This is a genomic window from Paenibacillus sp. FSL H7-0716 (assembly GCF_038002705.1).
GTDB classification, from domain to species: Bacteria; Bacillota; Bacilli; order Paenibacillales; family Paenibacillaceae; genus Paenibacillus_AQ; species Paenibacillus_AQ odorifer.
The window spans coordinates 230,687-285,747 of the sequence record NZ_JBBODA010000006.1 but is presented as its reverse complement, the minus strand read 5'-3'; the positions used below and the strand labels follow the sequence as shown (position 1 = coordinate 285,747).

The 55,061-nt window shown below is 45.3% G+C and carries 65 protein-coding genes, 14 tRNA genes, 4 rRNA genes and 1 other annotated feature (1 of these 84 cut by a window edge); of the genes, 79 read left to right on the top strand and 4 right to left on the bottom strand.

Annotated features, from left to right (window positions below):
- The 56 genes from MHH60_RS11155 to MHH60_RS10880 all read left to right on the top strand — a co-directional run.
- A protein-coding gene (locus tag MHH60_RS11155; RefSeq protein WP_036680494.1) for an NYN domain-containing protein crosses the window boundary here: on the top strand, positions 1-471 show its 3' portion. 51 nt of this gene lie to the left of the window's left edge; 471 of the gene's 522 nt are visible here — the last part of the coding sequence; the start codon falls outside the window, past its left edge; the stop codon is at positions 469-471.
- A 158-nt stretch (positions 472-629) separates the two neighbouring features.
- Positions 630-1,274: an RNA polymerase sporulation sigma factor SigH gene (gene sigH, locus MHH60_RS11150; RefSeq protein WP_036680496.1), complete on the top strand. Its 645-nt coding sequence runs from the start codon at positions 630-632 to the stop codon at positions 1,272-1,274.
- A 391-nt stretch (positions 1,275-1,665) separates the two neighbouring features.
- A complete protein-coding gene (gene rpmG / locus MHH60_RS11145; RefSeq protein ID WP_076099620.1) occupies positions 1,666-1,815 on the top strand; it encodes a 50S ribosomal protein L33 in 150 nt (49 codons plus the stop codon).
- Between the two features lie 20 nt (positions 1,816-1,835).
- On the top strand, positions 1,836-2,027 hold the full coding sequence (secE, locus tag MHH60_RS11140) for a preprotein translocase subunit SecE (protein ID WP_036680497.1): 192 nt from the start codon (positions 1,836-1,838) through the stop codon (positions 2,025-2,027).
- A 21-nt stretch (positions 2,028-2,048) separates the two neighbouring features.
- On the top strand, positions 2,049-2,582 hold the full coding sequence (nusG, locus tag MHH60_RS11135; RefSeq protein WP_036680499.1) for a transcription termination/antitermination protein NusG: 534 nt from the start codon (positions 2,049-2,051) through the stop codon (positions 2,580-2,582).
- Between the two features lie 74 nt (positions 2,583-2,656).
- Positions 2,657-3,082: a 50S ribosomal protein L11 gene (gene rplK / locus MHH60_RS11130; RefSeq protein ID WP_036680502.1), complete on the top strand. Its 426-nt coding sequence runs from the start codon at positions 2,657-2,659 to the stop codon at positions 3,080-3,082.
- A gap of 82 nt (positions 3,083-3,164) precedes the next feature.
- Entirely contained in the window at positions 3,165-3,857 is a 693-nt protein-coding gene (gene rplA / locus MHH60_RS11125; protein ID WP_036680504.1) for a 50S ribosomal protein L1, read from the top strand.
- 67 nt (positions 3,858-3,924) lie between these two features.
- Positions 3,925-4,077 (top strand) — a sequence feature (ribosomal protein L10 leader region).
- A gap of 64 nt (positions 4,078-4,141) precedes the next feature.
- Complete coding sequence (gene rplJ, locus MHH60_RS11120; RefSeq protein WP_076099619.1) at positions 4,142-4,645, top strand: 50S ribosomal protein L10; 504 nt, start codon at positions 4,142-4,144, stop codon at positions 4,643-4,645.
- A 65-nt stretch (positions 4,646-4,710) separates the two neighbouring features.
- Positions 4,711-5,070, top strand: a complete 360-nt coding sequence (rplL, locus tag MHH60_RS11115) for a 50S ribosomal protein L7/L12 (RefSeq protein WP_036680508.1) — start codon at positions 4,711-4,713, stop codon at positions 5,068-5,070.
- 111 nt (positions 5,071-5,181) lie between these two features.
- On the top strand, positions 5,182-5,781 hold the full coding sequence (locus tag MHH60_RS11110; RefSeq protein ID WP_076138439.1) for a class I SAM-dependent methyltransferase: 600 nt from the start codon (positions 5,182-5,184) through the stop codon (positions 5,779-5,781).
- Positions 5,782-6,203: 422 nt separating this feature from the next.
- Positions 6,204-9,749: a DNA-directed RNA polymerase subunit beta gene (gene rpoB / locus MHH60_RS11105; RefSeq protein ID WP_038573461.1), complete on the top strand. Its 3,546-nt coding sequence runs from the start codon at positions 6,204-6,206 to the stop codon at positions 9,747-9,749.
- Between the two features lie 116 nt (positions 9,750-9,865).
- On the top strand, positions 9,866-13,477 hold the full coding sequence (gene rpoC, locus MHH60_RS11100; protein WP_076138440.1) for a DNA-directed RNA polymerase subunit beta': 3,612 nt from the start codon (positions 9,866-9,868) through the stop codon (positions 13,475-13,477).
- A 180-nt stretch (positions 13,478-13,657) separates the two neighbouring features.
- Entirely contained in the window at positions 13,658-13,909 is a 252-nt protein-coding gene (locus tag MHH60_RS11095) for a ribosomal L7Ae/L30e/S12e/Gadd45 family protein (RefSeq protein ID WP_038573459.1), read from the top strand.
- Positions 13,910-14,042: 133 nt separating this feature from the next.
- Complete coding sequence (rpsL, locus tag MHH60_RS11090) at positions 14,043-14,462, top strand: 30S ribosomal protein S12 (protein WP_036680518.1); 420 nt, start codon at positions 14,043-14,045, stop codon at positions 14,460-14,462.
- Between the two features lie 45 nt (positions 14,463-14,507).
- Complete coding sequence (gene rpsG, locus MHH60_RS11085) at positions 14,508-14,978, top strand: 30S ribosomal protein S7 (protein ID WP_036680520.1); 471 nt, start codon at positions 14,508-14,510, stop codon at positions 14,976-14,978.
- A gap of 47 nt (positions 14,979-15,025) precedes the next feature.
- On the top strand, positions 15,026-17,104 hold the full coding sequence (gene fusA, locus MHH60_RS11080; RefSeq protein ID WP_036680521.1) for an elongation factor G: 2,079 nt from the start codon (positions 15,026-15,028) through the stop codon (positions 17,102-17,104).
- A gap of 109 nt (positions 17,105-17,213) precedes the next feature.
- Positions 17,214-18,404 carry an elongation factor Tu gene (tuf, locus tag MHH60_RS11075; RefSeq protein ID WP_036680523.1) on the top strand — a complete coding sequence of 397 codons (1,191 nt, stop codon included), beginning with the start codon at positions 17,214-17,216 and terminating at the stop codon, positions 18,402-18,404.
- Positions 18,405-18,665: 261 nt separating this feature from the next.
- Complete coding sequence (locus MHH60_RS11070) at positions 18,666-20,015, top strand: globin-coupled sensor protein (protein ID WP_076138441.1); 1,350 nt, start codon at positions 18,666-18,668, stop codon at positions 20,013-20,015.
- A 225-nt stretch (positions 20,016-20,240) separates the two neighbouring features.
- On the top strand, positions 20,241-20,549 hold the full coding sequence (gene rpsJ / locus MHH60_RS11065) for a 30S ribosomal protein S10 (RefSeq protein WP_017692074.1): 309 nt from the start codon (positions 20,241-20,243) through the stop codon (positions 20,547-20,549).
- A 42-nt stretch (positions 20,550-20,591) separates the two neighbouring features.
- Positions 20,592-21,215: a 50S ribosomal protein L3 gene (gene rplC, locus MHH60_RS11060; RefSeq protein ID WP_036680532.1), complete on the top strand. Its 624-nt coding sequence runs from the start codon at positions 20,592-20,594 to the stop codon at positions 21,213-21,215.
- A 25-nt stretch (positions 21,216-21,240) separates the two neighbouring features.
- Positions 21,241-21,864, top strand: a complete 624-nt coding sequence (gene rplD, locus MHH60_RS11055; RefSeq protein WP_036680536.1) for a 50S ribosomal protein L4 — start codon at positions 21,241-21,243, stop codon at positions 21,862-21,864.
- Positions 21,864-22,157, top strand: coding sequence for a 50S ribosomal protein L23 (gene rplW, locus MHH60_RS11050; protein WP_036680537.1), 294 nt, complete (start codon positions 21,864-21,866; stop codon positions 22,155-22,157). The genes rplD and rplW overlap by 1 nt, the downstream gene beginning before the upstream one ends.
- Positions 22,158-22,186: 29 nt before the next feature.
- Complete coding sequence (gene rplB / locus MHH60_RS11045) at positions 22,187-23,017, top strand: 50S ribosomal protein L2 (protein ID WP_036680541.1); 831 nt, start codon at positions 22,187-22,189, stop codon at positions 23,015-23,017.
- A gap of 76 nt (positions 23,018-23,093) precedes the next feature.
- Positions 23,094-23,372 carry a 30S ribosomal protein S19 gene (gene rpsS / locus MHH60_RS11040; RefSeq protein WP_036652940.1) on the top strand — a complete coding sequence of 93 codons (279 nt, stop codon included), beginning with the start codon at positions 23,094-23,096 and terminating at the stop codon, positions 23,370-23,372.
- 33 nt (positions 23,373-23,405) lie between these two features.
- Positions 23,406-23,738: a 50S ribosomal protein L22 gene (rplV, locus tag MHH60_RS11035; RefSeq protein ID WP_036680546.1), complete on the top strand. Its 333-nt coding sequence runs from the start codon at positions 23,406-23,408 to the stop codon at positions 23,736-23,738.
- Between the two features lie 13 nt (positions 23,739-23,751).
- Positions 23,752-24,417: a 30S ribosomal protein S3 gene (rpsC, locus tag MHH60_RS11030; RefSeq protein WP_038573452.1), complete on the top strand. Its 666-nt coding sequence runs from the start codon at positions 23,752-23,754 to the stop codon at positions 24,415-24,417.
- A 2-nt stretch (positions 24,418-24,419) separates the two neighbouring features.
- On the top strand, positions 24,420-24,854 hold the full coding sequence (rplP, locus tag MHH60_RS11025; RefSeq protein WP_036680552.1) for a 50S ribosomal protein L16: 435 nt from the start codon (positions 24,420-24,422) through the stop codon (positions 24,852-24,854).
- Positions 24,844-25,041, top strand: a complete 198-nt coding sequence (rpmC, locus tag MHH60_RS11020; RefSeq protein WP_019908232.1) for a 50S ribosomal protein L29 — start codon at positions 24,844-24,846, stop codon at positions 25,039-25,041. The genes rplP and rpmC overlap by 11 nt, the downstream gene beginning before the upstream one ends.
- A gap of 43 nt (positions 25,042-25,084) precedes the next feature.
- On the top strand, positions 25,085-25,351 hold the full coding sequence (rpsQ, locus tag MHH60_RS11015; protein WP_036680554.1) for a 30S ribosomal protein S17: 267 nt from the start codon (positions 25,085-25,087) through the stop codon (positions 25,349-25,351).
- Positions 25,352-25,389: 38 nt separating this feature from the next.
- Entirely contained in the window at positions 25,390-25,758 is a 369-nt protein-coding gene (gene rplN, locus MHH60_RS11010) for a 50S ribosomal protein L14 (RefSeq protein WP_036680556.1), read from the top strand.
- A 48-nt stretch (positions 25,759-25,806) separates the two neighbouring features.
- The gene (rplX, locus tag MHH60_RS11005) at positions 25,807-26,160 is read left to right on the top strand and encodes a 50S ribosomal protein L24 (protein WP_076099615.1); all 354 of its coding nucleotides are present in this window, start codon (positions 25,807-25,809) and stop codon (positions 26,158-26,160) included.
- Between the two features lie 31 nt (positions 26,161-26,191).
- Complete coding sequence (gene rplE, locus MHH60_RS11000) at positions 26,192-26,734, top strand: 50S ribosomal protein L5 (RefSeq protein WP_036680558.1); 543 nt, start codon at positions 26,192-26,194, stop codon at positions 26,732-26,734.
- Between the two features lie 49 nt (positions 26,735-26,783).
- Positions 26,784-26,969 carry a type Z 30S ribosomal protein S14 gene (locus tag MHH60_RS10995; RefSeq protein WP_013312154.1) on the top strand — a complete coding sequence of 62 codons (186 nt, stop codon included), beginning with the start codon at positions 26,784-26,786 and terminating at the stop codon, positions 26,967-26,969.
- Between the two features lie 32 nt (positions 26,970-27,001).
- Positions 27,002-27,400 (top strand): 30S ribosomal protein S8, encoded by a 399-nt coding sequence (gene rpsH, locus MHH60_RS10990; RefSeq protein ID WP_036680560.1) that lies wholly within the window; start codon positions 27,002-27,004, stop codon positions 27,398-27,400.
- Positions 27,401-27,430: 30 nt separating this feature from the next.
- On the top strand, positions 27,431-27,973 hold the full coding sequence (rplF, locus tag MHH60_RS10985; protein WP_036680562.1) for a 50S ribosomal protein L6: 543 nt from the start codon (positions 27,431-27,433) through the stop codon (positions 27,971-27,973).
- Positions 27,974-28,057: 84 nt separating this feature from the next.
- Complete coding sequence (gene rplR, locus MHH60_RS10980) at positions 28,058-28,426, top strand: 50S ribosomal protein L18 (protein ID WP_036680564.1); 369 nt, start codon at positions 28,058-28,060, stop codon at positions 28,424-28,426.
- A 27-nt stretch (positions 28,427-28,453) separates the two neighbouring features.
- Complete coding sequence (gene rpsE, locus MHH60_RS10975; protein ID WP_036652980.1) at positions 28,454-28,951, top strand: 30S ribosomal protein S5; 498 nt, start codon at positions 28,454-28,456, stop codon at positions 28,949-28,951.
- Positions 28,952-28,965: 14 nt separating this feature from the next.
- The gene (rpmD, locus tag MHH60_RS10970) at positions 28,966-29,151 is read left to right on the top strand and encodes a 50S ribosomal protein L30 (protein ID WP_036680567.1); all 186 of its coding nucleotides are present in this window, start codon (positions 28,966-28,968) and stop codon (positions 29,149-29,151) included.
- Between the two features lie 40 nt (positions 29,152-29,191).
- Positions 29,192-29,632, top strand: a complete 441-nt coding sequence (gene rplO, locus MHH60_RS10965) for a 50S ribosomal protein L15 (RefSeq protein WP_036680569.1) — start codon at positions 29,192-29,194, stop codon at positions 29,630-29,632.
- Positions 29,632-30,930, top strand: a complete 1,299-nt coding sequence (secY, locus tag MHH60_RS10960) for a preprotein translocase subunit SecY (RefSeq protein ID WP_076099614.1) — start codon at positions 29,632-29,634, stop codon at positions 30,928-30,930. Before rplO ends, secY begins: the two co-directional genes overlap by 1 nt.
- 96 nt (positions 30,931-31,026) lie before the next feature.
- A complete protein-coding gene (locus tag MHH60_RS10955) occupies positions 31,027-31,671 on the top strand; it encodes an adenylate kinase (RefSeq protein WP_038573451.1) in 645 nt (214 codons plus the stop codon).
- A 4-nt stretch (positions 31,672-31,675) separates the two neighbouring features.
- Positions 31,676-32,428: a type I methionyl aminopeptidase gene (gene map / locus MHH60_RS10950; RefSeq protein WP_038573450.1), complete on the top strand. Its 753-nt coding sequence runs from the start codon at positions 31,676-31,678 to the stop codon at positions 32,426-32,428.
- Between the two features lie 11 nt (positions 32,429-32,439).
- Entirely contained in the window at positions 32,440-32,748 is a 309-nt protein-coding gene (locus MHH60_RS10945) for a KOW domain-containing RNA-binding protein (RefSeq protein WP_036680581.1), read from the top strand.
- A gap of 2 nt (positions 32,749-32,750) precedes the next feature.
- On the top strand, positions 32,751-32,966 hold the full coding sequence (gene infA / locus MHH60_RS10940) for a translation initiation factor IF-1 (RefSeq protein ID WP_036652996.1): 216 nt from the start codon (positions 32,751-32,753) through the stop codon (positions 32,964-32,966).
- A gap of 53 nt (positions 32,967-33,019) precedes the next feature.
- Positions 33,020-33,133: a 50S ribosomal protein L36 gene (gene rpmJ, locus MHH60_RS10935; protein ID WP_003322638.1), complete on the top strand. Its 114-nt coding sequence runs from the start codon at positions 33,020-33,022 to the stop codon at positions 33,131-33,133.
- A 19-nt stretch (positions 33,134-33,152) separates the two neighbouring features.
- Positions 33,153-33,521, top strand: a complete 369-nt coding sequence (gene rpsM, locus MHH60_RS10930) for a 30S ribosomal protein S13 (RefSeq protein WP_036680583.1) — start codon at positions 33,153-33,155, stop codon at positions 33,519-33,521.
- A 19-nt stretch (positions 33,522-33,540) separates the two neighbouring features.
- Positions 33,541-33,936, top strand: coding sequence for a 30S ribosomal protein S11 (rpsK, locus tag MHH60_RS10925; protein WP_019908251.1), 396 nt, complete (start codon positions 33,541-33,543; stop codon positions 33,934-33,936).
- A gap of 130 nt (positions 33,937-34,066) precedes the next feature.
- Positions 34,067-35,011 carry a DNA-directed RNA polymerase subunit alpha gene (locus MHH60_RS10920; protein ID WP_036680585.1) on the top strand — a complete coding sequence of 315 codons (945 nt, stop codon included), beginning with the start codon at positions 34,067-34,069 and terminating at the stop codon, positions 35,009-35,011.
- A gap of 34 nt (positions 35,012-35,045) precedes the next feature.
- Entirely contained in the window at positions 35,046-35,411 is a 366-nt protein-coding gene (gene rplQ, locus MHH60_RS10915) for a 50S ribosomal protein L17 (protein WP_019908254.1), read from the top strand.
- A gap of 317 nt (positions 35,412-35,728) precedes the next feature.
- Positions 35,729-36,511: a tRNA pseudouridine(38-40) synthase TruA gene (gene truA, locus MHH60_RS10910; RefSeq protein ID WP_076138442.1), complete on the top strand. Its 783-nt coding sequence runs from the start codon at positions 35,729-35,731 to the stop codon at positions 36,509-36,511.
- Positions 36,512-36,740: 229 nt separating this feature from the next.
- Positions 36,741-37,178: a 50S ribosomal protein L13 gene (gene rplM / locus MHH60_RS10905; RefSeq protein ID WP_036680589.1), complete on the top strand. Its 438-nt coding sequence runs from the start codon at positions 36,741-36,743 to the stop codon at positions 37,176-37,178.
- A gap of 20 nt (positions 37,179-37,198) precedes the next feature.
- Positions 37,199-37,591 (top strand): 30S ribosomal protein S9, encoded by a 393-nt coding sequence (gene rpsI / locus MHH60_RS10900; protein ID WP_025706574.1) that lies wholly within the window; start codon positions 37,199-37,201, stop codon positions 37,589-37,591.
- A gap of 228 nt (positions 37,592-37,819) precedes the next feature.
- Positions 37,820-38,512 carry a phosphoadenylyl-sulfate reductase gene (locus MHH60_RS10895; protein WP_076138443.1) on the top strand — a complete coding sequence of 231 codons (693 nt, stop codon included), beginning with the start codon at positions 37,820-37,822 and terminating at the stop codon, positions 38,510-38,512.
- A gap of 37 nt (positions 38,513-38,549) precedes the next feature.
- The gene (gene sat / locus MHH60_RS10890) at positions 38,550-39,719 is read left to right on the top strand and encodes a sulfate adenylyltransferase (protein ID WP_076138444.1); all 1,170 of its coding nucleotides are present in this window, start codon (positions 38,550-38,552) and stop codon (positions 39,717-39,719) included.
- A gap of 78 nt (positions 39,720-39,797) precedes the next feature.
- Positions 39,798-40,538, top strand: a complete 741-nt coding sequence (gene cwlD / locus MHH60_RS10885) for an N-acetylmuramoyl-L-alanine amidase CwlD (RefSeq protein ID WP_038573445.1) — start codon at positions 39,798-39,800, stop codon at positions 40,536-40,538.
- A gap of 90 nt (positions 40,539-40,628) precedes the next feature.
- Complete coding sequence (locus tag MHH60_RS10880; protein ID WP_076138445.1) at positions 40,629-41,738, top strand: Mrp/NBP35 family ATP-binding protein; 1,110 nt, start codon at positions 40,629-40,631, stop codon at positions 41,736-41,738.
- Between the two features lie 59 nt (positions 41,739-41,797).
- Here the strand turns inward: MHH60_RS10880 and gerD are convergent, their stop codons facing one another.
- Positions 41,798-42,484: a spore germination lipoprotein GerD gene (gene gerD, locus MHH60_RS10875; protein WP_076138446.1), complete on the bottom strand. Its 687-nt coding sequence runs from the start codon at positions 42,482-42,484 to the stop codon at positions 41,798-41,800.
- Between the two features lie 131 nt (positions 42,485-42,615).
- Between gerD and MHH60_RS10870 the strand changes: the two genes are divergently transcribed.
- Together MHH60_RS10870 and MHH60_RS10865 are read left to right on the top strand one after the other, a co-directional pair.
- Positions 42,616-43,206: a KinB-signaling pathway activation protein gene (locus MHH60_RS10870; protein ID WP_076138448.1), complete on the top strand. Its 591-nt coding sequence runs from the start codon at positions 42,616-42,618 to the stop codon at positions 43,204-43,206.
- A gap of 242 nt (positions 43,207-43,448) precedes the next feature.
- The gene (locus MHH60_RS10865; protein WP_052097348.1) at positions 43,449-44,270 is read left to right on the top strand and encodes a PPK2 family polyphosphate kinase; all 822 of its coding nucleotides are present in this window, start codon (positions 43,449-43,451) and stop codon (positions 44,268-44,270) included.
- A gap of 50 nt (positions 44,271-44,320) precedes the next feature.
- Here the strand turns inward: MHH60_RS10865 and pdaB are convergent, their stop codons facing one another.
- A complete protein-coding gene (gene pdaB, locus MHH60_RS10860) occupies positions 44,321-45,124 on the bottom strand; it encodes a polysaccharide deacetylase family sporulation protein PdaB (protein WP_036680629.1) in 804 nt (267 codons plus the stop codon).
- Between the two features lie 108 nt (positions 45,125-45,232).
- On the opposite strand from pdaB, the gene MHH60_RS10855 reads away from it, so the two are divergent.
- The 20 genes from MHH60_RS10855 to MHH60_RS10760 all read left to right on the top strand — a co-directional run bounded on the left by MHH60_RS10855 (position 45,233) and on the right by MHH60_RS10760 (position 53,138).
- Positions 45,233-45,844 (top strand): stage II sporulation protein M, encoded by a 612-nt coding sequence (locus tag MHH60_RS10855; protein ID WP_076138447.1) that lies wholly within the window; start codon positions 45,233-45,235, stop codon positions 45,842-45,844.
- Between the two features lie 254 nt (positions 45,845-46,098).
- Positions 46,099-46,329, top strand: a complete 231-nt coding sequence (locus MHH60_RS10850; protein WP_036680631.1) for a hypothetical protein — start codon at positions 46,099-46,101, stop codon at positions 46,327-46,329.
- A gap of 358 nt (positions 46,330-46,687) precedes the next feature.
- Positions 46,688-48,245, top strand: a 16S ribosomal RNA gene (locus MHH60_RS10845).
- A gap of 124 nt (positions 48,246-48,369) precedes the next feature.
- Positions 48,370-48,486 (top strand): 5S ribosomal RNA (rrf, locus tag MHH60_RS10840).
- Between the two features lie 46 nt (positions 48,487-48,532).
- Positions 48,533-48,609 (top strand) — tRNA-Ile (locus MHH60_RS10835).
- A 24-nt stretch (positions 48,610-48,633) separates the two neighbouring features.
- Positions 48,634-48,709 (top strand) — tRNA-Ala (locus MHH60_RS10830).
- Between the two features lie 139 nt (positions 48,710-48,848).
- Positions 48,849-51,775 (top strand): 23S ribosomal RNA (locus MHH60_RS10825).
- 145 nt (positions 51,776-51,920) lie between these two features.
- A 5S ribosomal RNA gene (rrf, locus tag MHH60_RS10820) occupies positions 51,921-52,037 on the top strand.
- Together the 16S, 23S and 5S rRNA genes with 14 tRNA genes alongside form the textbook arrangement of a ribosomal RNA operon.
- 6 nt (positions 52,038-52,043) lie before the next feature.
- Positions 52,044-52,119, top strand: a tRNA-Asn gene (locus MHH60_RS10815).
- Between the two features lies 1 nt (position 52,120).
- Positions 52,121-52,196: transfer RNA gene (locus tag MHH60_RS10810), tRNA-Thr, on the top strand.
- A gap of 11 nt (positions 52,197-52,207) precedes the next feature.
- A tRNA-Glu gene (locus MHH60_RS10805) sits at positions 52,208-52,282 on the top strand.
- Positions 52,283-52,322: 40 nt separating this feature from the next.
- Positions 52,323-52,398, top strand: a tRNA-Val gene (locus tag MHH60_RS10800).
- Positions 52,399-52,441: 43 nt separating this feature from the next.
- Positions 52,442-52,516, top strand: a tRNA-Gln gene (locus MHH60_RS10795).
- 5 nt (positions 52,517-52,521) lie between these two features.
- Positions 52,522-52,594: transfer RNA gene (locus MHH60_RS10790), tRNA-Lys, on the top strand.
- A gap of 16 nt (positions 52,595-52,610) precedes the next feature.
- Positions 52,611-52,694 (top strand) — tRNA-Leu (locus tag MHH60_RS10785).
- Positions 52,695-52,700: 6 nt separating this feature from the next.
- Positions 52,701-52,775: transfer RNA gene (locus tag MHH60_RS10780), tRNA-Gly, on the top strand.
- 7 nt (positions 52,776-52,782) lie between these two features.
- Positions 52,783-52,859: transfer RNA gene (locus tag MHH60_RS10775), tRNA-Arg, on the top strand.
- A 32-nt stretch (positions 52,860-52,891) separates the two neighbouring features.
- Positions 52,892-52,965 (top strand) — tRNA-Pro (locus tag MHH60_RS10770).
- An 11-nt stretch (positions 52,966-52,976) separates the two neighbouring features.
- Positions 52,977-53,050, top strand: a tRNA-Gly gene (locus MHH60_RS10765).
- A 14-nt stretch (positions 53,051-53,064) separates the two neighbouring features.
- Positions 53,065-53,138, top strand: a tRNA-Pro gene (locus MHH60_RS10760).
- Between the two features lie 101 nt (positions 53,139-53,239).
- On the opposite strand, the gene MHH60_RS10755 is transcribed toward MHH60_RS10760, so the two are convergent.
- Entirely contained in the window at positions 53,240-53,653 is a 414-nt protein-coding gene (locus MHH60_RS10755) for an ImmA/IrrE family metallo-endopeptidase (protein WP_076138385.1), read from the bottom strand.
- Between the two features lie 28 nt (positions 53,654-53,681).
- Positions 53,682-54,113 carry a helix-turn-helix domain-containing protein gene (locus tag MHH60_RS10750; RefSeq protein WP_076129758.1) on the bottom strand — a complete coding sequence of 144 codons (432 nt, stop codon included), beginning with the start codon at positions 54,111-54,113 and terminating at the stop codon, positions 53,682-53,684.
- Between the two features lie 288 nt (positions 54,114-54,401).
- Here MHH60_RS10750 and MHH60_RS10745 point away from each other — a divergent pair, with 288 nt between their 5' ends.
- Complete coding sequence (locus tag MHH60_RS10745) at positions 54,402-54,899, top strand: ArpU family phage packaging/lysis transcriptional regulator (protein ID WP_076138386.1); 498 nt, start codon at positions 54,402-54,404, stop codon at positions 54,897-54,899.
- The last annotated feature ends 162 nt before the right edge of the window (positions 54,900-55,061 follow it).

The following is a 55,061-nucleotide window of genomic DNA, read 5'->3' as shown; positions in this document are numbered from 1 at the left end:
GGCTGGCCGGAACTTGTGGCACTGTCCCAGATTGGTATGCAGGAAGCACGCGACCGCTTGATGGATTTGCTGGCAGATTACCAGGCTTTCTCTGGACGAAGAGTTATTGCTGTTTTTGATGCATACCGTGTTCCGGGGTTGGGAAGGTCTTTTGTCCAGGGGAAGGTCCAGGTGTACTTCACCAAGGAAAAAGAAACCGCAGATGAATGCATTGAGCGACTGGTTGGGGAATATAGCAATCGGCGCCGGCAGATCTATGTGGCTACGAGTGATTTTATAGAGCAGCATATTATTTTTGCACAAGGTGCATTGCGAATTTCGGCAAGGGAATTGCATCTGGAAATTGAAGAGAACCAGAAACAAGTAAAAAAAGCTATTGAACCTGGTGGTGTCAGTTCTACTCGTCATTCGTTGGAAGACAAACTGCCTCCCGATGTGCGCAGTAAGTTGGAAAAATGGCGCAGACAGTGAGATTGAGGAAGAATCAGGAAATATTTTATTCCAATTTATGCTATTCTAGATTGATTTTGGACAAACTCCGGTTGACGGTGGAAGGTAACATAATATATACTGATCCTATATTTCGCGAAGTAACGATGTGTCTTGCGTTGCAGCCGGGGGGATTCTTGGTGAGTGTCGACCTCAAGGAAATAATGCTGTCTGAGTATGATTTCATAAGTGATGAAGATATTGTCGAGGCTTTCCGTGGTGGCGACAGTGGCGCATTAGAACATTTGATTAATAAATACCGTAACTTTGTACGTGCTAAAGCCCGCTCTTATTTCTTGATCGGGGCAGACCGTGAAGATATTGTACAAGAAGGAATGATTGGTCTATACAAGGCTATTCGTGACTTTAAAGGTGACAAGCTCTCTTCATTCAAGGCTTTTGCTGAGCTCTGCATTACACGACAGATTATAACGGCTATTAAGACGGCCACTCGTCAGAAACATATTCCGCTGAACTCTTATGTTTCCTTGGACAAGCCCATTTATGACGAAGATTCTGATAGAACACTTATGGATGTCATTTGTGGAACACAGGTTCTAGATCCAGAAGAGCTAATTATTAATCAAGAAGAATTCATTGGTCTTGAAGATAAGATGGCGGAGATTCTAAGTGACTTGGAGCGCAAGGTTCTGATGTTGTATTTAGACGGAAGATCCTATCAAGAGATTGCTGAAGATCTTAAGCGGCATGTAAAGTCTATTGATAACGCTCTACAACGAGTAAAAAGGAAATTAGAAAGATATCTAGAAGTACGTGACAATTGATGATATAATGAACAAGAGAGGGCTCGGACATCGAGTTCTTTTTTTTAGTCTTTTTGAAATCACTCGGATAGAATTAGGTGCTTGCACCATAAATTACTATTTGAGCCGATTTTAGTCGTTGCCGTTGAAGGTAGGTTTATACACAGACGGAATACCCCATAATGGTAAGGAAGACAGCGAAGTGTGAGGAAGAGATAGACCCAAAGACAGGGTACGGCCATATGACTACTAAACCCGGAATTACCCAGTGCAGAACGGAATTCTTTCGTTGACACAGACCTTGACATTATGCTAAAGTGTTTTAGGTAGGCCTAAATTCGCGGCTTTTTTTTAGGATCAATATTTGCGTCTTCTAATGTGAATTAGAAGGACGTCTCGGGAGGTGCACATCATGCGGGTAATTATCACTTTGGCTTGTACAAGTTGCAAACAAAGAAACTATGCGACTACCAAAAACAAGCGAAATCACCCCGACCGCATGGAGATGAAGAAATTTTGCAAGTATTGTAACTCGCAAACTCCTCATCGCGAAACCAGATAGTCTGTGGAGGTGTAGTCGGCATGAAACGTAGTTTCAAGTCTATGTTTTCCTTTTTCACTGAGAGCTGGAGTGAACTCAAAAAAGTTCGCTGGCCAAGTCGTAAAGAATTGACCAACTATACATTGATCGTTCTCGGTACGATTGTAGTTGTCGCTATTTACTTCTGGGTTCTGGACATCGGTATTTCCGCTGTGATTGAAGCGATTATTTAGAGAGGTCCCAGGTGGCTTGATATGGAAAAAAGATGGTATGTCGTTCATACCTATTCTGGGTATGAGAATAAGGTCAAAGCCAATTTGGAGAAGCGCGTTGAGTCCATGGGCATGGAAGACAAAATATTCCGCGTTCTTGTTCCTATGGAAGAAGAAATCGTAAACAAAGACGGTAAGAAAAAAACCGTTATGCGTAAAGTTTACCCCGGATATGTTTTGGTGGAAATGGTTCAGACTGATGATTCCTGGTATGTTGTCCGCAATACTCCGGGCGTTACTGGATTTGTTGGTTCGACAGGCTCAGGGTCTAAACCAACAGCTTTGCTTCCGGAAGAGGTAGAACAAATTCTGAAGCATATGGGCATGGTTGAACCTAAAGCGAAGATTGATTTCGAAATCAAGGAATCCGTACGTATTATGGTTGGTCCGTTTGCGAATTTTGTGGGCTCCGTGGAAGAAATTTTGGCTGACAAGAGCAAGATCAAAGTGCATGTTAACATGTTTGGACGGGAAACCCCGCTAGAGTTGGATTTCACTCAAGTGGAGAAAATATAACATAAGCTAGGGTTTCTTGTGGGAGAGCGCTATTGGCGTTCGAAGACCACTATTTTTGCAAGGAGGTGTCACTCATGGCTAAAAAAGTTATTAAAATGGTGAAACTGCAGATTCCTGCAGGGAAAGCGAATCCAGCGCCTCCAGTAGGTCCGGCGTTAGGTCAAGCAGGTGTCAACATCATGGCATTCTGTAAGGAATTTAATGCTCGTACTGCCGACCAGGCTGGCTTGATCATTCCGGTTGAAATTACAGTATTTGAAGACCGTTCCTTTACTTTCATCACTAAAACTCCTCCGGCTGCTGTTCTGCTTCGCATCGCTGCTAAAGTAGAAAAAGGATCCGGCGAACCAAACAAGAAAAAAGTAGCAAAAATCGGCCGCGCTGCGGTACGTGAAATTGCTGAAACAAAAATGCCTGACCTTAACGCTGCAACTGTTGAAGCTGCAATGCGTATGGTTGAAGGTACTGCTCGCAGTATGGGTATCACAATCGAAGACTAGTAGTTTTCGAAGAATCGGTCATTCGTGACCCGCAAGTATGTGGGAGGAATTTCCGCTAACACCACAAAGGAGGAACATTTTCATGGCTAAACATGGTAAGAAATACCAAGAAGCTGCTAAGCTGATCAACAGCGAAGCAACTTACGAGCCTTCAGAAGCTGTAGAGCTTGTGAAAAAGGCAGCGACTGCTAAGTTCGACGAAACCGTTGAAGCAGCAGTTCGTCTGGGTGTAGACCCGCGTAAACAAGACCAAGCAGTTCGTGGTGTTGTTGTCCTGCCTCACGGCACTGGTAAAACACAACGCGTGCTTGTATTTGCAAAAGGTGAAAAAGCGAAAGAGGCAGAAGCTGCTGGCGCTGATTTTGTTGGTGATCAAGACATGATCAACAAAATTCAACAAGGCTGGTTTGAATTTGATGTCTGCGTAGCTACACCTGATATGATGAGTGAAGTCGGTAAACTGGGTCGTCTGCTTGGTGGTAAAGGTCTTATGCCTAACCCTAAAGCTGGCACAGTTACATTCGATGTTTCCAAGGCTGTGCAAGAAATCAAAGCCGGTAAAATCGAATACCGTCTCGACAAAGCAGGTCAAATTCACGCGCCAATCGGCAAAGTGTCCTTTGATGCTGCACAATTGAACGATAACCTTAAAGCTCTTATCGACGCTTTGAACCGTGCGAAACCAGCTGCTGCTAAAGGTGTATACCTTAAAGGCATCTCGATTTCTTCCACAATGGGACCTAGCGCTCGTGTGAACACAACCGTCTTCAGATAGTTAAGGGTTGACTCTTTGAGTCAATTTTGATAATCTATAACAGTTGTGAAACTTAAGGTATCAATCTTAACCTTGAATATGCTTACCGTAGACAGTAGGTGCCTTAGTGCTTAATTTCCTACCGAGGTGTTGTGATAGAAACAAGAAGTAACGAGCTTGCTCGTATAACTTTCGTTTTATCAAGCCTTCGTGATTCTGCGGAGGCTTTTCTACTGCCTGCGTAGGAGCGGTGAAGCTTTCCTTGGAAAGAACGCCGACACATAAATTTTCAGGAGGTGTATACATTGGCAAATGCAAAAGTAATTCAAGCAAAACAAGACGCGGTTGACGTCGTTACTGCAAAACTGCAAAACAGTCTTTCGACTGTTGTAGCTGACTACCGTGGATTGAACGTTTCCCAAGTGACTGAACTGCGTAAGCAACTTCGTGAAGCTGGCGTTGAGTTTCAAGTCCTGAAGAACACATTGCTACGTCGCGCAACTGCTGCGGCTGAGTTGAGTGAATTGGATGAAGTTTTGACTGGTCCAACAGCTATCGCATTCAGCACAACTGATGCAGTAGCACCAGCTAAAATTTTGAACGATTTCGCCAAGAAAAACGACGCTTTGAAATTGAAAGGCGGCGTAGTTGAAGGTCGTGTCATTGACGCGGAACAACTGAAAGCACTGGCTGAGCTTCCATCCCGCGATGGTTTGCTGTCCATGCTGCTTAGCGTACTTCAAGCTCCAATGCGCAACTTCGCGCTTGCAGTTAAAGCTGTTGCTGAAAAAGAAGAACAAAGCGCGTAAGCCTTTGACTCTTGCAGCATAATCAATACCACAAATAAATTTAAATATAAAATGGAGGTTCAATCATGAGTAAAGAAGCAATCTTGGAAGCAATTAAAGGCATGAGCGTATTGGAACTGAACGACCTGGTTAAAGCAATTGAAGAAGAATTCGGCGTAACTGCAGCAGCTCCAGTAGCAGCTGGCGGTGCGGTAGCAGCAGTAGCTGAAGAGCAATCCGAATTTGACGTAATTTTGACAGGCGCTGGCGCTTCCAAAATCAACGTTATCAAAATCGTTCGCGAAATCACTGGTCTTGGCTTGAAAGAAGCTAAAGATCTTGTAGACAACGCACCAAAAGCAATCAAAGAAAAAGTAAGCAAAGACGAAGCCGAAGCTACTAAAGCAAAATTGGAAGAAGCAGGCGCAGCTGTAGAAGTGAAGTAATTCCTTCTATTACTGAAAACCCCTTGAACTTGTTCAAGGGGTTTGTTTTATAAATAGAGTTAGTAGGGCGTATACACCAACTGCTAACATAATAGGAAAGGGAGGAAAGAGATGTCGCAACATTATTATTCGCAGCAGCCGGATGTACGTCATGACAGACGTAGCATTGATACCGTACTAAGAGGCAAAAGCTTTCGTTTTACGAGCGATGCCGGTGTATTCTCTAAAGGAGACATCGATTACGGTAGCCGAGTTCTTATTGAAGCTATGATAATTCCGGACGGTTCAGCGGTGCTTGATGTAGGTTGTGGTTATGGGCCTATTGGCATAAGTGCAGCATACCTAGCTCCCAAAGGACATGTAACCATGATTGATATTAACAGTCGTGCGGTAGAACTGGCGCGTGAGAATGCTCAGCACAATGGAATCCGGAATGTTACGATAATGGAAAGCGATGTGCTCGGCGCATTGAATGAGCAGCAGAAGTTCGATGTGATTCTAACTAATCCTCCGATTCGTGCAGGAAAAGCTGTAGTGCATAAGATTTTTGAAGATGCGTATGAACATTTAAATGAGGGTGGCTATCTGTGGATTGTGATTCAGAAGAAGCAGGGTGCTCCATCCGCAGTGGCAAAACTAGAAAGCTTGTTCTCAATGGTGGAAGAAGTGGGGAAAGACAAAGGCTATCGTATTATTAAAGCGCAAAAATAAAATACAATAGGTTATTGACATGTGATAGTGATAATGGTATTATTATAAAATGTCAGTATTAAGATAGGCTCCATGTCTTTAGTTTGCTGAAATGTCAAGCAATATATTGTCGCCCGGCTAGCGCATGCCGCACGGCAAGTTTTTGCGAGTTGGTTGTCTATGCTCTAACGTAGCAAATGCTGCGTGATAATAGATAATAGCGCATGAACTATTGCTTGGTGACGTATAATATGTACGTTTTGGGCAAATCTACTTGATAAGGAGTATTTTGGTCATGGATAAATGCGCTCTTTTTTCGAAGATTTCGATAAGGGCTTTTCTTTTATTTATGACTGAATCCTTGTAGTATGGTTCCATTATACGGTTCCAAACAAGGGTTCGCAATCAATTTTTAAGTGAGTAGACATGAGGGGTGAGTAAAGTTGGCAGGACATCTTGTTCAGTATGGTCGACGCACTCGGCGGAGCTATGCGAGAATTAACGAGGTACTCGAGGTCCCGAACCTGATCGAGATCCAACAAAAATCTTATGATTGGTTTTTGGAGGAAGGATTGCGGGAAATGTTTCAGGACATCTCGCCGATCCAGGATTTCACAGGTAATTTGGTACTAGAGTTCATTGATTACAGCCTGGGTGAACCGAAATATACGGTTGACGACGCTAAAGAGCGGGACGTAACGTATGCGGCTCCTCTGCGTGTAAAGGTGCGGCTCATTAATAAAGAGACCGGTGAGGTTAAAGAGCAGGAAGTGTTCATGGGAGATTTCCCGCTGATGACGGAGACCGGCACTTTTATTATTAATGGTGCGGAACGGGTTATTGTCAGCCAGTTGGTTCGCTCTCCAAGCGTCTATTTCAGCACAAAAGTGGATAAGAACGGCAAAAAAACCTACACCGCCACAGTAATCCCGAACCGCGGAGCCTGGTTGGAACTTGAAACCGACGCTAAGGACATTATGTATGTTCGTATCGATCGGACTCGTAAAATTCCTGTTACCGTACTTTTGCGTGCTCTCGGTTTCGGTAGTGATGCCGAAATTCTGGAATTGCTTGGCAATGATGAATATATTCGCAATACGCTGGATAAAGACAACACGGACTCCACGGAGAAGGCGCTTATTGAAATTTATGAGCGTTTGCGTCCGGGCGAACCGCCGACACTAGACAATGCCAAAAGTTTGCTGGTTGCGCGTTTCTTTGATCCAAAACGCTACGACCTAGCTAATGTAGGCCGTTACAAAATCAATAAAAAGCTACACATTAAGAACCGTCTTTTCAATCAACGTCTTGCTCAGCCTTTGGTTGACGACTCTACTGGAGAAATCCTGGCAGAATCCGGCCAAATGGTCGATCGTAGACTGCTTGATGAATTGATTCCATATTTCGAAAAGAATGTTGCCTTTAAAAACTACCGTGTTACTGGCGGAGTTATGGACAGCGAAGATATTCCTCTTCAAACAATTGACGTGTTCTCGCCAATTGAAGAAGGCCGGGTTATCAAGCTGATTGCTAACGGCAACATCGACAAATCTGTTAAGCATATTACTCAAGCTGATATTATATCCTCAATCAGCTACTTTATTAATTTGCTTCACGGAATTGGCAATACCGATGATATCGACCACTTGGGTAACCGTCGTTTGCGTTCTGTAGGTGAACTCTTGCAGAATCAGTTCCGTATCGGTTTGTCCCGGATGGAACGTGTTGTACGTGAAAGAATGTCGATTCAGGATGCTAATGCGATTACGCCTCAGGCTCTGATCAATATTCGTCCGGTCATCGCGTCTATTAAAGAGTTCTTCGGTAGCTCCCAGCTGTCTCAATTTATGGATCAGACGAACCCACTTGCGGAACTTACGCATAAACGTCGTCTGTCCGCTCTCGGACCTGGTGGTTTGACACGTGAACGCGCGGGCTTTGAAGTTCGTGACGTCCATCACAGTCACTACGGTCGGATGTGTCCAATTGAAACGCCGGAAGGTCCAAACATCGGGTTGATCAACTCCTTGTCCACCTTTGCCCGCATCAATGAATACGGCTTTATTGAAGCTCCGTATCGTTGGGTGGATCCGAAGACTGGTAAGGTGACTGAGCAAATTGACTATCTGACTGCTGATGAGGAAGATAATTATGTAGTTGCTCAGGCTAACGTGTTGATCGAAGAAGATGGCACCTTTAAAGAAGATATGGTAATCGTTCGTTACAACAAAGACTCAGACAACATTACAACGATGCCAAGTAATCGTGTCGATTACATGGATGTTTCGCCTAAACAGGTTGTATCTGTCGCTACGGCGCTCATTCCGTTCCTTGAGAACGATGACTCCAACCGCGCACTGATGGGATCTAACATGCAACGTCAAGCCGTTCCGCTTCTAATTCCAAAAGCTCCGCTGGTCGGAACAGGGATGGAACATAAATCCGCTAAGGATTCTGGCGTATGTATCGTTTCCAAGTATGACGGTATTATCGAACGTTCTTCAGCTAATGAAATTTGGCTGCGTCGCGTTGAGACTGTCGAAGGCAAGGAAGTTAAAGGCGATATCGTTAAATATAAATTACACAAATTTATGCGTTCTAACCAAGGTACCTGTATTAACCAACGTCCTCTAGCTAAAAGAGGGGACATTGTTAAGAAAGGTGATATCCTGGCAGACGGTCCTTCCACAGAAATGGGCGAACTTGCTCTTGGCCGTAACGTAGTCGTTGCGTTCATGACTTGGGAAGGTTACAACTACGAGGATGCGATCCTGTTAAGTGAAAAGCTGGTTAAGGAAGATGTATATACTTCGATTCATATCGAAGAATACGAATCTGAAGCTCGTGACACTAAACTGGGACCTGAAGAAATTACGCGCGATATTCCGAACGTCGGCGAAGAAGCTCTGCGCAATCTTGATGAGCGCGGAATCATCCGCATCGGTGCGGAAATCAGCGCTGGTGACATTCTGGTGGGTAAGGTTACTCCTAAGGGTGTAACTGAACTGACAGCAGAAGAACGTCTCCTGCACGCTATCTTTGGTGAGAAAGCTCGTGAAGTACGGGATACCTCTTTACGCGTTCCTCATGGTAGTGATGGTATTATCGTGGACGTTAAAGTTTTTACACGTGAGAACGGCGATGAGCTGCCTCCGGGTGTAAATCAATTGGTTCGTGTCTACATCGCTCAGAAACGTAAGATCTCTGAGGGTGACAAGATGGCCGGACGTCACGGTAACAAGGGTGTCGTTGCCCGTATCCTGCCAGAAGAAGATATGCCGTTCCTTCCGGACGGTACGCCAGTACAGGTTGTTCTTAACCCTCTAGGCGTTCCTTCTCGTATGAACATCGGACAGGTGCTTGAGGTCCATATTGGTATGGCCGCATTGCGTCTGGGAATTCACATTGCAACGCCGGTATTTGACGGAGCGCGTGAGTACGACGTGTTTGATACGATGGAAGAAGCAGGTATGCAGCGTAATGGTAAAACCGTACTGTATGATGGTCGTACAGGTGAACGCTTCGAACGTGAAGTTACTGTTGGTGTCATGCACATGATCAAACTGGCGCACATGGTTGATGATAAGATTCACGCCCGTTCAACAGGACCTTACTCACTAGTTACGCAACAACCATTGGGTGGTAAAGCTCAATTTGGTGGACAGCGTTTCGGGGAGATGGAAGTGTGGGCGCTTGAAGCTTACGGTGCTGCATATACATTGCAAGAAATTTTGACCGTGAAATCCGATGACGTGGTTGGTCGCGTGAAGACGTACGAATCCATTGTCAAAGGTGAAAATGTACCGGAACCAGGTGTTCCTGAGTCGTTCAAGGTATTGATCAAAGAACTGCAGTCCCTGGGTATGGATGTTAAGATTCTTAGCGGTGACGAGCAGGAAATTGAAATGAGAGAATTGGACGATGAGGACGAGACGTCAGGCGACAAACTAAGCCTCAATTTAGAAGGTTCAGAAGTCGGAGTAGAATAATCAAGCTGGAGCTTAAAAGTTCCATTTTATAAAGGACCGCACGCCCTCTTTTGATGTAACAGTCAGAAGAGGGCAAAGCGGTACTAAATCAGGATTAGGTTAAGGAGGGTTGCTCCTTGTTGGACGTTAACAATTTTGAATTTATGAAAATCGGACTCGCTTCTCCGGAGAAGATTCGTTCATGGTCCCGCGGAGAAGTTAAGAAACCGGAAACCATTAACTATCGTACATTGAAACCGGAAAAAGAGGGTCTTTTCTGTGAGCGTATCTTTGGACCACAAAAAGACTGGGAATGTCATTGCGGTAAATACAAACGTGTCCGTTATAAGGGCGTAGTCTGCGACCGTTGTGGCGTTGAGGTTACCCGTGCTAAAGTTCGTCGTGAACGTATGGGTCACATTGAATTGGCTGCTCCGGTATCTCATATCTGGTATTTCAAAGGTATCCCAAGCCGCATGGGGCTTGCACTAGATATGTCTCCAAGATCACTTGAAGAAATTATCTATTTCGCATCTTATGTTGTAACGGATCCAGGTGAAACTCCACTGGAAAAGAAACAACTTCTGTCCGAGAAAGAATATCGTAGCTACCGTGAAAAATACGGTTACGGTTTCCAAGCCGGCATGGGTGCTGAAGCTGTTAAAAAGCTTCTTCAAGATATCGACATCGATAAAGAGCTGGAATTCCTCAAAGAAGAACTGCGTACGGCCCAAGGCCAACGCCGTAACCGGGCGATCAAACGTCTGGAAGTCATTGAAGCATTCCGTAACTCCGGCAACAAGCCTGATTGGATGATCATGGATGTTCTTCCGGTTATTCCTCCGGAGCTTCGTCCGATGGTTCAATTGGATGGTGGCCGTTTTGCTACGTCCGACTTGAATGATCTCTATCGCCGTGTTATTAACCGGAACAACCGTCTGAAAAGACTGCTTGATCTCGGTGCTCCTGACATTATCGTGCAGAACGAAAAACGGATGCTCCAGGAAGCTGTCGATGCTCTCATCGATAACGGCCGTCGGGGACGTCCGGTAACCGGTCCTGGTAACCGTCCGCTTAAATCGCTCAGCCATATGCTGAAAGGTAAACAAGGACGTTTCCGCCAGAACTTGCTCGGTAAACGGGTTGACTACTCTGGACGTTCCGTTATCGTAGTAGGACCGTACCTCAAGATGTATCAATGCGGACTTCCTAAGAAAATGGCGTTAGAATTGTTCAAACCTTTTGTTATGAAAGAATTGGTTAATAAGGGCCTTGCCCACAACATAAAGAGCGCGAAACGTAAAGTTGAACGCGTAAGTCCTGAAGTTTGGGATGTACTCGAAGAAGTAATTAGAGAACACCCAGTACTTCTAAACCGCGCACCAACACTTCACCGTCTCGGTATTCAAGCATTTGAACCGATCTTGGTGGAAGGTCACGCTATTCGTCTTCACCCACTCGTATGTACGGCGTACAATGCCGACTTTGACGGTGACCAAATGGCGGTGCACGTTCCTCTGTCTGCAGAAGCTCAAGCGGAAGCACGCATTCTCATGCTTGCATCTGGTAATATCTTGAATCCTAAAGACGGTAAGCCAGTTGTAACACCTTCCCAGGATATGGTCCTTGGTACTTTCTACTTGACCATGGATAACAAGGAAGAAAAGGGTAGTGGTATGATTCTGCGTACCGTTAACGAAGCTGTATCAGCTTACCAACGCGGAACTGCAGGACTTCATGCTCGTGTTGCTATTCCGGCTAAAGCACTTGGCAAAACATGCTTTACGGAAGAACAACAAAATGCAATGTTGATTACTACGGTCGGTAAGATCATTTTTAATGAAATCTACCCAAGTAGTTTCCCTTATATCAACGAAGCAACCAAAACTAACTTGCTGCACGGCACACCTGAGAAATATTTTATCTACGAAAAAGGCGCGAACATTCGCGAGTTGATTGAATCCGCTCCAGAAGCCAGTGCTGTAGGTAAAGAATATCTGGGTCTGATTATTGCTCGTTGTTTTGAAACTTATCACACAACCAAAACTTCTATGATTTTGGATAAAATTAAACAACTCGGATTCACTTACTCCACACGTTCTGGTGTTACAGTTGCCGTGTCGGACGTTATTGTCCCTGAGGAGAAAGTTACGATCCTGAAAGAGTCTGAAGCTAAGGTTGATGTGGTTGCTAACCAATATCGCCGTGGTTTGATCACCAATGACGAACGGTATGACCGTGTTATTGAGATCTGGTCGAAGACTAAGGATGATCTTACGAACATCCTGCTTAAGTCGATGGACCGTTTCAACTCTATCATGCTCATGGTCGACTCTAAAGCGCGTGGTAACAAATCGCAGATCACTCAGTTGGGTGGTATGCGTGGTCTGATGGCAACACCTTCAGGTCGGATTTTCGAATTGCCAATCAAGGCAAACTTCCGTGAAGGTCTTACCGTCTTGGAGTACTTTATCTCCACTCACGGAGCGCGTAAAGGTCTTGCCGATACCGCACTTCGTACCGCGGACTCAGGGTATCTGACTCGTCGTCTTGTTGACGTTGCCCAGGACGTTATTGTCCGTGAAGAAGATTGTGGAACCGATAAAGGCTTCACAGTTAGTCGTATTCAGGATGGTAAAGAGGTTATCGAAGATCTGTATGACCGTATTGAAGGTCGTTACTGCTTCGAAACTGTTCGTCACCCAGAAACAGGCGAAATCATTGTTCACCGTAATGATTTGATTGACTCCGATAAAGCGGAGGCAATTGTAAACGCAGGTGTAACTAAGCTGCAAATTCGTTCTGTACTGAGCTGCCGTGCCCGTCATGGGGTTTGTAAGAAATGTTACGGACGTAACTTGGCAACTGGTAAACACGTTGAGATTGGTGAAGCAGTTGGTATTATTGCCGCACAATCTATCGGTGAACCAGGAACCCAGCTTACAATGCGTACGTTCCATACCGGCGGTGTTGCCGGTGATGACATCACTCAAGGTTTGCCGCGTATTCAGGAGTTGTTTGAAGCTCGTAACCCTAAAGGTCAAGCTACAATCAGTGAGATCGATGGCGTAATCAAGGAAATCCGTGAAACCAAAGACCGTCGCGAAATAGAGGTTCAAGGTGAAGCAGAATCCAAGACTTATTCCATTACTTATGGTTCGCGTCTACGTGTTAGCGAAGGTCAAGAAATCGAAGCCGGCGATGAGCTGACAGACGGTTCGATTGACCCTAAAGAAATGCTGCGTATCAAAGGGATCCGTGGGGTACAAAACTACATTCTGCAAGAAGTACAGCGTGTATACCGTAACCAAGGCGTTGAGATCAATGATAAGCACATTGAAGTTATGATCAAGCAAATGCTTCGGAAGATCCGTATCATTGACGCAGGTGACACAAGTCTGTTGCCGGGTGCATTTGCGGATATTCATGAGTACGAAGGTGCTAACAAGGAAGCAATCTTGTCTGGTAAAGAGCCTGCTGTTGCTAAACCAGTCTTGCTCGGTATTACCAAGGCGTCTCTTGAGACTGATTCCTTCTTGTCAGCTGCATCATTCCAAGAAACTACTCGTGTCCTAACAGACGCTGCTATCAAAGGTAAAGTAGATAAGTTGCTTGGACTTAAAGAAAATGTTATTATCGGTAAGTTGATTCCTGCAGGTACTGGGATGAACCGTTACCGTAACGTTAAGCTAAGTGATCCAAATGCAGAAAGCGAACTTGAAACATTAGAGACGGTTCCTGCTGAATAAATTAGCAATCATGGTAGTGTGCTCATGTCATACCTACTCATAGGTGTGGCATGAGTGTTCTGCTGTGTATAATTTCTATAAAAATTGTTGCTGAATTTCTTGACACCATCTATTGATAATGCTAAAATGTCTAAGGTGCGTGAGTAGCCATGTTATCCTTGTTCATTGGAGGTAAAGAGAATGACTGATGATAGAGGACTACAGGATGCTCAGGTCAAGATCGGTACCAAACAAACCGTCAAGGCGGTAGAGTTGGGCCTAGCCGCAGAAGTCTATGTGGCAGAGGACGGAGATCAAAGGCTTACTTCCAGGATAGTTTTGCTTTGTAACAAACAAGGTGTTAAGATCACATATGTGGATACGATGCTGAATTTGGGCAAGGCCTGCGGAATAGAAGTTGGCGCTGCGATGGCAGCCGTCTTAAAACAATAGCTACAGAAATGTTTTTGTACTGGGGTGAACACCAGCGGCAAGAACTTTTCATTTGTCTTTTTATGAACCGCCTGGGTCTGTGGGCTTAGAGTTCTTAAATCGACTATCATTTCAGGAAGGGGGTGGCAACAACATGCCAACAATTAACCAATTGGTTCGTAAAGGCCGTCAAGCCAAAATCGAAAAATCTAAATCTCCCGCTCTTCAAAAAGGGTATAACGCCCTCAAGCGTGAGGCTACAAATTTGAGCGCTCCGCAAAAACGCGGTGTGTGCACTCGTGTAGGCACAATGACTCCACGTAAACCAAACTCAGCGCTTCGTAAATATGCCCGTGTTCGTTTGACGAACCGTCTCGAGGTAACAGCTTATATCCCGGGTATCGGACATAACTTACAAGAGCACAGTGTTGTATTACTTCGCGGAGGTAAAGTAAAGGACCTTGCAGGGGTTCGTTACCATATCGTTCGTGGTGCTTTGGATACAGCAGGTGTAGCTAACCGGATGCAAGCTCGTTCTAAATACGGTGCAAAACGTCCTAAAGCTAAGAAATAAGATAACAATATCTGAATAATAAACATTTAAGAAAGGGGGATATCCATGCCACGCAAAGGTCCAGTTACAAAGAGAGACGTATTGCCAGATCCGTTGTATAATAGCAAGTTGGTTACTCGTTTGATTAACCGCATTATGCTGGGTGGTAAAAGAGGTGTCGCTCAAAGCATTCTGTACAATTCATTCAAATTGATTGAAGAACGTACGGGTAAAGATCCGATGGAAGTTTTCGAAGCTGCCATCAAGAATATCATGCCGGTTTTGGAAGTCAAAGCTCGTCGTGTCGGTGGTGCTAACTATCAAGTACCTATCGAGGTTAAACCAGAGAGACGTACTGCTCTGGGATTACGTTGGCTCGTAAACTACTCTCGCAACCGCGGTGAGAAGACTATGGAAGAGCGTTTGGCGGCTGAGATCATCGACGCTTCCAACAACACAGGCGCTTCTGTTAAGAAACGTGAAGATACACACAAAATGGCTGAAGCAAACAAAGCGTTCGCTCACTACCGTTGGTAGGATAAAGGTCATTCAAATAACTTATATTTTGAAGGGAGATCCATTTCATGGCTAGAGAGTTCTCCTTAAAAAATACACGTAACATCGGGATCATGGCGCATATTGATGCTGGTAAAACAACTACCACAGAGCGGATTCTTTTCTATACAGGCCGTACGCACAAAATCGGTGAAGTTCACGAGGGTGCTGCTACAATGGACTGGATGGAGCAAGAACAAGAGCGCGGAATCACGATTACGTCCGCTGCTACGACTGCTGCGTGGAAAGGTCACCGCATCAATATCATTGATACCCCAGGACACGTTGACTTCACTGTTGAAGTTGAACGTTCCCTGCGTGTATTGGATGGGGCAGTTGGTGTATTTAGTGCAAAAGAGGGCGTTGAGCCTCAGTCTGAAACCGTATGGAGACAGGCTGACCGTTATAACGTTCCCCGGATTGCATATGTAAACAAAATGGACATTATCGGTGCGGATTTCCTTAACGTAATCGAAACTATGCGTGATCGCCTTCAAGCCAATGCAGTTGCTATTCAATTGCCAATTGGTGCAGAAAGTGATTTCACTGGTATTATCGACCTAGTTGAGCAAAAAGCACACATGTTCAGAGATGATCTGGGCCAAAACATCGAAGTAACGGATATTCCGGAAGAATATTTGGCCAAAGTTGAGGAGCTGCGTCTCGAGTTGATCGAGAAAGTTGCTGAACTTGATGAGGATCTGACTATGAAGTATTTGGAAGGCGAAGAAATTACAATTCCGGAAATTAAAGCTGCAATTCGCAAAGGCGTAGTTGAAGTTAAATTGTTCCCTGTAATTGCTGGATCTTCCTACCGAAACAAAGGGATTCAGCTTATGCTGGATGCTGTTGTTGATTACTTGCCATCTCCTCTTGACGTTCCAGCTATTACTGGACATCTTGATGACGGTACAGAAGCTGTTCGTCACTCTTCGGATGAAGAGCCGTTTGCAGCTTTGGCATTTAAAATCATGACAGACCCTTATGTTGGTAAACTTACGTTCTTCCGTGTTTACTCAGGCGTACTTGAGTCCGGATCATACGTAGTTAATGCAACTAAGAACAAGCGTGAACGTATTGGTCGTATCCTTCAAATGCATGCGAACAGCCGTCAAGAAATTTCCATCGTGTATTCTGGCGACATCGCAGCTGCTGTTGGTTTGAAAGATACCAGTACAGGTGATACACTGTGTGATGAGAAGAATCCAGTAATTCTGGAATCAATGAACTTCCCTGATCCAGTTATCGAGATCGCTGTTGAACCAAAAACTAAAGCTGACCAAGATAAAATGGGCGTTGCTCTCGGAAAGTTGACTGAAGAGGATCCAACTCTTCGTGCTCACACTGATGAAGAAACAGGCCAAACAATCCTGGCTGGTATGGGTGAACTTCACTTGGACATCATCATCGACCGTATGCGTCGTGAGTTCAAAGTAGAAACCAATGTGGGTAAACCACAGGTTGCTTACCGCGAAACGTTCAAGGCACCTGCTCGCGTCGAAGGTAAATTTGTACGCCAATCTGGTGGTCGTGGTCAATACGGTCACGTATGGGTTGAATTTGAACCCCTCGAACCAGGTACTGGTAGCAAATTCGAAAGTAAAGTTGTTGGTGGCTCGGTTCCTAGAGAGTACATCGCTCCTGCACTTGCGGGTATTGAAGAACAAATGAAAAACGGCGTACTTGCTGGCTTCCCGCTAGTAGACGTTAAAGCTACCATCGTAGATGGTTCTTATCATGATGTCGATTCCAACGAAATGGCATTTAAAATTGCCGGTTCGATGGCACTCAAAGCAGCTAAAGACAAGTGTAAGCCTGTCCTGCTTGAGCCAATCATGAAAGTAGAAGTAACTGTTCCTGAGGAATATATGGGTGATGTAATGGGTATGCTGAACTCCCGCCGTGGCCGTATCGAAGGTATGGATTCCCGTGGTGGAGCGCAAATTATCCGTGCTAAGGTGCCTCTTTCCGAAATGTTCGGATACTCTACAACACTTCGTTCTGGTACACAAGGACGTGGCGTATTCTCAATGGAGCTTTCTCACTATGAAGAAGTTCCTAAATCCATTGCGGAAGAGATCGCTGCAAAGAACAAAGGCGCTGAATAATTACCAGTTTTAACTTGCCGTCCCGGGTATAAACACTCAGTCATCTAAGATTACACGTATGCGGGCGGCTCAAATATAAGGAACCCCACATTAAGGAGGAACTGTTCAAATGGCAAAGGCAAAGTTTGAACGTAACAAACCGCACGTTAACATCGGTACTATTGGTCACGTCGACCATGGTAAAACGACTCTGACTGCTGCAATCACTACTGTATTGTCCAAAACTTACGGTGGCGCAGCTATCGCATTCGATCAAATCGACAAAGCTCCTGAAGAGCGCGAACGTGGTATCACAATCTCCACTTCCCACGTTGAATATGAAACTCCTAACCGTCACTACGCTCACGTAGACTGCCCTGGTCACGCCGACTATGTTAAAAACATGATCACTGGCGCAGCGCAAATGGACGGAGCTATCCTGGTTGTATCCGCAGCTGATGGCCCAATGCCACAAACTCGCGAGCACATCCTGTTGTCCCGTCAAGTAGGCGTTCCTTACATCGTTGTCTTCTTGAACAAATGCGACATGGTTGAAGACGAAGAGTTGTTGGAATTGGTTGAAATGGAAGTTCGCGACTTGCTTAGCGAGTATGACTTCCCAGGCGACGATACTCCAATCATCCGTGGTTCTGCTCGTGAAGCTCTGCAAAACCCAGATGGCGATTACGCTAAAAAAATCATCGAAATGTTTGAAACAATCGATGAGTACATTCCACTTCCTGAGCGTCAAACTGACAAGCCTTTCTTGATGCCTGTCGAAGACGTATTCTCCATCACTGGCCGCGGTACTGTGGCAACTGGTCGCGTAGAACGCGGAACAGTTAAAGTCGGAGAAGAAATCGAAATCGTTGGTATTCACGAAGATACTAAGAAATCCGTAGTTACGGGCGTAGAAATGTTCCGTAAATTGCTGGATTCCGCTCAAGCTGGGGACAACATCGGAGCATTGCTTCGTGGTGTTGACCGTAACATGATCGAGCGTGGCCAAGTATTGGCTAAGCCGAACTCCGTTAAACCACACACTGAGTTCACTGCTCAAATTTACGTTCTGACAAAAGAAGAAGGTGGCCGTCACAAGCCTTTCTTCACTGGATACCGTCCACAGTTCTACTTCCGTACAACTGACGTAACTGGTATCATCAACTTGCCAGAAGGTACTGAAATGGTTATGCCTGGTGATAACATCTCCGTAACCGTACAACTGATCTCCCCAATCGCTATTGAAGAAGGTACTAAATTCTCCATTCGCGAAGGTGGCCGTACAGTTGGTGCTGGTAGCGTAGCTTCTATCCAAAAATAATAATTCGACTTCTATCTGCGGGTAGATTCCGAATTACAAACACCCCTGATTCTTCTTGCGGAGAATCAGGGGCTTTTTTTGTTTTTTTCTGAGAAAGATTTAATATTCGACACCAATTGATAATAAAGCATAACAATATGATCTTTTTCTACATAATTCGCCAAATTACAACAATCAATTGTTTACAATTATACTAATGATAGAGTAAAATGAAGGAGGAATAATAATGTAAAATAATAGGAATTGTGGGAGAGTGGTAATATGGGGAAATGTCCTTTTTCCTTCATGCATGCGTTAAATGCACGTAATAATAATGTAGATTCTCCTGCCTCTCATTCCTTAGACTTCAAGGATCAGAATCATTCTGTGGCAGAGTCTTTTCATAAGCTGGAGGGACATGGTGAGCTTAACGAGCAGATGAAAATGATTGATCTAACTGAAGCAGATTTGAACTTACTACGCAGGGTGAAACCTGTTGTTGAGCAGAATATAGACTATATCATTGATCAATTTTACAATTCGGTATTAGGCGTAAATAAACTTGAAGCTATTATTTTAGAGCATAGCAGTATAGAGAGGTTGAAAACTACTCTTCGTGGTCATATTCTAGAGATTTTTAATGGAAAGGTTGATGATGAGTACATAGCAAAGCGTCTAATGATCGCTAATATTCATAAAAAAGTAGGGCTTGAGCCTAAATGGTATTTATCTGCTTTTCAGAATCTTCAGAACGTATTTATACGCGTTATATATAATGAAACAAACGATGATAATACACGCCTTCGAGTGGTTCAGACCGTGACCAAGCTCCTTAACCTTGAGCAGCAGCTGGTTCTAGAAGAATATGAGAAGGAGAACATAAAAGAGAAGGAAGAGCAATATTTATTGGTGAAAAATGAATTAAAACAAAAAATTTCAGAGTTTAGCGTTGAATTGATAGATTATAGCATCGATACTAATGCTGCTGTGAAACAGCTAGTGGCAAGCAGCAATGAAGTAAGTAGAACATTCCAACGTACGGCTGCATCCGCTCTGGAGTCACAGGGATTAGCTACAGATGGTCATGAACACTTGGGTGATTTGACTGAGCAAATTAATCTTATATATCAGACCACCAGTGAGATGGAAGACTCGATCATTGAGTTAAGCGATTCCTCTAAGCAAATTCAAAAAATTGTGAACTCAGTAAGGGAAATTGCCGATCAGACTAAAATCCTCTCACTTAATGCAACGATTGAAGCCGCTAGAGCCGGTGAGCATGGTAGAGGTTTTAGTGTGGTTGCTCAAGAAGTTAGCCGGCTTGCAGAGGATACTAAGAGTACTGTAATTCAGATCGTAGAGCTAACAAATAAATCAGGTCTACTCACTCAGCAGGTTGTAGAAGAGATTCGTAAGGTGCAGGAGTTAACTAAGAATGGGAAGCACCAATCAGTCGAGACTAGTCTTTTGTTCTCTGATATTGTAGATGCTATGCGTAGCAGTACACAGGAGATTGTAATAGTGGAAGAAGAAATAAGAACCTTAATCCAAACCATTGAGGGGATCGGAACGGCGACGGCTCAGACTGCTTCCTCCGCAGAGTTTTTTAAGTCTGCCACAGAGAATCTTTAACATATATATAGTAGAAGAACAGCGCATGAAAAAAATATGCGTTGTTTTTCTATTTTCGCTTGCAATACTGCTGCCTATTATATATAATAATAAATGTTGTTCTGAGACGTTGCGATGATGTGAGAGGTTACTGACACACCCGGCCCCTTTGCCATGGGGACGAGGTCAGAAAATTTTCACGGAGTATGTCCGATACCAAATTGGGCGATAGAAGGAGGGACTAAAATGGCAAAGCAAAAAATTCGTATTCGCTTGAAAGCATACGACCACAGAATTCTTGATCAATCCGCTGAGAAGATTGTTGAAACAGCAAAACGTTCGGGTGCAGGTGTGTCCGGGCCGATTCCGTTACCAACTGAGAAGCAAATCATTACTATTCTCCGTGCGGTACACAAGTACAAGGATTCCCGTGAACAGTTTGAACAACGGACTCACAAACGTTTGATCGATATTGTGAACCCAACACCACAAACTGTGGATGCCTTGATGCGCTTGGATCTACCGTCCGGTGTAGATATCGAAATCAAATTGTAATTCTATTTTAAGTAATTTAGGAAAAGAAAAGAGGTGTCAACATTGAAAGGTATCTTAGGAAAAAAACTCGGTATGACTCAAGTGTTTACTCCAGAAGGTAACGTAATTCCTGTTACTGTTATCGAAGCAGGACCTTGTGTAGTACTGCAAAAGAAAGACCTGAATATCGACGGATATGAAGCAGTGCAATTGGGCTTTTCTGATAAAAAAGAAAAACGCTCCAATAAGCCTGAACAGGGTCACGCCAAAAAGGCAAATGCAACACCTAAGCGCTACGTTCGTGAAATTCGCGGTGTTGATCTCGGGTCTCTCGAGGTTGGACAAGAGCTGAAGGCTGATATCTTTGCTGAGGGCGAATTTGTTGACGTAACTGGTACATCTAAAGGTAAAGGTTTCCAAGGTAACATCAAACGTTGGGGACAAAGCCGCGGACCAATGGCACACGGATCGCGTTACCACAGAAGACCGGGCTCCATGGGTTCTATCCAAGCTAACCGTGTTCCTAAGGGCAAACGCCTTCCAGGACATATGGGTCATACGACTATTACGGTTCAAAAGCTTGAAATTATCAAGGTTGATGTTGAACGTAACGTATTGCTGGTTAAAGGCGCTATCCCAGGTCCTAAAAACAGCTTCGTGAAAGTTAAACAAACCGTTAAGAAATAATTATTGAAGAAAGGAGGAACATGAAATGCCAAAAGTAACACTTTTTAATATTAGTGGCAACGAAGTTGGTGAAGTGGAACTGAGCGATACAGTATTCGGTATTGAACCGAATGAGCACGTTCTACATGAAGCTGCGCTTATGCAAAGAGCTTCCCTACGTCGTGGTACACACAAAGTAAAAGGACGTTCTGAAGTTCGTGGCGGTGGACGTAAACCTTGGAAACAAAAAGGTACAGGTCGCGCTCGTCAAGGCTCCATTCGTTCTCCACAATGGAAAGGCGGCGGCGTTGTCTTCGGACCAACACCACGTAGCTATTCCTGGAAACTGCCTAAGAAGGTTCGTCGTTTGGCGATCAAATCCGCTTTGTCCTCGAAAGTACTCGAGAATGACATTATCGTATTGGATAGCTTGACAATGAATGCTCCGAAGACGAAAGAATTCGCAGCAATCCTGAACAACCTGAAAGTAGATCGTAAAGCGTTGATCGTAGCTACTAGCTATGATGATAACGTAGCACTTTCCGCTCGTAACATCCCTGGGGTGAAATTCGTAGCGGCTGACGGCATTAATGTTCTTGACGTACTGACGTACGACAAACTGATCATCACTAAAGAAGCAGTTCTGAAGGTAGAGGAGGTGTTCGCGTAATGAAAGATCCTCGTGATATTATCAAACGTCCGGTGATTACGGAACGTACTTCCGACTACATGAGCGAAATGAAATACGCTTTTGAAGTGGATATCCGTGCTAACAAAACCGAAATCAAAAAAGCTGTCGAGGCTATTTTCAAAGTAAAAGTAACTAATGTGAACACAATGCGCGTACCTGGCAAACTGAAACGTTATGGTAAATATTCTGGTTACACTCCAGAGTGGAAAAAAGCCATCGTTAAGCTTAGCCCGGACAGCAAACCGCTTGAATTTTTTGAAGCGGTAGAATAATACTCTGTTGAAGTAAGGAGGGAACTACAGTGCCAATCAAAAAGTACAAACCGACCTCTCCGGCAAGACGCGCTATGTCCGTGTCTACGTTTGAAGAAATTACAACAAACCAGCCAGAGAAATCGTTGCTTTCTCCGCTGTTCAAACATGCGGGACGCAACAACCAAGGTAAAATTACGGTTCGTCACCATGGCGGCGGACATAAACGTAAATACCGTATTATCGACTTCAAGCGGACTAAAGACGGCATACCAGGTAGCGTTGCTACAATCGAGTATGACCCGAACCGCACATCTAATATTGCTTTGATCCACTATGCTGATGGAGAGAAACGTTATATCATCGCTCCTAAAGGTCTAAGAGTTGGGGATAAAGTAGAGTCCGGTCCTGCGGCCGACATCAAAATTGGTAACAGTCTTCCACTGGAAAACATTCCAGTAGGTACAGTTATCCACAACATTGAGTTGAAACCAGGTAAAGGCGGACAATTGGTTCGCGCAGCTGGTACGGAAGCTCAATTGCTTGGTAAAGAAGAAAAATACTGTTCCGTTCGTTTGTCATCCGGTGAGGTTCGCAAGATCCTTAGCGTATGCCGTGCAACTATCGGTTCCGTAGGTAACGAAGATCACGAATTGATCAAAATCGGTAAAGCTGGACGTAGTCGCTGGCTCGGCCGTCGTCCTGAAGTTCGCGGGGTAGTAATGAACCCTAACGATCACCCACACGGTGGTGGTGAAGGTCGCGCTCCAATCGGACGTAAATCGCCAATGTCTCCATGGGGCAAACCAACCCTTGGTTACAAAACGCGTAAGAAAAACAAGGCATCTGATAAATATATCGTTCGCCGCCGCACTAAATAAGACGCTTCTGGCAAGTTAATAAAGCGCGAAGCGTCGATTCGCGGTTTGAAGAACCGGATGAAGGGAGGATTCACACATGGGTCGCAGTTTAAAGAAGGGGCCGTTTATTGATGGCTACCTGCTTAAAAAAGTTGAGGAACTGAACGAGGCTGAGAAAAAGGTTGTAGTTAAAACTTGGTCCCGTCGCTCAACCATTTTCCCTCAGTTTATCGGACATACGTTTGGTGTATATGACGGCCGTAAACACGTGCCTGTATACGTAACAGAAGATATGGTAGGTCACAAGTTGGGCGAGTTCGCGCCAACACGTACTTACAAAGGCCACGCGGGTGACGATAAGAAAACAAGAAGATAATAATAAGGTCTCTGTTTGAAAGGAGGTTAAACAATGGAAGCAAAAGCACATGCAAGATCGGTGCGAATTTCCGCTCGTAAAGCGAAACTGGTTGTTGACTTGATTCGCGGTAAGCAAGTGGGGGAAGCAATTGCTATTCTTCGCCACACTCCGAAATCCGCTTCTCCGGTCGTTGAAAAGTTGCTTAATTCGGCAATTGCGAATGCTGAGCATAACTATTCTTTGGACGTGAACAGTTTGTTCGTTAGCGAGGTTTTCGTTAACCAAGGACCTACTATGAAACGTTTCCGTCCGCGCGCCATGGGCCGCGCAAGTCGGATCAATAAACGCACGAGCCACATTACACTGGTGGTATCTGAGAAATAAGGAGGGATAACACGTGGGTCAAAAGGTAAATCCAATCGGACTCCGAATCGGTATTATTCGCGATTGGGAATCTAAATGGTATGCAGGAAAAGATTTCGGTACTCTTCTGATGGAAGACGTCAAAATCCGGGAATACCTTAAAGGCAAATTGAAGGATTCCGCTGTTTCCCATATCGAGATCGAAAGAGCGGCTAGCCGCGTGAACGTTACAATTCATACAGCTAAACCAGGTATGGTTATTGGTAAAGGCGGAGCAGAAGTAGAAGTACTTCGCAGCGCAGTTACAGCAATCGCTGGTGGCAAAAAAGTACACATCAACATCAATGAAATCAAGCACCCTGAATTGGATGCAATTCTTGTAGCTGAGAGCATTGCTCAACAATTGGAACGTCGTGTATCGTTCCGTCGTGCCCTCAAACAAGCGATTCAAAGAACTATGCGTTCTGGCGCAAAAGGGATTAAAACTCAAGTGGGCGGACGTCTTGGCGGAGCTGAGATTGCTCGTTCAGAAGGTTATAGCGAAGGAACAGTTCCACTTCATACGCTTCGTGCCGATATCGATTACGGAACGGCTGAAGCACATACAACTTACGGTCTTATCGGCGTAAAAGTATGGATCTACCGTGGAGAAGTTCTTCCCCCAGCTAAGAAACAAGCTGCTCAGGAAGGAGGCAACTAATCATGTTGGTACCAAAACGCGTAAAACACCGCAAGCAACAACGCGGACACATGAAGGGTATGGCAAAAGGCGGTACTGAATTGAACTTCGGCGAATTCGGCCTGGTTGCACTTGAACCGTCTTGGATCACTAACCGTCAGATCGAAGCTGCTCGTATCGCGATGACACGTTATATCAAACGTGGCGGTCAAGTTTGGATCAAGATTTTCCCAGATAAACCTATTACTCAAAAGCCTCTCGAGGTTCGTATGGGTAGTGGTAAAGGTAATGTTGAGAAATGGGTAGCCGTAGTTAAACCGGGCAAGATTATGTTCGAACTCGGAGGCGTGTCGGAAGAAATCGCTCGTGAAGCGATGCGTCTTGCCGCTCACAAGCTGCCTGTAAAGACTAAGTTTGTGAAACGTGAAGAATTGGGTGGTGAAGCAAATGAAAGCTAATGAACTTCGCAACTTAACCACTGCTGAGATTGAACAAAAGATCGCTGGATTCAAAGAGGAACTTTTTAATCTCCGTTTTCAATTGGCAACTGGCCAATTGGACAACCCAACTCGGATTCGTGACGTGCGTAAGGAAATAGCTCGTGCTAAAACCGTGATCCATCAAAGAGTGCTTGGGATTAGTTAAGTGAGACGGATCGCAGATCCGTATTCAGGAAGGAGGCTAACTAATGAGTGAAGAACGTAATGCACGTAAAGTGCTAATCGGTAAAGTGGTCAGTGATAAAATGGATAAAACCATCGTAGTTGCTGTTGAAACCTATAAGAAACACAATTTGTACCACAAACGCATCAAGTCTACGAAGAAATTCAAAGCACATGATGAGGGAAATGTTGCAAAGATTGGCGATACCGTAAAACTCATGGAAACTCGTCCGTTGTCTAAGGACAAACGTTGGAGACTAGTTGAAGTGGTAGAAGCAGCGGTTATCATCTAAGATAATCAAGAGAGTTTTTCCGGAAGGAGGAAATTATAATGATTCAACCATTTACACGTTTGCATGTGGCTGACAACTCTGGTGCGAAGGAACTGATGTGTATCCGCGTACTGGGTGGTACTGGACGCCGTACAGCAGCAATCGGTGATTTGATCGTTTGTTCCGTTAAACAAGCAACACCAGGCGGCGTTGTCAAAAAAGGTGATGTTGTTAGAGCGGTAGTTGTTCGTACGAAACGTTCCGTTCGTCGTAAAGATGGATCTTACATCGCATTCGACGAAAATGCAGCTGTTGTTGTTAAAGACGACAGAAGCCCTCGTGGAACACGTATCTTTGGACCAGTTGCTCGCGAACTTCGCGATAAAGACTACATGAAGATCGTTTCCTTGGCACCGGAAGTTATCTAATAAACACGGCACCAATAAGTTGAAGGTTAGTTATAGGAGGTGTAATAAATGCCTAGAGTGAAAAAAGTTCTGGAATCCCATAACAATAAACTGCACGTGAAGAAAGATGACGTGGTGCTTGTGATTAGTGGTAAAGACAAAGGCAAAAAAGGCCGTGTCATCGCTGCTTATCCTCGTGAAAACCGCGTTCTGGTAGAAGGCGTCAATATGGTGAAAAAACACCAAAAGCCAAACCAGCTGAATCCACAGGGTGGAATTATTGAGCAGGAAGCTTCGATTCATGTGTCCAACGTAATGCACATCGATCCGAAGACCGGCAAAGTAACCCGTATCGGTTACAAAGTTTTGGATAATGGTAAAAAAGTTCGGATTGCTAAAAGATCCGGAGAGATTATCGACTAATCTAGCCCTTAAGAAAGGAGGTTAAATCTTCATGGCAGCAAGAATGAAAGAACGTTTTCTTAACGAAATTACACCTGCTTTGATGCAGAAGTTTAACTATACAACTGTTATGCAAGTGCCTAAGATCGAGAAGGTTGTCATCAACATGGGTGTGGGTGACGCTGTTCAAAACTCCAAAGTACTTGATGCTGCAGTTAATGACATGCAGTTGATCGCTGGTCAAAAACCAGTAATCACTAAAGCTAAAAAATCCATCGCTGGTTTCAAACTACGCGAAAATATGCCGATTGGGGTTAAAGTAACACTGCGCGGAGAGCGTATGTATTACTTCTTGGACAAATTGTTCAACGTAACACTTCCACGTGTACGTGACTTCCGTGGTGTTTCCACTAAAGCCTTTGACGGCCGTGGTAACTACACACTTGGTCTTAAAGAACAATTGATCTTCCCCGAGATCGAATATGACAAAGTGGATAAAGTCCGCGGTATGGACATCGTTATTGTAACGACTGCTAAGACGGACGAGGAATCCCGCGAGCTGCTGGGTCAGCTGGGAATGCCTTTCGCAAAATAAAGTCGGTTAATCCATTTTCTCCGAAAATGTTTAGGAGGTGTCAGGCTAAGTGGCAAAAACTTCGATGAAAGTTAAACAACAACGTACGCCTAAGTTTAAAGTACGTGCATATACACGTTGCGAACGTTGTGGTCGTCCACATTCGGTACTGCAAAAGTTCAAAATTTGCAGAATTTGTTTCCGTGAATTAGCTTATAAAGGCCAGATCCCTGGCGTGAAAAAAGCAAGTTGGTAAGAAGTTTATAAACGGGAAGGAGGTTTACACACATGACTATGTCTGATCCTATTGCAGATATGCTTACTCGTATTCGTAACGCTAACATTGTGCGTCACGAGACGGTTGAAATGCCTGCTTCTACTATGAAGAAACAAATCGCTGACATTTTGAAGCGTGAAGGTTTCATCCGCGATGCGGAATTCGTTGAAGATAGCAAACAAGGGATTATCCGTATCTTCTTGAAATACGGCCCTAACCAAGAGCGTGTTATTTCTGGTTTGAAAAGAATCAGTAAACCAGGCCTTCGCGTATACACGAAGAGCAATGAAGTGCCTCGTGTACTCGGTGGTCTAGGAATCGCGATTATCTCCACATCTAAGGGAGTTATGACCGACAAAGAAGCTCGTCAATCAAAATCTGGCGGAGAAGTTGTCTGCTACATTTGGTAATAAACGTCACAAGATAAGGAGGTGCAACACATGTCTCGTATTGGTCGCAAACCAATCGCAGTACCTAGCGGTGTAGATGTCACTTTGGACAACGCCGTTATTACAGTAAAAGGTCCAAAAGGTTCTTTGACTCGTGAGCTTCATAAAGACATGAAGGTTACAGTTGAAAATAACGAAATTACCGTTGTTCGCCCGTCGGATAACAAATTGCATCGTTCACTTCACGGCACAACCCGCTCCGTTGTCAACAACATGGTAGCAGGTGTGACTGAAGGTTTCTCGAAATCTCTGGAACTGGTTGGGGTCGGATATCGTGCAAGCAAATCCGGAGATAAAATCGTTCTGAACGTTGGTTATTCCCACCCGGTTGAAATTACACCGGAAGCTGGTATCGAGTTCGAAGTTCCTGCGAACACGAAGATCATCGTTAAAGGTATCGATAAAGAACGCGTTGGCGCATACGCTGCTAAAATCCGTTCCGTTCGTGAACCAGAACCGTATAAAGGTAAAGGTATCAAATATGAAGGCGAGCGTATCATCCGCAAAGAAGGTAAAGCTGGTAAGAAGAAATAACCAGTTTAAACTTAATTGTAAGATACCCCGTGCATCTTAAAGTGAAGCTGTTTACGGCAAACTGAAGGGAGTGAAAGGGAAGTCATGATTACAAAAGAAGATAAAAACAAGGCTCGTCTCAAAAGACACCTGCGTGTTCGTAAGAAGATCCAGGGAACTACTGAGCGTCCACGTTTGAACGTATTCCGTTCTTCGAAACACATCTACGCTCAACTGATCGATGATGTTAAAGGGGTTACTATCGTATCCGCTTCTACACTTGATAAAGATCTGAGCGCTAACATCGGTAATGGCGGTAGCGTTGAAGCTGCAGCGAAAGTTGGCCAATTGGTCGCTGAGCGTGCCAAAGAAAAAGGATATGCAGTGGTCGTATTCGACCGCGGAGGTTACTTGTACCATGGACGGATTCAAGCATTGGCTGATGCAGCTCGTGAAGCTGGTCTTGAATTCTAGAATAATTCTTAAAAGGAGGTTAACGACTTGCGTGTAGATCCGAACAGTTTAGAACTGACAGAAAGAGTTGTACACATTAACCGTGTTGCAAAAGTTGTAAAAGGCGGACGCCGTTTCAGCTTTAGTGCACTTGTTGTTGTGGGCGACGGCAACGGCTACGTCGGTGCTGGTATCGGTAAAGCCGGCGAAGTTCCGGATGCCATCCGTAAAGGCATTGAAGACGCCAAGAAAAACCTGATTCACATCCCAATCGTAGGAACTTCGATTCCCCATCTCGTTACTGGACACTTCGGCGCAGGACGCGTGTTGCTGAAACCAGCATCAGAGGGTACTGGCGTTATCGCTGGCGGTCCAGTTCGTGCGGTATTGGAATTGGCAGGCGTTGGCGACATTTTGACAAAATCACTGGGTTCTTCGAATTCCATGAACATGGTCAATGCAACTTTGGAGGGACTTTCCCGTCTGAAACGCATTGAAGAGGTCGCGAAACTTCGCGGCAAATCTGTCGAAGAATTGCGCGGTTAAGGAGGGGAACGTCAATGGCAAAATTGCAAATTACCCTCGTACGTAGTGTAATCGGACGTCCAGAAACACAACGTGTTACTGTTAAGACGCTCGGCCTGCGTAAACTCAACACGACAGTGGTTCACAATGACAGTCCTGCAATTCGCGGAATGATCAATAAAGTGAGTCACTTGCTATCTGTAACTGAAATTGAAGGCTAATCGCCTCGCATAAATTAACAAACATAAGGAGGTGCAAACGATGAAGTTACATGAACTTGCTCCAGCTCCTGGTTCCCGCAAAGAACGCAATCGCGTTGGTCGTGGTCCTAGTAGCGGAAATGGTAAAACTTCCGGTCGCGGTCACAAAGGTCAAAACTCACGTTCTGGCGGTGGTGTTCGTCCGGGCTTCGAGGGTGGACAAAATCCGCTCTATCGTCGTCTGCCTAAACGTGGTTTCGTCAATCCTACCCGTAAAGAGTATGCGATTGTGAACCTGGAAGATCTGAATAGCTTTGCAGAAGGAACTGAAGTGACTCCGCAGTTGTTGCTTGAAACTGGTGTTGTCAAGAATTCCAAAAGCGGCATCAAGATTCTCGGCAACGGTGAGTTGACCGTAAAATTGACTGTACAAGCAAATAAGTTCTCTCAATCTGCGGTAGAGAAAATCGAGGCTGCCGGCGGTAAAACCGAGGTGATCTAATGTTCAAGACGCTTAAGAATATCTGGCATGTTGAAGATTTGCGCAAAAAGATCCTGTTTACCTTGTTCATTCTGATTATCTACCGTATCGGTTCGTTTGTTCCGGTTCCTGGTGTGAACAAAGATGTACTGCAAACAGCAAATCAGAGCGGTGACGCTTTGATGGGACTCTTGAACACCTTTTCGGGCGGAGCGCTCAAAAACTTCTCGATATTTGCGATCAGTATTTACCCGTACATTACAGCATCCATCATCGTGCAATTGCTGTCGATGGATGTTGTTCCTAAGTTTGCTGAATGGGCTAAACAAGGGGAGCACGGGAAAAAACAATTGGCGCAAATCACTCGTTACGGTACAGTGATATTAGCCCTGATCCAAGGTTTTGCTACGTCGATAGGGTTTAACCGGATTTATGGAACTCAAATGATGCCGAATGCGACATTTGCTGATTACTTGCTGGTTGCCATTATCTTGACGGCGGGTACTTCTTTCTTGATGTGGCTTGGTGAACAGATTACCGAAAAGGGAATCGGGAACGGGATTTCGATCCTGATTTTTGCGGGAATCGTCGCCGCCATTCCGGGATATATCACAAGTACGGCTAACTCAAGTTTTATTCAGCCGGATCAGGTGTTCCTGAATATTCTTAAAGTCGTTATCGTGCTGATTGTGATTGTAGCGATTATTACAGCAGTTATCTTCGTACAGCAAGGTATTCGGAAGATTCCTGTTCAATACGCTAAACGCGTAGTCGGCAATAAAATGTACGGTGGACAGAATACACATATCCCATTGAAAATTAATGCGGCAGGTGTAATTCCGGTAATCTTCGCCGTATCATTGCTTCAGTTCCCAGTTGTTCTCTCCAGTTTCTGGTCAACACATGCCTGGGCTCAATGGATTGCTAAGTATTTAGCAACCGATGCTCCACTTGGTATGCTTCTGTATGTAGTGATGATCATCGGGTTCACGTTCTTCTATACGTTCGTGCAGATGAATCCTCAGCAGATGGCCGATAACATGAAGAAGAATGGTGGTTACATTCCAGGTATCCGTCCTGGTAAAGCTACAGAGAAATATCTGACTAGAGTAATGTCTCGTCTGACTATGTCCGGCGCTTTGTTCCTAGCTTTGATCTCTGTTCTGCCGATGTTCTTCGGTGCTTTATCTGGATTGCCTAAAGAAGTTCGAATTGGCGGTACATCACTGCTGATCGTAATCGGTGTGGCATTGGATACTATGAAGCAGATCGAGAGCCAATTGATCAAACGCCATTACAAAGGCTTCATCAATAAATAGGTGATAGGTTCCGGTGAAGCTTAAGTTTTTATTCTTCCCGGCACCTATTATGCTGTTTCTTGCTTGGTGGCGAACTTTTGGGGGGAGAGAGAAATCGTGAACATTTTATTCATGGGCCCTCCTGGGGCAGGCAAGGGAACACAAGCGGCAGAAATCGTTAAAGAATTTGGTATTCCTCATATTTCGACAGGAGATGCTTTCCGTTTGGCAATCAAACAGGAAACTCCGGTAGGATTGAAGGCCAAATCATTTATAGATCAAGGTTTGCTTGTACCAGATGATGTGACCATTGGGATAGTCGAAGAACGGTTGCAGCAGTCCGATTGCGAAAAAGGATTTCTATTGGATGGTTTTCCAAGAACTCTTTCGCAAGCGGAAGCGCTGGATGATATTCTTAGCCGTTTGAACACTTCTTTGGATCATGTCATCAACTTGAATGTTGACCGTGGATTGCTAATGGCGCGTCTTACTGGACGTCGTATCTGCAGCGTTTGCGGAGCATCCTACCATTTAATCTTCAACCCGCCGAAGCAAGATGGCATTTGCGACATTGATGGCGGTGAATTATATCAACGTCCGGATGACAACGAAGAAAGTGTAGGCAAGCGCCTGGATGAGTATGATAATAAAACAGCGCCGCTGCTTGCATTTTATGATAATAAAGGTCTTTTGCGTCAGGTAAACGGGGAAAACGAAATTAATGTCGTTACTTCTGAAATCGTGTCTTTAATGCGGGGTTAATGTAATGATCATTTGTAAATCCGAACAGGAACTTGCCTTTATGAGGGAAGCTGGTCGAATTGTTGCCGAGAGTCACCGTCTTATTGCTCAGGCCATTGAGCCTGGCATTACAACGGGCGAGCTCGACAGAATCGCCGATCAATACATTCGCAGTCAAGATGCTGTGCCGTCTTTCAAAGGCTACAACGGTTTTCCTGCCAGCATTTGCGCTTCAGTCAACGAACAATTAGTGCATGGATTTCCAGGTAAACGTAAACTGATCGAAGGCGATATTGTTACGCTGGATATCGGTGCAGAGTACCGCGGTTATCACGGTGATTCCGCCTGGACCTACGGTGTGGGCAGCATTTCCGAAGAGGCTCAGCGTTTGCTGGACGTTACGGAAGGCTCCTTGTACGCGGGACTGGCGTTAGTTAAGCCGGATGTGCGCTTGTTTACAATCTCCCATGCTATTCAGCAATACATCGAAGAGGCTGGTTTCTCAGTCGTACGTGAGTATGTTGGTCATGGTATTGGGGCAAAACTGCATGAAGAACCGCAAATTCCGAATTATGGCATAGCGGACCGCGGACCACGTCTGAAACCGGGTATGGTGCTCGCGATTGAGCCGATGGTAAACGCAGGAAAGAGACATGTCAGAACACTGGAAGATAACTGGACTGTCGTTACGGTTGATGGCTCACTATGTGCTCACTTCGAGCATACAGTAGCAGTTACTCCGGACGGCATGGAAATTTTCACAAAACTGAATGCGTAGGTGATCTCCACTTGAATACTGTGAGCAGCCCGCAGGTTGGTCAATTAGTGAGAATTCTCAAAGGCAAAGATGCCGGAGAGGCAGCCGTTGTTATCGCAGTTGTTGATAGCAGATTTGTATACATTGCAGATGGAGACAAACGTAAGTTTGATGGGCCAAAGAAGAAGAATATTCTTCATCTTGAGCTCATACCCTTCATCAGCAGTGAGGTTGTGGACAGTTTGAAGGAAACTGGGCGGGTAACAAACGGAAAGCTGCGATTCGCAGTCATGAAGTATGCTGGACCCACCGGAATAAGTGCTGATGAGAAAGGAGACTAACTGTGGCTAAGGAAGATGTCATTGAAGTAGAAGGTACTGTCCTTGAACCGTTGCCAAACGCAACGTTTAAGGTTGAGCTTGAGAACGGTCATCAAATACTTGCCCATGTATCCGGTAAATTGCGGATGCACTTTATCCGTATTTTGACCGGAGACAAAGTGGTCGTGCAGTTATCGCCTTATGATTTATCAAAAGGTCGTATAACTTACCGTAAATAGATGGGAACTACGAAAAAAGTTTTGCTTCGCAAAACTTTGAGGAGGTAATTAACATGAAGGTAAGACCTTCTGTAAAGCCCATTTGCGAGAAATGTAAAGTAATCCGCCGCAAAGGGACTGTTATGGTGATTTGCGAAAATCCGAAACACAAACAAAAACAAGGTTAAGAAGGGGGTGTAGCGTAAAATGGCTCGTATAGCTGGAGTGGATTTGCCACGTGACAAACGCGTTGAGATCGCCTTGACTTATATTTTCGGAATCGGTAAAACGACTTCTCAGAAAATTCTTAATGAAACAGGCATTAGCGCTAATACACGTGTCCGTGATTTGACGGAAGATGAAGTCAGCAAACTGCGTGAAACGATCGACAAAACGGTTAAGGTTGAAGGTGACCTGCGTCGTGAAATTTCCTTAAATATTAAACGTCTTACTGAGATCGGCTGTTACCGCGGTGTTCGCCACCGTCGTGGATTGCCTGTTCGCGGTCAACGTACTAAAACGAATGCCCGTACCCGGAAAGGCCCGCGTCGTACGGTAGCAAACAAAAAGAAATAATAAGGGGGGATAAGAGACAATGGCTAAACCGAAAAAAGTCGTACGTACCAAACGTCGCGACCGTAAAAATATCGAATCCGGCGTGGCACATATTCGTTCCACGTTCAACAACACCATCGTTACCATCACGGATCCTCACGGAAATGCAATTTCCTGGGCAAGCTCCGGCGGCCAAGGATTTAAAGGTTCCCGTAAGTCCACTCCATTCGCAGCGCAAATGGCAGCTGAATCAGCAGCTAAAGCAGCTATGGAGCACGGCATGAAGTCGGTTGAGGTTATGGTTAAAGGACCGGGCGCGGGCCGCGAAGCAGCCATCCGTTCCCTTCAAGCTGCAGGGCTTGAAGTTAACCTTATTAAAGACGTAACTCCGGTTCCTCACAATGGATGCCGTCCGCCTAAGCGTCGTCGCGTATAGTGAAATCAGTATTGTGAATGTGGTATAATTCTGACGCATCTGCTAATAATAGGTGTTTAGGCATACTACATGATGCACCTGATGGGGTGACAGTTTCATATAGGAGCGACGTTGAAGGAGGGGTAAACTCGTGATAGAAATCGAAAAGCCGAAGATTGAGACCGTAGAAGCTAATGATGAAGGTACCTATGGGAAATTCGTAGTTGAACCGCTGGAACGTGGGTATGGCACGACTCTGGGGAACTCGCTTCGCCGGATATTGCTTTCTTCGCTTCCAGGAGCCGCAGTGACTTCGGTCCAAATTGACGGCGTTCTGCATGAGTTCTCGACCGTTCCAGGCGTAATGGAAGATGTGACGGAAATCATTCTGAACCTTAAAGCCTTGTCTCTGAAGATTCATTCAGACGAGGAAAAAGTGTTCGAGATTGATGCTGAAGGGGAAGGCATCGTTACCGCAGGTGATATCCGTGCGGACAGCGATGTTGAGATCCTCAATCCGGATCTTCACATTGCAACGCTGGGACCTGGTGCGAGACTTCATATGCGTATTTTTGCAGGCCGTGGTCGCGGCTATGTCCAAGCGGACCGGAACAAACGTGACGATCAGCCAATTGGTGTTATTCCAGTTGACTCCATCTACACTCCAATTTCACGCGTTAACTACGGCATAGACAATACACGTGTTGGTCAAGTGACTAACTACGACAAATTGACGCTTGAAATTTGGACAGATGGAAGTATCAGACCGGAAGAGGCTGTAAGCCTCGGAGCCAAAATTTTGAACGAGCACCTCGTTCTGTTCGTAGGTCTTACGGACGAAGCGAAAGACGCCGAAATTATGGTTGAAAAAGAAGAAGACAAAAAAGAAAAAGTACTTGAGATGACAATCGAAGAGCTTGATCTTTCTGTTCGTTCCTACAATTGCCTCAAACGTGCTGGTATTAATACCGTACAAGAGCTTACCACGAAGACTGAAGAAGATATGATGAAGGTGCGTAACCTTGGTCGCAAATCTTTGGAAGAGGTTCAGGAAAAGCTTGAGGAACTTGGTTTGGGTCTCCGCACAGAAGAATAGCTGCAGATTGCTTTAGTAAAGGAGGGAAAACACAATGGCATACCAAAAATTGGGCCGTGATTCCAGTGCGCGTAAAGCGTTATTTCGCGACATGGTAACGGATCTGTTTTTATACGAGCGCATCCAAACAACGGAAGCTAAAGCGAAAGAAGTTCGTTCTATCGCTGAAAAGCTGATCACTAAAGCTAAAAAAGGTGATCTTCATGCTCGTCGTCAAGTAGCTGCATTTGTTCGCCGCGAGACTGTTGATGGTGAACAAGATGCAATTCAAAAATTGTTCTCTGACATTGCTCCTCGTTACACTGAGCGTCCAGGTGGATACACTCGTATCCTTAAACTAGGACCTCGTCGTGGCGACGCTGCGCCTATGGTTTATCTTGAATTGGTAGACCGCGCGTAGTATCACAAGTATTGATTTCCGATGCTTCCCTTTCATCCAGCCCTCTTTGGAGTAAAGATGGGGGAAATATCAGCGTTATTGTGCTGCAGAGGCGCAAGACTCTGCTGTACTAATAACCGTGGGAATCACCTTGGTTCAATTGAAGGAGCTCCCGCAGGGGCTCTTTTTTTTGAAATTAAGGATCCTATAGGACTTGTAGTTCTATATATGAAAAATGGATGCCGTCCTTTCAGGGACGGCGAAGCCATTTCTTCAAATAGAAGATCAGACAGTGCTTCGATCGACGTTCTGCTGACCGGTTTAAAAAGGAGAACGGAATGCGTAATCTATTGATGAAGGTCAATTATGACGGAACGAATTATGATGGCTTTCAGACCCAGCCTCAGGGCAATACGATTCAGGATCGGCTGGAGCAAGCCATACTCCATCTGACAGGTGAGAAGCTTAAGATTACTGCTTCAGGCCGCACAGATGCCGGAGTACATGCCTATGGCCAGCCTTTTAACTTTACAACCTCCTCCCGAATCCCAACTGAACGTTGGTGTCTAGCGCTTAATGCCCGGCTGCCACAAGACATCGTGGTTACAGAGGCTAGGGAAGTTCCGCTAACGTTTCACTCTCGTAGAGGGGCTAAGCGTAAAACTTACCGATACACGATTAATGGCAACAGGTTTCCAGATCCGTTTCAACGGCGCTGGCAGCTTCACCATCCAGTGAAGTTGGATATTCCTGCGATGCAGCAAGGCTTAACGCAAATTATAGGGACACATGACTTCACTTCGTTTGCATCACGACGGTCTACGAAGACTTCTCATGTACGAACGATCTTTGAAGCTCATATGGAAGTAGATCGCAGGATGTGCCGACCCTCTTCATCAGATCAAGGAGTTATCCATACTTATATAACGGGTAGTGGATTTCTTCAGCACATGGTTCGCATTATTATGGGGACTTTGATCCATGTGGGGGAAGGTAAAATACCTGCTGATAAGGTTGCTGAAATATTGGCAGCATGTGATCGATCACATGCTGGTCCAACAGCTGTGGCCATGGGGTTAGCTTTGTGGAGTGTTGAATATGACGAGATTGAAAGTGAATAGTTTTTTCTATAAATTTCTTCCTAATTAATAGGCTAAATGTTTAAAAATCACTTGCACTTGTTATGTTTATACTGTAATATAAAAGTTGTGTTTTCTTGATGGCTATCCCACAGCCCCGATCAGGAAAATGCCAAAAAAATGCTTTGCTTAACTCACATAATCGTAATTCAATGAGAAACAAGATATACGAAACAGAAGATTTTCGTACGAGAACAAGGAGGAAACATTCATGCGTACCACCTATATGGCGAAGCCGAACGAAGTTGAACGCAATTGGCACATTATTGATGCCGAAGGCAAAACACTCGGTCGTTTGGCCAGCGAAGCCGCTGCTTTGATCCGTGGCAAACACAAACCGCAATTCACTCCACACGTTGATACAGGAGATTTCGTTATCGTAATCAACGCTGAGAAAATTCACTTGACCGGTAAAAAATTGCAAAACAAAAAATACTACCGTCACTCGATGCACCCAGGTGGTTTGAAAGTTACTAATGCTGAAACTCTGCTGAACACTAAACCAGAACGCGTAATTGAATTCGCGGTTCATGGTATGATTCCTAAGACTCGTCAAGGGGACCACATGAAGCTGAGATTGAAAGTATATGCAGGCGCCGAGCATCCACATGCAGCACAAAAACCTGAAGTTTACGAACTTCGCGGATAAGAATAGAGGAGGACAGTTTCATGGCACAAGTACAATACTATGGGACAGGTCGTCGTAAACATTCGGTAGCACGTGTTCGCCTTGTACCGGGTGAAGGACGCATTGTCATTAACAAACGTGAGATGGACGAATATTTCGGTGTGGAAACACTGAAAATGATCGTAAAACAACCTTTGAACCTGACTGAAACACTGGGCAACTACGATGTAATCGTTCTTGCACATGGTGGCGGCATTTCCGGTCAAGCTGGAGCAATTCGTCACGGTATCTCCCGTGCATTGCTTAAAGTTGACCCTGAATATCGCGGTGCATTGAAGAAAGCCGGCTTCCTGACTCGTGACCCACGTATGAAGGAACGTAAGAAATACGGCTTGAAGGCTGCACGTCGTGCGCCTCAGTTCTCGAAACGTTAATATCTACAGAATTCAACCCTTGGCCTTATGGCCGAGGGTTTTATTTTTAATTGCCCCTTTCCACAAGAAATGGGCTTTTTTTGCATCTATTTACTAATTCTAACGGTTGAAACGCATTGACTTCCTCAGTAAAAGTTATATACTATTTCATATAGAATTAGTTGGTTTTATTACTTCTTTTACCTCATTTATTCATACGATTAATATTTTGGATGGAGGAATACCTTAATGAACCTGCTCGAGAAAGAGGATTTAATCAAAGTTAAGGCCGAAGAATTAGAAACTGCTTCACCCGAGGAAATTATCCGCTGGGCTGTAGAAACATTTCCTAACATTACTTTTGCCTGCAGCTTTGGTGCCGAAGATGTAGTGCTAGTTGATATGCTTCACAAAGTTAGTCCGTCTACAGACGTCTTTTATCTCGATACAGATTATCACTTTAAGGAAACCTATGAGACCAGAGATTTAATGGCAGATAAATACGGACTGGAGTTCGTACGAGTGTCTCCACAAATCACTCCGCAGGAGCAAGCACTTCAACACGGTGAAGCGTTATGGACAGTGGATCCTAACCAATGCTGTGGAATTCGTAAAGTAGAGCCGCTGACTCGTATCCTATCTCAATATGAAGCCTGGATTACAGGTATTCGTCGTGACCAAGCACCCACCCGTGCTAATGCCAAAAAGGTTGAGTATGATTATAAATTTGGTTTGGTTAAGTTTAATCCAATCGCGGATTGGACAACCGAGGATGTATGGAACTATATTCGTGAAAATGATGTAATTTATAACCCTCTACATGACCGTAACTATCCAAGTATCGGCTGTGAGCAATGTACGCGTCAGGTTATGCCTGGTGAAGATCCGCGTGCTGGACGTTGGGCTGGATCAGAGAAGACTGAGTGCGGATTACACAAGTAAGACCTATCCCCGTGAGAACCCAGAAGGAGAGACGATAATGACTTCAATACGTCCGCATGGCGGAACATTAGTTAACCGTGTAGTAGAGGGTACAGAAAGAGAAGAATTGCTGCAGCTTGCACGTGAATATAAGGCGATTGCCGTGAACACCTGGACTTTATCTGATTTGGATCTAATAGCGGTAGGTGCATTTTCTCCACTGACTGGATTTTTGAATGAACAAGATTATCACTCCGTAGTCAAAAACATGCGTTTAGCAGATGGCACAGTGTGGAGCATTCCAATAACACTTGCTGTAGAAGAGGATGTGGCCTCTGGTTTAGCTATTGGAGACAAAGTATCTCTAATCGGTGAAGAGGATGGCGAGATCTACGGTTTATTGGATATTGAGAGTATTTATACGGTTGATCAAAACCTTGAAGCGCAAAATGTATTCAAAACAACAGACCGTGAACATCCAGGAGTAAGTAAGCTGTTGGTCCGACCGGCTACCTATGTAGGAGGACCAATTACAGTGCTGAATAGACCACAGCCAGAAAAGTTCGGAGAATTTTATTTTGACCCTTCAGCTACACGTAAGATATTTGCAGACAAGGGCTGGAGAACAGTTGTAGGCTTCCAGACGCGTAACCCAGTTCATCGTGCACATGAATATATTCAGAAGTGCGCTATGGAGGTTGTAGACGCTCTGTTCTTAAACCCGCTAGTGGGTGAGACGAAGTCTGATGATGTACCGGCAAATGTACGAATGAAGAGCTACCTGGCGCTTTTGGAGAATTATTATCCTGAGGATCGTACCTTTCTAGGTGTTTTCCCGGCGGCCATGCGTTATGCAGGTCCGAGAGAAGCGATTTTTCATGCTATGGTTCGCAAAAATTACGGCTGCACCCATTTTATTGTCGGACGTGACCATGCGGGCGTAGGTGATTACTACGGAACTTATGAAGCGCAAGAAATTTTCGCGAATTTTACCGCTGAGGAACTTGATATTACTCCATTATTTTTTGAACACAGCTTCTTCTGTAAAAAATGCGGAAATATGGCTTCCAGTAAAACCTGCCCGCATCCTGGCGACGATCATATGACTTTGTCGGGTACAAAGGTACGGGCTTTGCTTCGGGAGGGTCAATGTCCGCCTCCTGAATTTACGCGACCTGAGGTTGCGCAGATTCTAATTGAAGGCATGACTCAAGAAGTAACAGCTTAATCATCGTTAGCTAGTACTATTTGGCCTTCTTGTCCCATATAGATGAGTATTATCTATCGGGACGAGGGGGTCTTTGTTATGTCTGGCCGAAAACACAGTAAAGTCTCGGTCTGGATCTCATGGAGCAGTATCAAAAAATGTATGCTGGGCGCGACACTGCTGGCTATAATGATCGGCATTATAGCGTATGACATGCCTACTGCCAAAACGTTAAACTATTGGAGTCTTCCTTTGTCTGGTAAAGTGATCGCTATCGACGCTGGACATGGGGGAGCAGATGGAGGGGCAGTTAGCCGGGAAGGGCTAATTGAGAAAGACATTAATCTCGCGGTCTCTCTTTATTTACGTGATTACCTGCAACAGGCAGGGGCTATTGTTGTGATGACCCGTGAAGGGGATTATGATTTGGCTCAGGAGGGCACTAAGGGCTATTCTAAGCGCAAGACTGAAGATCTTAAGCAAAGAGTAAGAAGCATTGAAGAGAAGGGCGCAGATCTTTTTATAAGCGTTCACATGAACAGCGTGCCTTCGAACCGATGGAGCGGGGCGCAGACCTTTTACTATCCCAATCACAAGGATAATAAAGCTATCGCAGAGTTTGTACAGAGTGAGCTGAAGACTACACTGGAGAATACTGATCGTGTAGCTAAGACTGTAAATACTGTTTATCTACTAAAAGCATTAAAAATACCTGCGATCCTTGTAGAGGTCGGTTTTTTGTCGCACCCTCAGGAATCAGTTCTGCTCGGAGATGATGTTTATCAACGCAAGGTAGCGACTAGTATATATCGTGGCATTCTTCGTTATGCTTCCGAGTAGCCGGGACTACTCATCAGGAGATGGGTAATGCTATAATAGACAAAAACTCCGGAAGAATTCTCCTCCGGAAAGGAAACAGAGGTGCTTTCCATGCTGACTAGGGAACATATCCAGGAAATACTGCAGTCAATAACAGACCCGGAAACCGGAAAAAGCCTTGTGGAACTACAGCTGATCCGTGACATTATGATTAAAGAAGATCGTATTTCTTTGTCAATCGTATGTCTGGATCCTGAAGAGCAAAGTCGCATGGACCTAGAACAACGGGTTCGTGAGTTACTTGAGGCGGGTGGAGTCACTAATGTACATATCCGGCTGCGTGATGCAACCGATTATGAACGTGCTCTGCTACGCGGAGAGAGTGCTGGGGAAGAGCCATTGGCTGATGAACCGGGAAAACTTAAGGGGCATGCAGCAGGCCTTGACGATCATGAATTAATCAATGAGAACTCTGGTGTTAACTTTATCGCCATTGCCAGTGGTAAAGGCGGTGTTGGAAAGTCTACGGTTACTGTGAATTTGGCAGTAGCTTTGGCTAGAAAAGGTAAAAAGGTTGGATTGATTGATGCGGACATTTATGGGTTTAGCATCCCTGATATGATGGGAATCGAAGAGGGACCCGTTGTAGAAGAGGGAATCATTATTCCTGTGGAACGTTTCGGAGTGAAGGTCATGTCTATGGGCTTCTTTATCCGTGAGAATAGTCCGGTAATTTGGCGGGGACCTATGCTTGGCAAAATGCTGCGCCAATTCTTCGGTGATGTGGGCTGGGGAGAACTTGATTATATGTTGCTTGATCTTCCTCCAGGTACAGGTGATGTGGCGCTTGACGTACATCAGATGCTCCCTCACAGCAAAGAGATTATTGTTACTACCCCTCATGCTACCGCAGCGTTTGTGGCGGCTAGAGCGGGCTCTATGGCTCTGCAGACAGAACATGAGATTATTGGGGTCATTGAGAACATGGCTTATTATGAGTGTAAAGACTGCGGTAAAAAAGATTATATTTTTGGCAGAGGCGGAGGCGCTCGGCTTGCGGAGACACTCCATACGGAGCTGCTTGCACAAGTTCCATTGGGCGCACCGGACAACCATATTTCTGAACCGGATTTCTCACCTTCCGTATACAAGGAAGATACAGCAACTGCGTTGTTGTTTGCTGATATCGCCGATAAGCTGATTGCGAAATATGAGCACTAATTATTGTGCATAAAAAGAGGCCGTCCCACTTTGTTAGGTGGGATAAGGCCTCTTTTTTGTTACGTGCTTGAATCATCGCCGCTACCGCTGCCACTTTCACCACCGCTGCCGCTGCCTTCCTGCTTACCGCCGCTGTCTCCGCCCTTTTTCTGTTCCTTCGGTTCGAGCTCGTCCTGAACGACCTTTTTAAGTAAATTCAATACCTCCATCCGGAATAATGGAGTCTGCATAGATTCCTGGATGGTCTTCATGGATTGCTTTCGGTAGTCAGGTGTTTTGGTGAGATTAAGAAACATGGTCATCATTTCTGGAGACTTCATGATTTCTTCCACGGATTTTTGATATGTGGGATCTTTAATTAGTTGCAGGTGTAATTCTTTGCTTTGTGATTGAATGGCTTTAGCAAAATCACCTGCGAATTTGGGATCAGTCATAATTTTCTCGATTTCCTTTTGATATTCTGGTGCAGTGAGGGTATCTTTAACAGCGGTTTTTATATCCTCTGTTGTTTGAAGTGGCATCATTTTCATACTCATTCCGCTGGTGCCTCCAGAACTGGAATTTGATAATGATTCCTCAACCGCTTTTTTTCCATCTTCACTTTTTAATATATCAATAACCATGGTCTTCATTTCTTTATAACTGCCCTGACCAGAAGAAGAACTGCTCTGCTCACTTCCGCAAGCCGTTAAGGCCATAACAAAGCTTAAAGCCAAACCCACAGATCCGATAAATCTCCATTTCATTGGCGCTGCCCTCCTTTATTAGGATTCTCCAGTTGTATTATGCCGCATTAACACACATTTATGTTGCTGATGTAATGGTGTTTTGTCGGTATCCTTGGTAAAATAAATCTGACATAGGGGAGGTGAAGTGGCTGAGTATAAAAAAATGGTTTTATTTATTTTGGACAACCCTTCTAATAGGAGCGGGCGGAGCAGTAATCGCAGGTCTGGCACTGCAATTCGTGAACGGTCGAATTGATTTCAAAAGTGTCGCTGATTTCTTTTTATACCCGCTGATACTATTCGGCTACGGTATGCTTGTCAGTGTTTATGCACAACTTGGTTTTTTTGCTTATCTAATTTTGAATTACATGGGCAATGGTGTTTTCCCGCCGAAAATTTGGAAATACATACAACTAGTGCTTTCTGTGCTCGCATTGCTTGAACTGATTTTTTTGCGTACCGTCGTTGGCGGGGAAAGAAGTGTCTTGTCTGATCTAATACTAGGAATCTTTATTTTGTTAGCTGCCATTATTGTGTCTTATTACAAAGTGAAAAGTACAAACATCTCAGCTTGGATTCCAACCCTCTTTTTTATGACAGCTATTTCAATTGTGGAAATTATCGGCGTGCTCCGTATAGGTGTTGATAGTGCGACAGTGTTTATTGTTGTTCCGCTCATCGCCTGTAATGCATTCCAAATTTTGATGCTTCACCGTATTCTCAAGCCGGCAGCCGGATAAAGGCTGGGGCGAATTCAGCAAATCATGAACCCCGTGCTCTGACCTTCAGAAGACGGGGTTTTTTGCTCTAGAATGTATCCTAACGATTAAAATCCGCTGGAGGAGGTTAATCTTAAAGAACAATAGAGCGGATTCTTTGTGTGTAGCAACGCTCACAAAACTAAGCGTATGCTTCCGAAGCGAGTTTTGTACGAAGTAATACAAGTGTAGCAACGCTCACAAAACTTTTAGGAGGGGAATATATGGACATCAAGCGCTATATGATAAAAGACACAAATGAAATCCAGCTTAACAAGCTGGACCCGGACGATACAGGTAATTTTAAATCAAAAAAAGAAGCAGAAGCCAAAACAGAGCAGTTAAAGGAACGGTTGGCAGAACTTCAAGATATTCTTTTTGCACAGAAAAAGCATTCACTGCTCGTAATTCTGCAAGGGATGGATTCCAGCGGTAAGGATGGAACAGTTAAACATATTTTTTCAGGGATTAATCCACAAGGCTTTATAGTGACCAGCTTCAAGAAACCTTCTCTGGAGGAAGAGGCTCACGATTTCTTATGGAGAGTGCATCAAAAGACACCCCCTAAAGGCTACATCTCTGCATTTAACCGCTCACACTATGAAGATGTATTGGTACCGCGGGTACATGGGGGACTGAAAAAGGATGACTTGAAGCGCCGCTTTCGTTACATACGGCAGTTTGAGGAGATGCTGGTGGAAGAGGGAACGACAATTATCAAGCTTTTTCTGCATATTTCAAAAGAAAAGCAGCTTAAGAAAATCAAAGAACGGCTTGAAGATCCCAAAAAACACTGGAAATTCGACGCAAGTGATCTACAGGAGCGGGAGTTTTGGGATGATTACCAAGAGGCATATGTAGATGTTTTTAAGGAGTCTAGTATTGATAAAGCACCCTGGTACTGGATACCAGCCAATCATCAATGGTACCGCAACTATTTGGCCTTATCCATCGTTGTAAAGACATTGGAGAGTCTGGATCTGAGCTATCCGAAGCTGAATACCCCCACACCCGACATATCGGAGCTCATTTCCCCGCGTCATTAATATTTGGATAAGACCAACATCTATTGCGGTACCTAAGATTGGGAGGAGCGTTACAGCCCAGCAGCATCCTCTAAGGCACTATTTAGTGAGGCTGAGTCACGGACCTCTTTACCCTCTGCGTTGCTTTGGCTGATCAGCTCAGAGACGGTAACGAATTCATAACCTTGTCTGCGGAGCTCATCGATAATTTGCGGAAGAGCTTCGTGAGTTTGTTTGCAGGAATCACTGGCATGTAGTAGAACGATATCACCAGGATGTGCTTTAGTCGTTACACGCTTCACGATATTGTCTACACCTATGTTCTTCCAGTCTAGAGAGTCTGTGTCCCACTGGATGACTTTGTAACCAAGATCATTGGCCACTTGCAGAACTCTTTTGTCAAAATCACCATTAGGCATACGAATTAAATTTGGTTCTTTACCGGTTAATTCTGTAAGCACAGTGTGAGCCGTTGTGATCTGAGTGCGAATCTCTTCGTTACTTAGAGTGCTGTAATTGACGTGTTTATGGCCATGACTGCCAATTTCGAATCCTGCGTTTTTAATGCTTGTTACAATATCCGGGTGAGTCTTACTCCATGGTGACGATAGGAAGAAGGTGGCTTTGTCCACTTTCTTGTCTTCAAGTACCTTCAAAATTGGTTCGGGTCTCTTTTCCCCCCAGCTAATATCGAAGGTAAGGGCAATCAGCTTCTTCTCTGTTGGCACACTGTAAATGGCAGAAGGTCCAGCTTCAGAAAAAACGGTGATATTACCCCTCTCGACATAGACAACTCCAGCAGCAAGAAGCACAGCGGCGAAGATATAGATGAACCTTTTGATCTTTTTGCCGCTGAATACATAAAAAGAATTCATTAATGACAGCGCTCCTCTCCCATGCGAAATGCTTGTTTGTTCTAAATGTATGCTCGTACCGCAGGGTTATGACCTAAGAAACAGAGATCACAATTTCAGGAGGTATTTATGTTGTCGTTCTTCACGTTTGTTAAAGATATTAAATCGATCCGCAAGGCTTTGCTGCTATCCTGTCTGCTCTTCGTAATAGGAGCGGTTGTTGGCTGGGTAGCGACAAGTAGTCTGGAAAAACTATTGGTTCAGCAATTGGAAGGGCTTAGTGAGATCAGTGGGAACTTAAGAGATACCGCTAATCCGCAATGGAACTTCTTTGTATTTATATTTCTGAATAACGCCATCAAGGGAGTGGTTATTATTTTCCTGGGAGCGTTGTTCGGCATATTGCCAGCTATATTCTTATTTATAAACGGAGCGGTAATTGGCTACTTGATACATTTATCCGCACTGCAAGGACAGGATTTGTTCGATTTAATCGTAAAAGGATTGCTGCCACACGGGATTATAGAGATTCCGGCAATCATTATCGCTTGTGCCTTTGGACTGCATTTTGGCGGGAAAGTGATTTCAAGTTTATTTCGATCTACAGATAGAAAAGAGGAGAGAAGCGCAGACTGGTCTGCATTCATGCGTCAAACACTTACGGCTTCCATATGGACTGTAATCCTGTTATTTGTTGCAGCCATTATTGAAAGTACAATTACTTTTTCACTTTTATCATAAAACTTCCGGGAATAGAGCATAACATTAAGGGCGTTCATCCAAGGATTGCCTAAAAGGTTAGGAGTATATAATCGAGACGAAACCATAAAGGGAATTTTTAATAATTATGGTTATAAAAAGAGGACTCCGGTTAATCTAGTGTAAGAGGATCTTAAGGCAGCTTTCTCCATGAGATGTTACTTACTGTTTATGCACAAAAGTTTTGGGGGTTTAGAGAAGGTGTTAATTGCAACTTCATGAAGGAGGCCAAGCATATGTTGGGAATGTTGTTTAACGAAAAGGAATGCAAGGAACTGGATTATGTTTTGAGAAAAGAACTAGATGAGATGCTGTTAGATTTGAGTGATCAGCGCTTGGACCAAAATATCAGGCACGCCATCGCTAATAGATATAAGACTGTATTCCGGATGTATGCTCGCTTCGCTCCTCAGAAAGAGCTTTCGAAGTATGCATGGGGTGGGCGTTCTTCTCAGTATAAACACTGAAGATATACGAGAATTGCTATAGTTTTATAAAGTTTTCAGATTATTTAATAAAATAGCTTGACTAAAAAGGAGTGCTCATGATAAATTATATCTCGCGCTCCTTTTGCTTGTGTAAAAGGGAAGCGGAAGGCAAGAAAAATTGAAAAAAAGATTTTTCAAAAAAAAGACTTGCCAAACAGCTTAACACTGTGATATATTATAAAGGTCGCCGCTGATAAACAACGACGACGAAATGAGAGACATTGATCTTTGAAAACTGAACAACGAGTGAGTGGGAAATCACGTAAGTGAAATCCGAATTAGAGAATTAATTTTCTCGTCAGATGTTTCAAAATGAGCATATCGCTCTTTTCAATACTAATTGGAGAGTTTGATCCTGGCTCAGGACGAACGCTGGCGGCGTGCCTAATACATGCAAGTCGAGCGGAGTTATTTTGAAAGCTTGCTTTCAAAATAACTTAGCGGCGGACGGGTGAGTAACACGTAGGCAACCTGCCCTTCAGACTGGGATAACTACCGGAAACGGTAGCTAATACCGGATAATTTCTTTTTTCTCCTGAGAGAAGAATGAAAGACGGAGCAATCTGTCACTGAGGGATGGGCCTGCGGCGCATTAGCTAGTTGGTGGGGTAACGGCCCACCAAGGCGACGATGCGTAGCCGACCTGAGAGGGTGAACGGCCACACTGGGACTGAGACACGGCCCAGACTCCTACGGGAGGCAGCAGTAGGGAATCTTCCGCAATGGGCGAAAGCCTGACGGAGCAACGCCGCGTGAGTGATGAAGGTTTTCGGATCGTAAAGCTCTGTTGCCAGGGAAGAACGTCCGGTAGAGTAACTGCTACCGGAGTGACGGTACCTGAGAAGAAAGCCCCGGCTAACTACGTGCCAGCAGCCGCGGTAATACGTAGGGGGCAAGCGTTGTCCGGAATTATTGGGCGTAAAGCGCGCGCAGGCGGCTATTTAAGTCTGGTGTTTAAACCTTGGGCTCAACCTGAGGTCGCACTGGAAACTGGGTGGCTTGAGTACAGAAGAGGAAAGTGGAATTCCACGTGTAGCGGTGAAATGCGTAGATATGTGGAGGAACACCAGTGGCGAAGGCGACTTTCTGGGCTGTAACTGACGCTGAGGCGCGAAAGCGTGGGGAGCAAACAGGATTAGATACCCTGGTAGTCCACGCCGTAAACGATGAGTGCTAGGTGTTAGGGGTTTCGATACCCTTGGTGCCGAAGTTAACACAGTAAGCACTCCGCCTGGGGAGTACGGTCGCAAGACTGAAACTCAAAGGAATTGACGGGGACCCGCACAAGCAGTGGAGTATGTGGTTTAATTCGAAGCAACGCGAAGAACCTTACCAGGTCTTGACATCCCTCTGAATCCGCTAGAGATAGCGGCGGCCTTCGGGACAGAGGAGACAGGTGGTGCATGGTTGTCGTCAGCTCGTGTCGTGAGATGTTGGGTTAAGTCCCGCAACGAGCGCAACCCTTAACTTTAGTTGCCAGCAGGTTAAGCTGGGCACTCTAGAGTGACTGCCGGTGACAAACCGGAGGAAGGTGGGGATGACGTCAAATCATCATGCCCCTTATGACCTGGGCTACACACGTACTACAATGGCCGGTACAACGGGAAGCGAAGCCGCGAGGTGGAGCCAATCCCATCAAAGCCGGTCTCAGTTCGGATTGCAGGCTGCAACTCGCCTGCATGAAGTCGGAATTGCTAGTAATCGCGGATCAGCATGCCGCGGTGAATACGTTCCCGGGTCTTGTACACACCGCCCGTCACACCACGAGAGTTTACAACACCCGAAGTCGGTGGGGTAACCCGCAAGGGAGCCAGCCGCCGAAGGTGGGGTAGATGATTGGGGTGAAGTCGTAACAAGGTAGCCGTATCGGAAGGTGCGGCTGGATCACCTCCTTTCTATGGAGAATCGTTCTCTGCAATGAGGACATTCAAATCGGAAGCTCAGCTTCCACAATAGAACCTTCGGGTTCGAACACTCACTCGTGTTCAGTTTTGAAAGAGCAAGTCTCTTTCGTATGCGTTTGGTGGCGATAGCGGAGGGGTTCCACACGTACCCATCCCGAACACGACCGTTAAGCCCTCCAGCGCCGATGGTACTTGGACCGAAGGGTCCTGGGAGAGTAGGACGTTGCCAAGCGGACAACCAATTCATTGGTTGATTCACAATGTTATATATGTTATATGGGCTTTTAGCTCAGTTGGTTAGAGCGCACCTCTGATAAGGGTGAGGTCGGTGGTTCGAGTCCACCAAGGCCCACCATATAACATTATAGAGTAATTTTATGGGGCCATAGCTCAGCTGGGAGAGCGCCTGCCTTGCAAGCAGGAGGTCAGCGGTTCGATCCCGCTTGGCTCCACCATAAATTTTTAAATGAATAACTTTTTCAACTTGATCCTTGAAAACTGGATACCGAAACGAATTTGCGTTTTAGAACATCTTTTAGCAACTTGTGCAAACAAGTAAATGTTATTAGTGAGATTTTTCTTCGGAAGAATCAAGGTTAAGCTAATAAGAGCACACGGAGGATGCCTAGGCGCCAGGAGCCGACGAAGGACGTGGCGAACAACGAAACTGCCTCGGGGAGCTGTAAGCAAGCTTTGATCCGGGGGTGTCCGAATGGGGAAACCCAGCTGTGGTAATTCGCAGTTACTCATTTCTGAATACATAGGAAATGTAGAGGCAGACCAGGGGAACTGAAACATCTAAGTACCCTGAGGAAGAGAAAACAATAGTGATTCCGTCAGTAGCGGCGAGCGAACGCGGAACAGCCTAAACCTAAGAGCTTGCTCTTAGGGGTTGTGGGACGTCTCACATGGAGTTACAAAGGAATATGGTAGGTGAAGAGGTCTGGAAAGGCCCGCGATAGAGGTAAAAGCCCTGTAACCTAAACTGTATTCTCTCCGAGACGGATCCCGAGTAGTGCGGGGCACGTGAAACCCCGTATGAATCCAGCAGGACCATCTGCTAAGGCTAAATACTACCTGGCGACCGATAGTGAAACAGTACCGTGAGGGAAAGGTGAAAAGCACCCCGGAAGGGGAGTGAAATAGAACCTGAAACCGTGTGCTTACAAAAAGTCAGAGCCCGATCTATGGGTGATGGCGTGCCTTTTGTAGAATGAACCGGCGAGTTACGTTTAACATGCAAGGTTAAGCCGAGAAGGTGGAGCCGCAGCGAAAGCGAGTCTGAATAGGGCGACTTAGTATGTGGACGTAGACCCGAAACCGTGTGATCTACCCCTGTCCAGGGTGAAGGTGCGGTAACACGCACTGGAGGCCCGAACCCACGTACGTTGAAAAGTGCGGGGATGAGGTGGGGGTAGCGGAGAAATTCCAATCGAACTCGGAGATAGCTGGTTCTCCCCGAAATAGCTTTAGGGCTAGCCTCGGTATAAGAGTAGTGGAGGTAGAGCACTGATTGGGTGCGGGGTCCGCAAGGATTACCAAGCTCAGTCAAACTCCGAATGCCATATACTTATTGCCGGGAGTCAGACAGTGAGTGCTAAGATCCATTGTCAAAAGGGAAACAGCCCAGACCATCAGCTAAGGTCCCCAAGTGTGTGTTAAGTGGGAAAGGATGTGGAGTTGCACAGACAACCAGGATGTTGGCTTAGAAGCAGCCACCATTGAAAGAGTGCGTAATAGCTCACTGGTCGAGTGACTCTGCGCCGAAAATGTAACGGGGCTAAACACACCACCGAAGCTATGGCTAGATACGTATGTATCTGGGGTAGGGGAGCGTTGTGTAGGGGTTGAAGGTGTACTGAAAAGAGCGCTGGACACTACACAAGTGAGAATGCCGGTATGAGTAACGAAAAGATCAGTGAGAATCTGATCCGCCGAAAGCCCAAGGTTTCCTGAGGAAGGCTCGTCCGCTCAGGGTAAGTCGGGACCTAAGGCGAGGCCGAAAGGCGTAGTCGAAGGACAACAGTTTGAAATTACTGTACCACCGTAATCCGCTATGAGCGATGGGGTGACGCAGGAGGGTAGTGACGCGGACTGATGGATGTCCGTCTAAGCAGTGAGGCTGATGTGTAGGCAAATCCGCACATCGTTAAGGCTGGGCTGTGATGGGGAGCGAAAATTGTAGTAGCGAAGGTCATGATCTCACACTGCCAAGAAAAGCCTCTAGCCAGGAGAAGGTGCCCGTACCGCAAACCGACACAGGTAGGCGAGAAGAGAATTCTAAGGCGCGCGGAAGAACTCTCGTTAAGGAACTCGGCAAAATGACCCCGTAACTTCGGGAGAAGGGGTGCCCCGGTAGTGTGAATAGCACGAGGGGGCCGCAGTGAAAAGGCCCAAGCGACTGTTTAGCAAAAACACAGGTCTGTGCGAAGCCGCAAGGCGAAGTATACGGGCTGACGCCTGCCCGGTGCTGGAAGGTTAAGGGGAGTGGTTAGGGGTAACCCGAAGCTATGAACCGAAGCCCCAGTAAACGGCGGCCGTAACTATAACGGTCCTAAGGTAGCGAAATTCCTTGTCAGGTAAATTCTGACCCGCACGAATGGCGTAACGACTTGGGCGCTGTCTCAACGAGAGATCCGGTGAAATTTTAATACCTGTGAAGATGCAGGTTACCCGCGACAAGACGGAAAGACCCCATGGAGCTTTACTGCAGCTTGATATTGAATTTGGGTACGATCTGTACAGGATAGGTGGGAGCCGTAGAAATCGGAGCGCAAGCTTCGGTGGAGGCGCCGTTGGGATACCACCCTGATCGTATCTAGGTTCTAACCTAGTGCCCTAATCGGGTACGGGGACCGTGTCAGGCGGGCAGTTTGACTGGGGCGGTCGCCTCCTAAAGAGTAACGGAGGCGTTCCAAGGTTCCCTCAGAATGGTTGGAAATCATTCGCAGAGTGCAAAGGCATAAGGGAGCTTGACTGCGAGACCTACAAGTCGAGCAGGGACGAAAGTCGGACTTAGTGATCCGGTGGTACCGCATGGAAGGGCCATCGCTCAACGGATAAAAGCTACCCTGGGGATAACAGGCTTATCTCCCCCAAGAGTCCACATCGACGGGGAGGTTTGGCACCTCGATGTCGGCTCATCGCATCCTGGGGCTGAAGTAGGTCCCAAGGGTTGGGCTGTTCGCCCATTAAAGCGGTACGCGAGCTGGGTTCAGAACGTCGTGAGACAGTTCGGTCCCTATCTGTCGTGGGCGCAGGAAATTTGAGAGGAGCTGTCCTTAGTACGAGAGGACCGGGATGGACGTACCGCTGGTGCACCAGTTGTTCCGCCAGGAGCATGGCTGGGTAGCTACGTACGGACGGGATAAGCGCTGAAAGCATCTAAGCGTGAAGCCCCCCTCAAGATGAGATTTCCCAATTAGTAAGACCCCTTGAAGACGACGAGGTAGATAGGTTGGAGGTGGAAGTGCAGCAATGCATGGAGCTGACCAATACTAATCGGTCGAGGGCTTATCCTAAAAATACCCCAAAAAGTGAAGAAAAGGCTGCGAAGCTAATTCCGAATACTTTCCGGGGGCCCCGAAGAGATGACGGGCGACGCAAATTCAATTCGGATTCAGTTTTCAGGCGATTAAGCCTGAGCATTTACGCTGTAAATGCCCGTTTGGTGGCGATAGCGGAGGGGTTCCACGCGTACCCATCCCGAACACGACCGTTAAGCCCTCCAGCGCCGATGGTACTTGGACCGAAGGGTCCTGGGAGAGTAGGACGTTGCCAAGCGGATATTCCCTGATAGCTCAGTTGGTAGAGCACTCGACTGTTAATCGAGTTGTCACAGGTTCGAGTCCTGTTCGGGGAGCCATGCTCTCATAGCTCAGCAGGTAGAGTGCTTCCATGGTAAGGAAGAGGTCACCGGTTCGAATCCGGTTGAGAGCTCCACAGATTTGCAAGGCCCGTTGGTCAAGGGGTTAAGACACCTCCCTTTCACGGAGGTAACATGGGTTCGAATCCCATACGGGTCACCAACTTTTACTTGTACTTACCCTTAGAGGGTCCCATAGATATGGAGGCTTAGCTCAGCTGGGAGAGCATCTGCCTTACAAGCAGAGGGTCGGGGGTTCGATCCCCTCAGCCTCCACCATAATCTTCCTAAGAGATTATGGGCAACATAGAGGTACCATCAATGGGGATTAGCCAAGCGGTAAGGCAACGGACTTTGACTCCGTCACTCATAGGTTCGAATCCTATATCCCCAGCCAAGTGCGAGCCATTAGCTCAGTTGGTAGAGCACCTGACTTTTAATCAGGGTGTCGAAGGTTCGAGTCCTTCATGGCTCACTTTTATTATTATCATGCGCGTGTGGCGGAATGGCAGACGCACCAGACTTAGGATCTGGCGTTTCACGACGTGGGGGTTCAAGTCCCTTCACGCGCACCACTTATTGCGGACGTGGCTCAGCGGTAGAGCATCGCCTTGCCAAGGCGAGGGTCGCGGGTTCGATTCCCGTCGTCCGCTCCATAATTTTGCGCCCTTAGCTCAGCTGGATAGAGCGTTTGACTACGAATCAAAAGGCCGGGAGTTCGAATCTCTCAGGGCGCGCCATTTTTATTATTAAGCAATTATAGTATTTATAACGGGATGTAGCTCAGCTTGGTAGAGCACCTGGTTTGGGACCAGGGGGTCGCATGTTCAAATCGTGTCATCCCGATTTTCACCTTTGCGGGTGTAGTTCAATGGTAGAACTTCAGCCTTCCAAGCTGATAGCGTGGGTTCGATTCCCATCACCCGCTCCATAATTTTATAGTAACGGGATGTAGCTCAGCTTGGTAGAGCACCTGGTTTGGGACCAGGGGGTCGCATGTTCAAATCGTGTCATCCCGATACTCAGCTTAATCGCTGCTCAAAAGCTCTTACTTCGGTAAGGGCTTTTTTTGTTATGTACTTAATATACATATAAATACAATATAAGAACGTATGTTCTATTATTCCTCCAAAAAAAATCGGACTTCCGGTGGAATCCCAATCCGTAGATAATAGTTTCTCCATGATTCCTCTTGTTCGGGGCTTCTTCCCGAAGATAGTAATTTTACAGCAAAGACATTAGCTTGACGTTCAAGCTTCCCAGGAGAGAAATAGGAGCTTTCCTCCAGAAAAAAGCGATTGATCCCCTTGTGAAGCCGATCATGTCCTAATTCATGCGCGCAAACGAACCGCTGCCATTCTACAGGCAACTCATTATGAATGACGATAAACCTTCTTCTTAGTTTTCGATAATATAATCCCTTTGTGCCAGTCCCCAGGTTCATGAAGCGAACTTGAATGCCTAGTGCTGCGGCAAGCTCGAACGGGCAGTTGGTTTTATATTTTTTAATCAGACTATTGATCAGTTCATCCATGTTCTTCACCTGCAGCATGTTAGTATAGTTATTTAGTGTCTTTGGATTTTTTTCTCTTATTCATCTGTTTGGCTTCCCAGAACAATCCGGTTAGTACATCTTTTATCCTCTGTTTATCTTCTTTGTCTAATGGAATCCCGTCAAACATCAGTTCTCCATCATCCTCTAGCATTTTTCGAAAGTCTCTTTTATCTTTGCTTGTGGCCCAATCTGGGACAGCCTCATCGCTTGAAAGAGTCTGGTCCTGCAAATACCCTGCCTGATCCATTAGCTCCTCGTAGGGGACGCCAGTGGCCTCAGCAATTTTGCGTAACGTGGTTGGTTTAGGTACCCCTCTTAATCCATTCTCAATCCGGGAAATTTGCGAACCGCTGATTCCGGCAGCTACTGCTAATTGATTAATGGTGAGTCCCTTTGTTTCCCGAAGATGCTTCATATAATCCCCGAATTCCTGTTTCATCTCAACTCACTCCTTATTGGCTGTAACCTTATGATAATAATATAAGCCATTTTTGCCAATAGGTAAACAACAAAGCGTATATTATTGCCAAAAGGCAAGATAATGGAGGGATATACGCTCTTTTTCGATAAAAACAGCTTAAAACGGGGTTTTACGAGATTGGTAAAGAAGTGGTATATTATAGAAAAATACGAACATAATACGAACAAGATTTATTTTATCACATTGGGCTGGAAAATTCCGCAAATTAAATCTCATTCAGTTAAACCCAAAAGGAGTGCATAAATGATGAACATATCAATTTTACCAGAGTTGGACCGTCGCCGAACCCAGGTCGCTATAGAGAGCATGTTGGAGAAATACCGTATTTTTAAGACCGTTACATTTGAAGCTAAAGAAGCTAGCACAACTTATTCATACACAGAAAGATTTCATGGTCCTACTAACACTGTAACTGATCAGACTGCTGCGATAGCTTCTTATAATGTGGACATCCCCGCCGCAAGGAGAGCTTATTGTTCCGCAATAGACTCTGTGGTAGAGAGACTCGATACGAGAGAACAGCAGCTGGTACGGGAAAGGTATATGAGAAGAGACGAGATGTACGATTATACGATTTACAATCATGTGTTTGATCCACCGGTAAGTAAGGATACTTACGTGAAGATACGCTCGAAGGCTTTTTACAAGATGGCATTAGCGTTAACGGATCTCGGTTTACTGTCTCTGCAAACTTTAGTAATAACTGCGCCTAGGGTAAAGAAAGAGAAAATGAGTATTACTTAATAGAAATAGAATTGTGTGATTAGTAAAGAAGACTGTATCGTCCGAGCGGATGATGCGGTCTTTTTTTGAATTATAAGAAAGTATAAGTTGAAGGATGTACTTTATCCTTATAATCCTCGCACAAAAACTTGCCGTCCATAAAAGGAGGGACCAAGGCTCTTT

What these genes read in the sequence shown, in the direction of transcription:
- rplX (WP_076099615.1), top strand. Translation starts at nt 25,807, where the DNA reads ATGCCTAGAGTGAAAAAAGTTCTGGAATCCCATAACAATAAACTGCAC.
- MHH60_RS11070 (WP_076138441.1), top strand. Translation starts at nt 18,666, where the DNA reads ATGGGGAAATGTCCTTTTTCCTTCATGCATGCGTTAAATGCACGTAAT.
- rpsQ (WP_036680554.1), top strand. Translation starts at nt 25,085, where the DNA reads ATGAGTGAAGAACGTAATGCACGTAAAGTGCTAATCGGTAAAGTGGTC.
- rplM (WP_036680589.1), top strand. Translation starts at nt 36,741, where the DNA reads ATGCGTACCACCTATATGGCGAAGCCGAACGAAGTTGAACGCAATTGG.
- MHH60_RS10865 (WP_052097348.1), top strand. Translation starts at nt 43,449, where the DNA reads ATGGACATCAAGCGCTATATGATAAAAGACACAAATGAAATCCAGCTT.
- rpsH (WP_036680560.1), top strand. Translation starts at nt 27,002, where the DNA reads ATGACTATGTCTGATCCTATTGCAGATATGCTTACTCGTATTCGTAAC.
- MHH60_RS10750 (WP_076129758.1), bottom strand. Translation starts at nt 54,113, where the DNA reads ATGAAACAGGAATTCGGGGATTATATGAAGCATCTTCGGGAAACAAAG.
- map (WP_038573450.1), top strand. Translation starts at nt 31,676, where the DNA reads ATGATCATTTGTAAATCCGAACAGGAACTTGCCTTTATGAGGGAAGCT.
- rpsM (WP_036680583.1), top strand. Translation starts at nt 33,153, where the DNA reads ATGGCTCGTATAGCTGGAGTGGATTTGCCACGTGACAAACGCGTTGAG.
- rplK (WP_036680502.1), top strand. Translation starts at nt 2,657, where the DNA reads ATGGCTAAAAAAGTTATTAAAATGGTGAAACTGCAGATTCCTGCAGGG.
- rpsJ (WP_017692074.1), top strand. Translation starts at nt 20,241, where the DNA reads ATGGCAAAGCAAAAAATTCGTATTCGCTTGAAAGCATACGACCACAGA.
- rpsK (WP_019908251.1), top strand. Translation starts at nt 33,541, where the DNA reads ATGGCTAAACCGAAAAAAGTCGTACGTACCAAACGTCGCGACCGTAAA.
- truA (WP_076138442.1), top strand. Translation starts at nt 35,729, where the DNA reads ATGCGTAATCTATTGATGAAGGTCAATTATGACGGAACGAATTATGAT.
- MHH60_RS10855 (WP_076138447.1), top strand. Translation starts at nt 45,233, where the DNA reads ATGTTGTCGTTCTTCACGTTTGTTAAAGATATTAAATCGATCCGCAAG.
- MHH60_RS10895 (WP_076138443.1), top strand. Translation starts at nt 37,820, where the DNA reads ATGAACCTGCTCGAGAAAGAGGATTTAATCAAAGTTAAGGCCGAAGAA.
- rplE (WP_036680558.1), top strand. Translation starts at nt 26,192, where the DNA reads ATGGCAGCAAGAATGAAAGAACGTTTTCTTAACGAAATTACACCTGCT.
- rplV (WP_036680546.1), top strand. Translation starts at nt 23,406, where the DNA reads ATGGAAGCAAAAGCACATGCAAGATCGGTGCGAATTTCCGCTCGTAAA.
- rpsG (WP_036680520.1), top strand. Translation starts at nt 14,508, where the DNA reads ATGCCACGCAAAGGTCCAGTTACAAAGAGAGACGTATTGCCAGATCCG.
- gerD (WP_076138446.1), bottom strand. Translation starts at nt 42,484, where the DNA reads ATGAAATGGAGATTTATCGGATCTGTGGGTTTGGCTTTAAGCTTTGTT.
- MHH60_RS10755 (WP_076138385.1), bottom strand. Translation starts at nt 53,653, where the DNA reads ATGGATGAACTGATCAATAGTCTGATTAAAAAATATAAAACCAACTGC.
- MHH60_RS10850 (WP_036680631.1), top strand. Translation starts at nt 46,099, where the DNA reads ATGTTGGGAATGTTGTTTAACGAAAAGGAATGCAAGGAACTGGATTAT.
- rplF (WP_036680562.1), top strand. Translation starts at nt 27,431, where the DNA reads ATGTCTCGTATTGGTCGCAAACCAATCGCAGTACCTAGCGGTGTAGAT.
- rplQ (WP_019908254.1), top strand. Translation starts at nt 35,046, where the DNA reads ATGGCATACCAAAAATTGGGCCGTGATTCCAGTGCGCGTAAAGCGTTA.
- rplO (WP_036680569.1), top strand. Translation starts at nt 29,192, where the DNA reads ATGAAGTTACATGAACTTGCTCCAGCTCCTGGTTCCCGCAAAGAACGC.
- rpmJ (WP_003322638.1), top strand. Translation starts at nt 33,020, where the DNA reads ATGAAGGTAAGACCTTCTGTAAAGCCCATTTGCGAGAAATGTAAAGTA.
- sat (WP_076138444.1), top strand. Translation starts at nt 38,550, where the DNA reads ATGACTTCAATACGTCCGCATGGCGGAACATTAGTTAACCGTGTAGTA.
- fusA (WP_036680521.1), top strand. Translation starts at nt 15,026, where the DNA reads ATGGCTAGAGAGTTCTCCTTAAAAAATACACGTAACATCGGGATCATG.
- MHH60_RS11095 (WP_038573459.1), top strand. Translation starts at nt 13,658, where the DNA reads ATGACTGATGATAGAGGACTACAGGATGCTCAGGTCAAGATCGGTACC.
- rplL (WP_036680508.1), top strand. Translation starts at nt 4,711, where the DNA reads ATGAGTAAAGAAGCAATCTTGGAAGCAATTAAAGGCATGAGCGTATTG.
- MHH60_RS10880 (WP_076138445.1), top strand. Translation starts at nt 40,629, where the DNA reads ATGCTGACTAGGGAACATATCCAGGAAATACTGCAGTCAATAACAGAC.
- tuf (WP_036680523.1), top strand. Translation starts at nt 17,214, where the DNA reads ATGGCAAAGGCAAAGTTTGAACGTAACAAACCGCACGTTAACATCGGT.
- secE (WP_036680497.1), top strand. Translation starts at nt 1,836, where the DNA reads ATGAAACGTAGTTTCAAGTCTATGTTTTCCTTTTTCACTGAGAGCTGG.
- MHH60_RS10745 (WP_076138386.1), top strand. Translation starts at nt 54,402, where the DNA reads ATGAACATATCAATTTTACCAGAGTTGGACCGTCGCCGAACCCAGGTC.
- rplP (WP_036680552.1), top strand. Translation starts at nt 24,420, where the DNA reads ATGTTGGTACCAAAACGCGTAAAACACCGCAAGCAACAACGCGGACAC.
- cwlD (WP_038573445.1), top strand. Translation starts at nt 39,798, where the DNA reads ATGTCTGGCCGAAAACACAGTAAAGTCTCGGTCTGGATCTCATGGAGC.
- rplD (WP_036680536.1), top strand. Translation starts at nt 21,241, where the DNA reads ATGCCAAAAGTAACACTTTTTAATATTAGTGGCAACGAAGTTGGTGAA.
- rplW (WP_036680537.1), top strand. Translation starts at nt 21,864, where the DNA reads ATGAAAGATCCTCGTGATATTATCAAACGTCCGGTGATTACGGAACGT.
- rplN (WP_036680556.1), top strand. Translation starts at nt 25,390, where the DNA reads ATGATTCAACCATTTACACGTTTGCATGTGGCTGACAACTCTGGTGCG.
- rpsS (WP_036652940.1), top strand. Translation starts at nt 23,094, where the DNA reads ATGGGTCGCAGTTTAAAGAAGGGGCCGTTTATTGATGGCTACCTGCTT.
- rplA (WP_036680504.1), top strand. Translation starts at nt 3,165, where the DNA reads ATGGCTAAACATGGTAAGAAATACCAAGAAGCTGCTAAGCTGATCAAC.
- rplR (WP_036680564.1), top strand. Translation starts at nt 28,058, where the DNA reads ATGATTACAAAAGAAGATAAAAACAAGGCTCGTCTCAAAAGACACCTG.
- rpmC (WP_019908232.1), top strand. Translation starts at nt 24,844, where the DNA reads ATGAAAGCTAATGAACTTCGCAACTTAACCACTGCTGAGATTGAACAA.
- secY (WP_076099614.1), top strand. Translation starts at nt 29,632, where the DNA reads ATGTTCAAGACGCTTAAGAATATCTGGCATGTTGAAGATTTGCGCAAA.
- nusG (WP_036680499.1), top strand. Translation starts at nt 2,049, where the DNA reads ATGGAAAAAAGATGGTATGTCGTTCATACCTATTCTGGGTATGAGAAT.
- pdaB (WP_036680629.1), bottom strand. Translation starts at nt 45,124, where the DNA reads ATGAATTCTTTTTATGTATTCAGCGGCAAAAAGATCAAAAGGTTCATC.
- MHH60_RS11110 (WP_076138439.1), top strand. Translation starts at nt 5,182, where the DNA reads ATGTCGCAACATTATTATTCGCAGCAGCCGGATGTACGTCATGACAGA.
- rpsI (WP_025706574.1), top strand. Translation starts at nt 37,199, where the DNA reads ATGGCACAAGTACAATACTATGGGACAGGTCGTCGTAAACATTCGGTA.
- rpmD (WP_036680567.1), top strand. Translation starts at nt 28,966, where the DNA reads ATGGCAAAATTGCAAATTACCCTCGTACGTAGTGTAATCGGACGTCCA.
- rpmG (WP_076099620.1), top strand. Translation starts at nt 1,666, where the DNA reads ATGCGGGTAATTATCACTTTGGCTTGTACAAGTTGCAAACAAAGAAAC.
- rpsL (WP_036680518.1), top strand. Translation starts at nt 14,043, where the DNA reads ATGCCAACAATTAACCAATTGGTTCGTAAAGGCCGTCAAGCCAAAATC.